Origin of the sequence: Desulfovibrio sp., from assembly GCF_019422935.1 — a bacterium.
Taxonomy (GTDB): Bacteria; Desulfobacterota; Desulfovibrionia; order Desulfovibrionales; family Desulfovibrionaceae; genus Desulfovibrio.
This window is the reverse complement of the sequence record NZ_JAHZCJ010000007.1, coordinates 56,485-114,155: the sequence shown is the minus strand read 5'-3', so window position 1 is coordinate 114,155 and position 57,671 is coordinate 56,485. Positions and strand designations below refer to the sequence as shown.

Annotated in this window: 45 protein-coding genes (2 of these 45 only partly in view); 20 read left to right on the top strand and 25 right to left on the bottom strand. The window is 58.9% G+C overall.

The features are described from left to right. From fusA to QZ383_RS10300, 3 genes are all read left to right on the top strand, one after another. Nucleotides 1-637: the final stretch of an elongation factor G gene (fusA, locus tag QZ383_RS10310; protein ID WP_291445199.1), read on the top strand. Its footprint begins 1,442 nt before the window's first position; only the last 637 of its 2,079 coding nucleotides appear in the window; its start codon lies beyond the left edge, outside the window; its stop codon occupies nt 635-637. A gap of 221 nt (nt 638-858) precedes the next feature. Beyond that, complete coding sequence (argJ, locus tag QZ383_RS10305) at nt 859-2,046, top strand: bifunctional glutamate N-acetyltransferase/amino-acid acetyltransferase ArgJ (RefSeq protein ID WP_291445197.1); 1,188 nt, start codon at nt 859-861, stop codon at nt 2,044-2,046. Between the two features lie 266 nt (nt 2,047-2,312). Next, on the top strand, nt 2,313-3,176 hold the full coding sequence (locus QZ383_RS10300) for a class I SAM-dependent methyltransferase (RefSeq protein ID WP_291445194.1): 864 nt from the start codon (nt 2,313-2,315) through the stop codon (nt 3,174-3,176). A gap of 81 nt (nt 3,177-3,257) precedes the next feature. Here QZ383_RS10300 and QZ383_RS10295 read toward each other — a convergent pair whose 3' ends face one another. The 7 genes from QZ383_RS10295 to QZ383_RS10265 form a co-directional block, all read right to left on the bottom strand. Further along, a complete protein-coding gene (locus QZ383_RS10295) occupies nt 3,258-3,653 on the bottom strand; it encodes a DVU_2496 family lipoprotein (RefSeq protein WP_291445192.1) in 396 nt (131 codons plus the stop codon). A 21-nt stretch (nt 3,654-3,674) separates the two neighbouring features. Further along, nucleotides 3,675-4,535 (bottom strand): zinc metalloprotease HtpX, encoded by an 861-nt coding sequence (locus QZ383_RS10290; RefSeq protein WP_291445191.1) that lies wholly within the window; start codon nt 4,533-4,535, stop codon nt 3,675-3,677. A 91-nt stretch (nt 4,536-4,626) separates the two neighbouring features. Next, complete coding sequence (gene asnB / locus QZ383_RS10285) at nt 4,627-6,543, bottom strand: asparagine synthase (glutamine-hydrolyzing) (protein ID WP_291445189.1); 1,917 nt, start codon at nt 6,541-6,543, stop codon at nt 4,627-4,629. After that, nucleotides 6,531-7,889 carry a glycosyltransferase family 4 protein gene (locus QZ383_RS10280; RefSeq protein ID WP_291445187.1) on the bottom strand — a complete coding sequence of 453 codons (1,359 nt, stop codon included), beginning with the start codon at nt 7,887-7,889 and terminating at the stop codon, nt 6,531-6,533. The genes asnB and QZ383_RS10280 overlap by 13 nt, the downstream gene beginning before the upstream one ends. Nucleotides 7,890-8,007: 118 nt before the next feature. Next, nucleotides 8,008-9,027 (bottom strand): glycosyl transferase family 1, encoded by a 1,020-nt coding sequence (locus tag QZ383_RS10275; protein WP_291445186.1) that lies wholly within the window; start codon nt 9,025-9,027, stop codon nt 8,008-8,010. Continuing rightward, nucleotides 9,024-10,340: a glycosyltransferase gene (locus QZ383_RS10270; RefSeq protein WP_291445322.1), complete on the bottom strand. Its 1,317-nt coding sequence runs from the start codon at nt 10,338-10,340 to the stop codon at nt 9,024-9,026. Before QZ383_RS10270 ends, QZ383_RS10275 begins: the two co-directional genes overlap by 4 nt. 225 nt (nt 10,341-10,565) lie before the next feature. Next, a complete protein-coding gene (locus tag QZ383_RS10265) occupies nt 10,566-11,885 on the bottom strand; it encodes an aminotransferase class I/II-fold pyridoxal phosphate-dependent enzyme (protein ID WP_291445185.1) in 1,320 nt (439 codons plus the stop codon). Between the two features lie 322 nt (nt 11,886-12,207). Between QZ383_RS10265 and QZ383_RS10260 the strand changes: the two genes are divergently transcribed. From QZ383_RS10260 to QZ383_RS10235, 6 genes are all read left to right on the top strand, one after another. Next, the gene (locus tag QZ383_RS10260) at nt 12,208-15,705 is read left to right on the top strand and encodes an acyltransferase domain-containing protein (RefSeq protein ID WP_291445183.1); all 3,498 of its coding nucleotides are present in this window, start codon (nt 12,208-12,210) and stop codon (nt 15,703-15,705) included. Between the two features lie 52 nt (nt 15,706-15,757). Next, complete coding sequence (locus QZ383_RS10255; RefSeq protein WP_291445181.1) at nt 15,758-17,218, top strand: TolC family protein; 1,461 nt, start codon at nt 15,758-15,760, stop codon at nt 17,216-17,218. Next, nucleotides 17,218-18,183: an efflux RND transporter periplasmic adaptor subunit gene (locus tag QZ383_RS10250; protein ID WP_291445179.1), complete on the top strand. Its 966-nt coding sequence runs from the start codon at nt 17,218-17,220 to the stop codon at nt 18,181-18,183. Before QZ383_RS10255 ends, QZ383_RS10250 begins: the two co-directional genes overlap by 1 nt. 9 nt (nt 18,184-18,192) lie before the next feature. Continuing rightward, a complete protein-coding gene (locus tag QZ383_RS10245; RefSeq protein ID WP_291445177.1) occupies nt 18,193-19,602 on the top strand; it encodes an oligosaccharide flippase family protein in 1,410 nt (469 codons plus the stop codon). 154 nt (nt 19,603-19,756) lie between these two features. Further along, nucleotides 19,757-20,746, top strand: a complete 990-nt coding sequence (locus tag QZ383_RS10240) for a 4Fe-4S dicluster domain-containing protein (protein ID WP_291445175.1) — start codon at nt 19,757-19,759, stop codon at nt 20,744-20,746. Continuing rightward, nucleotides 20,743-21,249 (top strand): FeS-binding protein, encoded by a 507-nt coding sequence (locus QZ383_RS10235; protein ID WP_291445172.1) that lies wholly within the window; start codon nt 20,743-20,745, stop codon nt 21,247-21,249. The genes QZ383_RS10240 and QZ383_RS10235 overlap by 4 nt, the downstream gene beginning before the upstream one ends. A gap of 25 nt (nt 21,250-21,274) precedes the next feature. On the opposite strand, the gene rlmN is transcribed toward QZ383_RS10235, so the two are convergent. The 15 genes from rlmN to QZ383_RS10160 all read right to left on the bottom strand — a co-directional run bounded on the left by rlmN (nt 21,275) and on the right by QZ383_RS10160 (nt 38,853). Further along, nucleotides 21,275-22,339 (bottom strand): 23S rRNA (adenine(2503)-C(2))-methyltransferase RlmN, encoded by a 1,065-nt coding sequence (rlmN, locus tag QZ383_RS10230; RefSeq protein WP_291445169.1) that lies wholly within the window; start codon nt 22,337-22,339, stop codon nt 21,275-21,277. 188 nt (nt 22,340-22,527) lie between these two features. After that, nucleotides 22,528-23,859: an HD domain-containing protein gene (locus QZ383_RS10225; RefSeq protein ID WP_022659757.1), complete on the bottom strand. Its 1,332-nt coding sequence runs from the start codon at nt 23,857-23,859 to the stop codon at nt 22,528-22,530. A 211-nt stretch (nt 23,860-24,070) separates the two neighbouring features. Further along, complete coding sequence (dsrP, locus tag QZ383_RS10220) at nt 24,071-25,240, bottom strand: sulfate reduction electron transfer complex DsrMKJOP subunit DsrP (RefSeq protein WP_192112730.1); 1,170 nt, start codon at nt 25,238-25,240, stop codon at nt 24,071-24,073. 12 nt (nt 25,241-25,252) lie between these two features. Further along, nucleotides 25,253-26,044 (bottom strand): sulfate reduction electron transfer complex DsrMKJOP subunit DsrO, encoded by a 792-nt coding sequence (dsrO, locus tag QZ383_RS10215; RefSeq protein ID WP_291445165.1) that lies wholly within the window; start codon nt 26,042-26,044, stop codon nt 25,253-25,255. Then, nucleotides 26,044-26,424 carry a sulfate reduction electron transfer complex DsrMKJOP subunit DsrJ gene (gene dsrJ / locus QZ383_RS10210; RefSeq protein WP_192112731.1) on the bottom strand — a complete coding sequence of 127 codons (381 nt, stop codon included), beginning with the start codon at nt 26,422-26,424 and terminating at the stop codon, nt 26,044-26,046. Before dsrJ ends, dsrO begins: the two co-directional genes overlap by 1 nt. Beyond that, complete coding sequence (gene dsrK, locus QZ383_RS10205) at nt 26,425-28,068, bottom strand: sulfate reduction electron transfer complex DsrMKJOP subunit DsrK (protein ID WP_022659761.1); 1,644 nt, start codon at nt 28,066-28,068, stop codon at nt 26,425-26,427. Nucleotides 28,069-28,080: 12 nt separating this feature from the next. After that, nucleotides 28,081-29,100 carry a sulfate reduction electron transfer complex DsrMKJOP subunit DsrM gene (dsrM, locus tag QZ383_RS10200; protein ID WP_291445162.1) on the bottom strand — a complete coding sequence of 340 codons (1,020 nt, stop codon included), beginning with the start codon at nt 29,098-29,100 and terminating at the stop codon, nt 28,081-28,083. Nucleotides 29,101-29,217: 117 nt separating this feature from the next. Continuing rightward, a complete protein-coding gene (locus QZ383_RS10195) occupies nt 29,218-29,751 on the bottom strand; it encodes an RsbRD N-terminal domain-containing protein (protein WP_022659763.1) in 534 nt (177 codons plus the stop codon). 219 nt (nt 29,752-29,970) lie between these two features. Then, the gene (locus QZ383_RS10190; protein WP_291445159.1) at nt 29,971-30,948 is read right to left on the bottom strand and encodes a hypothetical protein; all 978 of its coding nucleotides are present in this window, start codon (nt 30,946-30,948) and stop codon (nt 29,971-29,973) included. Nucleotides 30,949-31,353: 405 nt separating this feature from the next. Next, nucleotides 31,354-32,625, bottom strand: a complete 1,272-nt coding sequence (sat, locus tag QZ383_RS10185) for a sulfate adenylyltransferase (RefSeq protein ID WP_215648369.1) — start codon at nt 32,623-32,625, stop codon at nt 31,354-31,356. A 490-nt stretch (nt 32,626-33,115) separates the two neighbouring features. Further along, on the bottom strand, nt 33,116-33,673 hold the full coding sequence (locus QZ383_RS10180; protein ID WP_192112736.1) for a single-stranded DNA-binding protein: 558 nt from the start codon (nt 33,671-33,673) through the stop codon (nt 33,116-33,118). Between the two features lie 34 nt (nt 33,674-33,707). Further along, entirely contained in the window at nt 33,708-34,046 is a 339-nt protein-coding gene (locus tag QZ383_RS10175) for a hypothetical protein (protein ID WP_022659768.1), read from the bottom strand. 104 nt (nt 34,047-34,150) lie between these two features. Next, a complete protein-coding gene (locus QZ383_RS10170; RefSeq protein ID WP_209818207.1) occupies nt 34,151-34,801 on the bottom strand; it encodes a biotin attachment protein in 651 nt (216 codons plus the stop codon). 141 nt (nt 34,802-34,942) lie between these two features. Then, nucleotides 34,943-37,198 carry an acetyl-CoA carboxylase carboxyl transferase subunit alpha/beta gene (locus tag QZ383_RS10165; protein WP_291445152.1) on the bottom strand — a complete coding sequence of 752 codons (2,256 nt, stop codon included), beginning with the start codon at nt 37,196-37,198 and terminating at the stop codon, nt 34,943-34,945. A gap of 200 nt (nt 37,199-37,398) precedes the next feature. Then, on the bottom strand, nt 37,399-38,853 hold the full coding sequence (locus QZ383_RS10160; RefSeq protein ID WP_291445151.1) for a biotin carboxylase N-terminal domain-containing protein: 1,455 nt from the start codon (nt 38,851-38,853) through the stop codon (nt 37,399-37,401). A 315-nt stretch (nt 38,854-39,168) separates the two neighbouring features. On the opposite strand from QZ383_RS10160, the gene QZ383_RS10155 reads away from it, so the two are divergent. The 3 genes from QZ383_RS10155 (at nt 39,169) to QZ383_RS10145 (ending at nt 44,674) form a co-directional block, all read left to right on the top strand. Beyond that, on the top strand, nt 39,169-40,080 hold the full coding sequence (locus tag QZ383_RS10155; protein WP_291445149.1) for a purine-nucleoside phosphorylase: 912 nt from the start codon (nt 39,169-39,171) through the stop codon (nt 40,078-40,080). A gap of 182 nt (nt 40,081-40,262) precedes the next feature. Then, nucleotides 40,263-42,092, top strand: coding sequence for a translational GTPase TypA (typA, locus tag QZ383_RS10150; RefSeq protein ID WP_291445147.1), 1,830 nt, complete (start codon nt 40,263-40,265; stop codon nt 42,090-42,092). A gap of 620 nt (nt 42,093-42,712) precedes the next feature. Beyond that, a complete protein-coding gene (locus tag QZ383_RS10145) occupies nt 42,713-44,674 on the top strand; it encodes a cache domain-containing protein (RefSeq protein WP_291445145.1) in 1,962 nt (653 codons plus the stop codon). Between the two features lie 135 nt (nt 44,675-44,809). Here QZ383_RS10145 and thiM read toward each other — a convergent pair whose 3' ends face one another. After that, the gene (thiM, locus tag QZ383_RS10140; RefSeq protein ID WP_291445144.1) at nt 44,810-45,643 is read right to left on the bottom strand and encodes a hydroxyethylthiazole kinase; all 834 of its coding nucleotides are present in this window, start codon (nt 45,641-45,643) and stop codon (nt 44,810-44,812) included. Nucleotides 45,644-45,740: 97 nt separating this feature from the next. Continuing rightward, the gene (locus QZ383_RS10135; protein WP_291445143.1) at nt 45,741-46,088 is read right to left on the bottom strand and encodes a DsrE family protein; all 348 of its coding nucleotides are present in this window, start codon (nt 46,086-46,088) and stop codon (nt 45,741-45,743) included. Nucleotides 46,089-46,220: 132 nt separating this feature from the next. Here QZ383_RS10135 and QZ383_RS10130 point away from each other — a divergent pair, with 132 nt between their 5' ends. From QZ383_RS10130 to QZ383_RS10110, 5 genes are all read left to right on the top strand, one after another. After that, the gene (locus tag QZ383_RS10130) at nt 46,221-48,206 is read left to right on the top strand and encodes a BamA/TamA family outer membrane protein (RefSeq protein ID WP_291445142.1); all 1,986 of its coding nucleotides are present in this window, start codon (nt 46,221-46,223) and stop codon (nt 48,204-48,206) included. Further along, nucleotides 48,206-52,426 carry a translocation/assembly module TamB domain-containing protein gene (locus tag QZ383_RS10125; protein WP_291445141.1) on the top strand — a complete coding sequence of 1,407 codons (4,221 nt, stop codon included), beginning with the start codon at nt 48,206-48,208 and terminating at the stop codon, nt 52,424-52,426. Before QZ383_RS10130 ends, QZ383_RS10125 begins: the two co-directional genes overlap by 1 nt. A 244-nt stretch (nt 52,427-52,670) precedes the next feature. Continuing rightward, nucleotides 52,671-53,129 carry an MOSC domain-containing protein gene (locus QZ383_RS10120; protein WP_291445139.1) on the top strand — a complete coding sequence of 153 codons (459 nt, stop codon included), beginning with the start codon at nt 52,671-52,673 and terminating at the stop codon, nt 53,127-53,129. A gap of 21 nt (nt 53,130-53,150) precedes the next feature. Next, nucleotides 53,151-53,465: a hypothetical protein gene (locus QZ383_RS10115; RefSeq protein WP_291445137.1), complete on the top strand. Its 315-nt coding sequence runs from the start codon at nt 53,151-53,153 to the stop codon at nt 53,463-53,465. Between the two features lie 82 nt (nt 53,466-53,547). Continuing rightward, nucleotides 53,548-53,982: a GNAT family N-acetyltransferase gene (locus tag QZ383_RS10110; RefSeq protein WP_291445135.1), complete on the top strand. Its 435-nt coding sequence runs from the start codon at nt 53,548-53,550 to the stop codon at nt 53,980-53,982. A 42-nt stretch (nt 53,983-54,024) separates the two neighbouring features. Here QZ383_RS10110 and uvsE read toward each other — a convergent pair whose 3' ends face one another. After that, nucleotides 54,025-55,278: a UV DNA damage repair endonuclease UvsE gene (uvsE, locus tag QZ383_RS10105; RefSeq protein ID WP_291445134.1), complete on the bottom strand. Its 1,254-nt coding sequence runs from the start codon at nt 55,276-55,278 to the stop codon at nt 54,025-54,027. 210 nt (nt 55,279-55,488) lie between these two features. Between uvsE and QZ383_RS10100 the strand changes: the two genes are divergently transcribed. The 3 genes from QZ383_RS10100 to QZ383_RS10090 form a co-directional block, all read left to right on the top strand. Beyond that, nucleotides 55,489-56,403 carry a hypothetical protein gene (locus QZ383_RS10100; protein WP_291445131.1) on the top strand — a complete coding sequence of 305 codons (915 nt, stop codon included), beginning with the start codon at nt 55,489-55,491 and terminating at the stop codon, nt 56,401-56,403. 339 nt (nt 56,404-56,742) lie between these two features. Next, nucleotides 56,743-57,315 carry a NapC/NirT family cytochrome c gene (locus QZ383_RS10095; RefSeq protein ID WP_291445129.1) on the top strand — a complete coding sequence of 191 codons (573 nt, stop codon included), beginning with the start codon at nt 56,743-56,745 and terminating at the stop codon, nt 57,313-57,315. Then, nucleotides 57,312-57,671 carry the 5' portion of a hypothetical protein gene (locus QZ383_RS10090; protein WP_192112751.1) on the top strand. It continues 87 nt past the right edge of the window, so only the first 360 of its 447 coding nucleotides appear in the window; it begins with the start codon at nt 57,312-57,314; its stop codon lies off the right edge, out of view. Before QZ383_RS10095 ends, QZ383_RS10090 begins: the two co-directional genes overlap by 4 nt.

Genomic DNA, 57,671 nt, shown 5'->3' with positions numbered 1-57,671 from the left:
TGCTTACCGCGAAACCATCTCCAAGCCTGCCAAGTCGGACCTCAAGTACGCCAAGCAGTCTGGTGGTCGCGGTCAGTACGGTCACGTTGTCATCGACGTTGAGCCCAACCCCGGCAACGGTTACCAGTTCGTCAACGCCATCACCGGCGGTGTTATTCCAAAGGAATACATCCCCGCTGTGGACAAGGGTATCAACGATGCCCTGAAGTCCGGCGTGCTGGCTGGCTTCCCCGTGGTGGACGTGAAGGTGACCCTGGTGTTCGGTTCGTACCACGAAGTCGACTCCTCGGAACAGGCCTTCTATGTGGCTGGCTCCATGGCCATCAAGGACGGCATGCGCAAGGCTACCCCTGTGCTGCTCGAACCCATTATGGATGTGGAAGTGGTTACCCCTGAAGAATACCTCGGCGACGTCATGGGCGACCTCAATGGCCGCCGTGGCCGCGTGCAGAGCATGGAAGCCCGCGCTGGCGGCGCGCAGAGCGTGCGCGCTCAGGTGCCGCTTTCCGCCATGTTCGGCTATGCCACTGACTTGCGTTCGCGCACTCAGGGCCGCGCCACCTTCACCATGCAGTTCGATCACTACGAACGCGTGCCCCAGGCCATTGCCGAAGAAATCCAGAAGAGCCGTACATAATCTGAACTTGGCGGCTAGCCGCTCGGGGCTTTATACGGCGGGGGAGGAAGCGGTGAGCTTTCTCCCCCGCCTTGCTTGTGGTGGACTCTGAAATTAGCTGTTGTTGGCAGGGCCGGAAAAGGGCATTCTGCTGTAACGGAAACTTGGATTTGCCATATTGCGTGAGGCTTCGCACTCTGTTGGGGCATCACGGCACAGTCAACGATGTGATGGAGTAGGTGATGCAGGACGATCTGCCAAAGGGTTTCAGGGCTGGGGCTGCGGCTGCCAATTTCAAAAAGGCTGGCCGGGACGACCTCGGCATTATTGTTTCAGACACAACAGCCGTGCTGGCTGGCATGTTCACCCAGAACCTGTTCAAGGCCGCTCCTGTGCTGGTGTGCCAGGAGATACTGGCAAGCCGGGGCACGGCGCGTGCTGTTCTGGCAAATTCCGGTCAGGCCAACGCCTGCACCGGCGACGAAGGCCTTGCCAACTGCCGCGCCACGCAGGCTATGGTGGCTGGCCTTACCGGGCTTGAGGCCGATGAAATTTTGCCCCTTTCCACTGGCGTTGTGGGCGCTCATCTCAAGATGGATCTGTGGCTTGAGGCTGTGCCCAAACTGGTCAGGAATATCGGCACCCGCGATGCGGAGGGCTTTACACGTGCCTTCATGACCACGGATGCCTTTCCCAAATTTTCCATGCGCGAGGTTACGCTTGCAGGCGGTACTGTGCGTCTTACTGTGATGGCCAAGGGCGCGGGCATGATCTGCCCCAATATGGCAACCATGCTCTGCGTGGCGCTTACAGACGCCAGGGTGGCGCGCGATCCCTGGCAGGCCATGTTTGGCCGTGCCGTGGAAAAAACCTTCAACCGGGTGAGCGTTGACGGTGATACCTCCACCAACGATACCATTCTGGGCCTTGCCAACGGCGCGTCCGGCGTTGCCGCTGAAAGCGCGGCCGATTTGGCACTGCTGGAAGAAGCGCTGACCGACATTCTCGGCACTGTGTCGCATATGCTGGTTATGGATGGCGAAGGAGCCAGCAAGGTTATCCACATCACCGTGACCGGCGCCGCCAGTGATGACGATGCCCGCACCGTGGCGCGCAGCGTGGGGCATTCACAGCTGGTAAAAACTGCCATCTACGGCGGTGATGCCAACTGGGGGCGCATTGTTACGGCTGTTGGCTACAGCGGCGCAAAGTTTGATCCCGCCAAGGTCAGCATGAAGCTGTGCGGCATTGAGCGCTTCCGTCTGGGCTGCCCTGTCAATGAAGACAAGGAAGACGCCCTGGCCGAACTGCTCAAGGCCAAGGACGTGCAGGTGGAGATTGATCTGGGCGGCGGTTCCGGGTTCTACAATTTCCAGGCTTCCGACCTTGGTCATGAGTATGTGACCCTGAACTCTGACTACCGTTCATAGGGCTCCACCACTACTTCTCACTGTCATTGACCATATCAAGCCCCGCACCGCATCAGGCCTTGCCTGCGCGTTGTGGGGCCTTTTGCTATATCTTCCTATATTTTCACAGATATTTTTCTGGCATGAAAGGATGCGTCCATGCGATTAGTTCTTCGATGCTTCGTGCAGGTAGGATTTTTCTGCACACCATAATTTCTGCCTCCAGTTCATGCAGACATGCTGGACAGGCAGGGCTGAGGAGTTTTAGTGTTTATGCGGAGGGAATTATGGAAGAAGAGTTTTTTGAACGGCGCTATCTGGAAAATGTTGACGCCTGTCCTGTCTGTGGCAGCAGACAGCGTCAGGCAGTATATGAGGTTGGCGGGGGCGTGATGGCGCAAAAGTGCGCTTGCGGCGGGTACTATTGTGACCATCGCCTTAATTCCGAGGGTTTGTCAGCCTACTGGCAGGACTATCAAAACCGTGAGCATAGTGCTGTGCAGGAAGAGTGCGCCCTGCGGCAGCGTATGTACGCGGTGGACTATGCGTATATCGCGCAGTTCCTGAAACCCGGGGCCAGGGTGCTGGATGTGGGCTGTGCGGATGGCCTGTTTCTGGACTTGTTCGCGGCTGCCGGGCACGAGTGCAGCGGCGTGGAATTTGGTCATGAAGCAGCTTTGAAGGCAGCGCAGAGGTATCCTGTTCAGGAGGGATATTTTCCAGATCTGGACATGGCCCCCGGTTACGACCTGATTATTTTTCGCGGCGTATTGCAGTATGTGCATGCGCCGCGCAGCTTTTTCGGCAAAGCGACATCCCTGCTCGCACCAGGCGGGCACGTGTATGTGACCGCGCAGCCCAACATGGAAGCTTTTTGCCATCAGGTCTACCGCAACAAATTCCGCTTCAGTTTGACCCCGTGTGATTGCGTGGGCTACACGCCGCAGTCGCTGGCGGCAGAATTTGCTGCGCAGGGTTACGTCACGGCCGGGAAGACCTTCTTTTATGAAGAAACCCCATACGCAGACCCGCCCAGAGACGTTCAGACGCTGTACAAGGCCATTGAAGCCAGAAACAGGGGGGATGAACCGGAAGGTATGTCGCCGCCATTCTGGGGCAATATGATGACCATGGTGTTTCGCAAAAACTGAGTCCATATTGTCAGTACAGACAAAAAAAGCTCCGGGCATTTTTCATGTCCAGAGCTTTTGCATTTCACTTATATGCGGCGGTTAGAAACCTTCACCCACCCAGTCCACAATCTGGGTCATGCGGGTGAGGGTATGCTGGTTGTTGCGCTGCCTCTGGCCGATTTCTTCCATGGAGCCGTCAAGGCGGTAGATGCGCCAGTCGCCTTCGGTTAAAATTCCGAGCCGCACGGCCTCATTAACAGCCGCCCGAGCTTCGCCTGGTGAGCAGAACAGGTCGAACTCCTGCACGCCGGGGTCAAGGATCACTTGTGACCCACTGGCGATATCTACAATATAGTTGCCAGGCGCGTAGACGTACACAAATGGGCAAGGCTCAACCGGGGGAAGGGGCGCTGTATCCTGTGTTGGCTGCGCCTTGGTACAGGCCATCAGCGCAAGGCTCAACAGGGCGGCGCAAACAAGGCGTACGTGCATCATCTACCTCATTGTGCTGTGGTTTCAGCGCCCGGAAGCTGCCATTTCGCGCAGGCGGCGAATGCGCTCTTCCAGGGGCGGATGGGTACTGAAGAGGCTTGCCATGCCGCCGTGAGCGTACATGGGGGTCACAATGAACATCTGTTCCGTGCTGGGGTTGCCTTCCTGCATGGGGATCTGCCCGCTGGCCATGCCCAGCTTGTTCAGCGCACCGGCAAGGGCCAGGGGCTGACCGCAAAGTGCGGCGCCTGTGTCGTCCGCCAGATACTCGCGCGAACGCGAAATCGCCATCTGGATAAGCCCGGCAGCCATGGGCGCCAGCAGGGCCAGAGCAATGGCGGCAATGGGGTTGGTTCCGCCGCCTTCTTCATCGCGGTTGCCGCCAAAAATGGCCGTAAATTGAAAGATATTGGCAAGGGTCACAATGGCAGACCCCATGACGCCTGCAATGGTCTGAATGAGAATGTCGCGGTTGACGATGTGTCCAATTTCGTGCGCCAGCACACCGCGCAACTCTTCAGGCGAGAGCAGGCGCATGATGCCGTCTGTGACGGCAACAACGGCATTTTCCGGGTTGCGCCCCGTGGCAAAGGCATTGGGAGCTTCTTCAGGCACCACGCAGATGCGCGGCTTGGGAATGCCCGCATTATGGGCAAGTTCTTCCACGATTTTGTGCAGGTATGGGGCTTCTTCCGGCGCAAGTTCGCGCGCGCGGTACATGGAAAGCACTATCTTGTCAGAATACCAGTAGCTGCCCACGTTCATGATCAGGGCTAGGCCAAAGGCAAAGATAACGCCTGTGCGCCCGCCCATCAGGCCGCCAAGCATGATTATAATGGCGGAAAGCAGGGCGAGCAGAAGAACAGTCTTGATCTGGCTGGTCATGCATTTTCCTCTCAAGCAGATTTAAGCTGCGGGTTTTCCGTATGCTTCTTTCATTATAAGCACTCTGTTGATGGTGGCAAGCGGGGCATGCTCAGGGATGGCGAGCCCTCCACCACAGCTGGAAGACCAGCAACGTCCAGAGGGGCTTGCGCAGATCAGCCCTGCCGGAGACATGCTCGTCCATGAGGGCGCGAACCGCCTGATAGTTGAAGATGCCCTGCGCCTTCAGGGTGGATTCGCTCAGCAGGTCTTCCATGAGGGGCCGCATGCGGCCACGCAGCCACTGTGCCACAGGAATCTGGAAACCGCGTTTGTTGCGGTACAGGATTTCATCGGGCAGCAGCTCGGCAAAAGCCTTTTTGAGCAGCCACTTGCGCTTGAAGCCGTGCAGCTTCCTGCTCACAGGCAGGCGCGCTGCAAACTCCGCCGCGTCCTTGTCAAGGAACGGCGCGCGAACCTCCAGGCTGTGCAGCATGGAGCAGCGATCCACCTTGACCAGGATATCATCAAGCATGAACTGGCGGGCATACACGTGGAAAGCGCGGGCAAGCGGCGTGGCGGCGTTTTGCGGCTGCCAGTGGTCATAGTGTTCGCGCGTGGGGGCAAAGAGAACTTCGGGAGCCAGAAAGCCGGGCTGTTGCGCCTTGAAAGCGCTATCCAGAATGGATTCCTGCATGTCGGGCGTAAAGGCCGTGAGCATGGTCTGCACCCGCTGCCATGCCGGGGCATGCGCCGCCCGCAGGAATGTGGCAACGGCCAGGCGGGGGTTGATGTACCCCGCAGAGGAAGGCAGCAATTGTGCGAGCGGTTCTATGATGCCCTTGCGCAGTGCAGAGGGGGCAGCATTGTACCACTGGGCAACCTTGAAGCCGATATAATGTTCATAGCCTGCCCACAGTTCGTCCGCGCCGTCGCCGCCAAGAGCCACGGTGACCTTTTCGCGCGTGACGCCGGAAAGCAGCCATGTGGGGGCTACGGACGCATCAGCCATGGGCACGTCCATGCGGCTGATGATACCGGGCAGGGTATCCGCACATTCCTCGGCGGAGAGCACACGTTCATGGTGGTCGGTGGCGAAGGCCTTGGCCACGATGCGGGCATAGCGCGATTCATCGTAGCTGGCCTCGCTAAAGCCGATGGAAAATGTCTTGATGGCTGTGGAAGACTGGCGGGCCATGAGCCCCGCCACAATGGAAGAGTCAATGCCGCCGGAAAGAAAGACGCCCAGCGGCACATCGCTGACCATGCGGCGGCGCACGGCCCGTGAGAGCAGAAAGCGCAGTTCTTCGCAAAGCTCATTGTCGCTGCGTTTGTCGGATTCATCGGGCATGGGCATATCCCAGTAGCGGGAAATGCTCAGGTTGCCGTCCTGCAGCAGCAGCATGTGCGAAGGAGGCAGGCTCTGCACCTCTGTGTAGACGCTGTGCGGCGTGGGCACATATTCGTAGGCCAGATAGCGCATAACGGCCTGCGGATCCATGGTCAGGCTCAGATGGCGCAACTGTTCAATCCCGGTCAGCTCGGAGGCAAAATACAGCCTACCTTGCTGCACGGTGTAGAAGAATGGCTTTTTGCCAAAGCGGTCGCGGGCGCAGAACAGACGGCGCTGCTGGTTATCCCACAGGGCAAAGGCAAACATGCCGTCAAAGCGGGCCAGACAGTCCGGCCCCCATATGCGGTAGCCTTCAAGAATGACTTCTGTGTCGGAACTGGTCTGAAATTGTCCGCCAAGTGCGGTCAGCTGTTCCTTGAGTTCGGCATAATTGTATATTTCACCGTTAAAGGTGACGGTCATCTGACCATCGGCGCTGTGCATTGGCTGGCCGCCGCCGGAAAGGTCGATGATGGAGAGCCGCCTGTGTCCAAGGCAGACCGGGCCGCTGCACCACTGTCCTTCACCGTCGGGGCCGCGATGGGACATGCGATCGGTCATGGCCTTGACCCACTGCCCGGCTTCGGGAGTGAGAGGCGAGGCGTCAACTTGGCAAATGCCCGCTATACCGCACATTTTTGCTTCCAGATCGTGTAATGTTTGATGAAAATATCTGCCAGACGCCGGTTGTTGCGGGTCGGGTCAAACATATCCGCCGCAAGCTGTTTGCCATTGCGCGCCAGTTCTTGAGCCAGGGCGTCGTCATCTGCAAGGCGTTGCAACGCATCGGCCAGCGCTTCGGGATCGTTGGGCGGCACGGCAAGGCCGGTTTTGCCGTTGATCACTACTTCGGGCAGAGCATTGACCGTGGTGCTTACCACGGGCAGGCCGTAGGCCAAGGCTTCAATAACAGTGTTGGGAATGCCGTCGCGGCGGCCAGATTCGTGCACCACGCAGGGCGCTGCAAAAATGTCGTGCTCGGCCAAAATGTGCGGCAGTTCGTTGTGCGAAATAATGCCCGGCAGCAGCACGCGGTCTTCAAGCCGCAGCTCTTCGCGCAGGCGCAATATCTCGGCTTCCATACGCCCAAGACCCATAACAGCACCGCCGCCGCCAGCAAGGGTAAGTCTGAAATCCACGCCCCTGTCGCGCAGGATGGCGCAGGCCTTGATCAGCACGTCAAAACCCTTGGTAACGTCAAACCGCCCCAGAGCCAGAAGACGCACCGGGCGCTCCATGGGCTGCTGTGTCTGGGCATTTTCCTGTGCCTTGGGGGCGGCAACGCTTGCAGTTGTTTCACTTTCTGGCAGGGGCGGCAGGGTAAGGCTGTTGTAGATCAGCTCCACCTTGCCCTTGGCCTGCCCATTGGCAAAAACCTCGATACGGGTTTTGTCCGCCTCGTTGTTGGCACGTACAAAGAAAGCTGCGGTCAGCTTGTCACCAAGGTCAGGGTCTGCAGGCTCCAGATTGTCGCCGCGCGCGGCAGTGGCAAAGGGCAATCCGGCGATCTGCGAGGCAACCCAGGCAGCTGTGGCAGTGCCGCGCGGCCATGGAGCGTAGATCATGTCTATGCCAGCCTCGCTGAACAGGCGGCCCAGGTACATGCCGGCGCAGAATGCCCAAAGGTTTTCACCCAGAGTTTCCCAGCTGCGCCAGCGGCGGAAAATGGCCTTGCGGAAGAGGCGCCCGGAGCGCAAAGGGTGCAGCGCAATTTGCCGGAAGCATTCCCCCAGCACACGCCCCAGGGCGCGCATGCCGTAGGTGCGCGTTTCTCCGGCCACGGCCCGCATTTCGTTGGAACAGTGGCGCAGGTTGGGGCCGTACAGGCTGTAGACGGAAAGCGGCAGCAGCCCCTTGAGGCCTTCCACTTCCCTGAAGATAAAGGGCTGTGTAAACAGCGGATACCACAGCAGAACATAGGCCACGTGCGGCAGGCCCGTCTTGAATACGGGGCGGGAGGCCTTGGTGCTGTTTTCCGTCATGGTTGTCTCCAAATGCGGCGGGCTATTCTCAGCGGGTTGCTGGGTATTAGTGCTGTCGCCGTCTCTTTGTGCATGTATAATCACGGTTTAATTGTAAAATTTCTCTTGAAGAACAGTGCTATGGGGTTGCAGGCTCGCCGGTCCAGTCGCCCTTGCCAAGCAGGGTGGGGGCTGTTGGCCCAAGTTCGCAGCGCAGTTCGTCCATGGTCACGCACCGCACACTGTAATGCCTGTGCAGCCAGTTGAGCCAGTCGGCAACTTTGCGCGTGAAGCGAGCCACGGCTGCGGCGTCAGACAGGTGAGGCGTACCGCCGGGCATCATTTCTGATGAATGCCAGGTCAGGGAAAGCACCCGCCCGCCACGGGCCGCAAAGATTTTTGTAATGGCGCACATGGCCCACAGGGGATGGTAAACTGGCAGTAGCGCCAGCGCTCCCCAATTTTTCAGGCTGGCACGTATTTTTTTGCCAGCCGGGCCGGGCACGCGGCGCAACAGGGCCGGAAGCTGCGGAACGAGGGGAGTCACAGTGAGGGGAACTTCAAAAATGCTGTCGTCTCCCACCGAAACCCAGTAAGGGGTGCCTGGCGCGTCAAAATGGTTGGGGCCCTGCATTGGTGTGGTCGCGCAGTGCAGAGGGCGCACTGAGGCATCGCAAAGAATGCCTGCTGCGGCCAAAAGGGGCCAGTGCTGGCGGTGCAGATCCCATCTGCCCATGCGGAAGGAAGTGAGCGGCGCGCTCTGCACCGCCCGGCCAGCCTCCATAAGCGCAGCGAGTTTGGCGGCAAAGAGGTTGTTGGACAGTGCTGCAGCGGGTACGCTGTCGGCCATGTCTGGCAGGGTTTGCTCCGAGCCGTCCAGTGCCAGGGGCGGCGTGTTCCAATGGTGCAGGTGCGCGCCAATTTCCGCATGGTGCTCGTCGCGTAGCCATGCCAGGGTTTCGTGGGATGTTTTATCCGCCAATACGCTGTGGGCGCAGAAGAGCGTGGGGCGCACGCCCATGGTGCAGAAAGGGGCCAAGGCCCTCAGGCTGGCGGTGTTGCGCGTGGAAAAGCCACGGCGTGCGTAGCGTCCGCCAAAGAGGCCTTCTTCCTCAACGTCGAGACTGACGGCCAGATAGAGCGGCTGTTTGATGCTCATGCGTGACCTGCCGCTCCGGCATTCATGGCGGTGGGGATGCCGTCTTCAGCGGTGCTTCCGGTCTGTCGGCCGGAGTGGCTCCAATAACGACGGCTTTCATCCACATAAAGGCGCAGCAGGGCCGTAATGTTGTTTTCCCGGTCAAACATTTTTTCAACGCGGGCGCGGCCTGCCTCAGCCATGCGGCTCGCGTGCTCACGGTCTTCAACCATATGTCGCACGGCATCGGCAAGCGCGCGCGGGTTGCGTTGCGGGGTAAGCAGGCCGGTTTCTCCGTTGATGATCACTTCAGAGATGCCGCACACGTCTGTGGCAATGACGGGCATACGGTGTGAGAGGGCTTCCATGATCACGTTGGGGATGCCGTCGCGGTCACCGTTGGAATGGACAACGCTCGGCATGATGAGCATGTCGTGGTCGAGCATGTAGCCGCAGATCTGGTCGTGCGGGATAAAGCCAGGCATGTGCACAATATTTTTAAGGCCCAGCCGGTCGCGCATACCCATGAGCTTGAGCCGCCAGCGCCCGTTGCCCACGAGGGTCAGGCTCACTGGCACATTTTCTCTTTGCAGGCGCGCCATGGCGGAGAGCAGGTCGGGAAAGCCCTTGGTGCGCGCAAAGCGCCCCACCGCCAGCAGACGGTAAGGGGGGCGCATGCTGACTGCGCACTGCCCCTTGGGGGTAAATGTCAGGCTGTTGTAAATGGCGTGTACTTTATGCTCCTGCCCTACAGGGCAGAAGTTGCGCAGCCAGCTCACATTGGCGTGGTTGTTGGTGCGGATGAAGAGCGCATCTGCGGATTTTTCCCGCAGCAGGCCGTCCTCCGGATAGATGTCGCCAGCTCGGCCCGTAAAGGCAAAAGGGATGCCCGTGAGGCGCGAAGCCACCCATGATGCCGTTGCCGGGCCGTTGGCCCACGGGGAGTGGATGAGCTTTACGCCATCCCTCACGCACAATTCGGCAAGCAAAAAGCCCGCCATGAAGCACCACAGATTTTCACCCAGGGATTCCATGTTGCGCATGCGATGGAAAAATCCCTTGCGCATGAGACCCCAGACTTTGAGCGGATTGCATGAAAGCGCACGTACGAAAGCCCGGAGGATGCGCAGTGTGCCGCCAACGCCCATGCGCTCCACCGGCCCGGTAAACTTGCGCATTTCTTCGCTACAGCCGCTCAGGCTTTTCCCGTACATGGTATAGGCGCGCACAGGCAATCCCCGCGCCATGAGCTGTACAACCTCACGAAAAATAAACGTTTCGGAGGAGAGGGGAAACCAAAGCAGAACATAGGCAACAACCGGCAAGGCGTCCATTTGCGGTTGTGATGCGCTCTGTTCTGCTTCTGCGCCGTCAATATGCGTCATGGTTTTCTCCGCTGCAAACAAGAGCCGGGCCACTTGGCCCGGCACGGCAGACGGAAGTTCCATCTGCCCAAAAATGCGAACATGCCGCACAATCGCACAGTTGCGACTCTCAAGCGGGCGATGTAACGCCCGCTCAAGCGACAGTTCGACCACGCAACACGGGTCGCTATGAAGTTACGCCTGGTCGCTCTCGCTGGAGTTCTGGCGCTTGTAGTCGTCCACAATGGCCCAGGCCTTGGGGATTTCTTCCTTCACGGCATCCAGCGCAGTACGGATATGTTCTTCCGTATGGGCTGCGGAAAGGAAGAAACGCAGACGGTCAGTGCCTTCTTTGACAGCAGGGAAGGTGATGGGCATCACGTAGATGCCGCGCTTGAACAGTGCGTTGGACAAAAAGCCCGCCACCATGGGGTCGCCCACCATGACCGGCACCACGGCATAGCCTTGGGCCGCGCCAGTATCAAGGCCAATGCTGGCGGCGTAGTCCACAAAGAAGTGCGAAATCTTCTGCAGCTTGTGCACCCGCTCGGGTTCGCGCAGCATGATGTCCAGAGCCTTGTGGCAGGCCACGGCGATAATGGGGGGCATGCCCACGCTGAAAACAAAGCCCGGCGAACCATACTTGAGGAATTCGATCAGCTCGTGGCTGCCTGCAATGAAGCCGCCGCAACCGCACATGGATTTGGAGAGCGTGCTCATCCACATATCCACATCGGTGGGATCAATATTGAAATGCTCGTGCGCGCCACGGCCAGTTGCGCCAAGTACGCCAAGGGAGTGGGCTTCGTCCACAAGCAGCATACAGTCGTAACGTTTTTTCAGTTCAATGATGCGCGGCAGATCGGGGATGTTGCCGTCCATGCTGAACAGGCCTTCGGTAACGATAACGGCGCGCTTGTGCTCGGCGCGTTTGGCCTTGAGCATTTCTTCAAGGGCATCGCAATCGTTGTGGGCGTATGAGTAGCGCGATGCGCCGGAAAGACGCGCGCCCTGCACCAGCGAGTTGTGAGCCAGGCCATCATGGAAGATGGCGTCGCGGTGGCCGAAAAGAAAGCCAAGGGTAGAGACGTTGGTGGCGTGGCCGCTCACATAGACGATGCAGTCTTCCACCCCGTACAGGTCGGCAAAGGCGCGCTCAAGCTCACGGTGGGGCGGACGTTCGCCGCCGACCAGACGGCTGGCGCCAGCAGAGGTGCCGTAAATGGCAGCGGCTTCGCTGACGGCAGCGGTGATCTCGGGGTGAGCGTTGATATCCAGATAGTCGTACGTGGAAAAATTGAGATATTCTTTACCGGAAATGAACGTGGTGGCCTTGGCCGCGCGCTCATGGCAAAGAAACAGAGGATTTTCCATCCCCATCTTGGCTCCCATTTCCACAAGCCGATCAAAGGCGAGCTTGGAACGCGTGCGGTTAAATCCGGAAGCGCTGCTTTCGGCGGCGGCGGGAGTTTGCACCGCCTCTTGGCCAGCCTGATAGGAATGGTTGTTCTTCATGCCTCGTCCTCGTAAATTTGTCCAAAAAAGCCGTGCCTGGTGGGCCAGATGGGGGCCGAAATCCGGCAGGCGCAACATTGTAAGGAGTCAGTATAGCCAAAGCAAGATGTTATGGCAAGTCGCGTGTTGGGCGGCTCTGTTGAAAGCTTTGCAGGCAGCGTTGCACTGTTGGCAGCGCGGTAAAAGAGTTTGCAGGCGCTGGCTGGACAAGAATGATGTTATCTACTAACGTAATCCTTTACCCAAATGGCTGCTATGCCCCTTTTGCCCCGCCTCGGCCCTGTCGGGTTGCCGGGCTTTGGCCCTTTACAGGCACTAAGATATGCGTCAGGACTACGAAAATCCAGTACCAGGCACCTTACAAGACGAAATAGTTCTTGATGGCGTGCGTTATGCCAACCTGCAACAGGCTGGCCAGCAGTGGCGCATTGGTGCCGTCAACCCCGCATGGCGGCAGGAATTATTGGCTCTGCCAGCAAATCCCGATGACGAAGCCCTTGTCAGGCTGGAAGCGCGCGGTCTGTGGATCGCGCCGGAGCGGGCTGACGGCCCGCCGCCCTTGGCGGTGATGTGCTGCGGTCTTGGGGCGGTCTGGCCTGGAATGGGCCGCGAACTGTACGACAATTTTCCCGCAGCCCGAGCAGCTATGGATCGCATTGCCGCCGTGGCGGACTGGGACATCCTTGGCCTCATGGATGAAACGGGCGTGGAGAAAATCAGCCTTACCCGCTGGCAATCTCCTTACGTATTCATGCTGGAGTATGCCCAGTGGAGCGTATTGTCTTCGCTGGGGCTGCGCCCCTCGCTTTTTTGCGGCCATAGCCTTGGTGAAATGATCGCCCTCTGTTTTTCAGGCATACTGGCCCCCGAAGTGGCGTGGTATATCTTGGATACGCGCGCCGTACACATGGCTGAGCTGGAGGCTGGGGCCTCCCGCGAAACAGGCATGATGGCCGTGCACGCGGATGCCGAGATCATCAACGAAGCCTGCGCCACGTGGCCCGAACTCTATGTTTCCAACTACAACACGCCGCATCAGTTTATTCTGAGCGGCCCTCGGGGTGTGTTGCAGGAAGCCCGCAAGAGCCTGCGCAAGCGCCGCATTCCTGCCATTGTGCTCAATGTGAGCCTGGCTTTCCACCATCCCAGCATGCGCGTGCTGCGCGACATTTCTTTGCGCCGTCTGAGCGCCCTCGACATGTCTGCGCCCGAAAGACCCATGCTGAGTGGCATTACCGCAGATTTCTACCCTGAAGATCAACCCTCCATCTGCCAGTACATCGCCGATCTTGATGAAAATTCCGTGCGGTGGACAGAATGTGTGCAGACCATGTGGAACCGCGAGGGCATCCGGTATTTTCTTGAACTTGGCCCGCAGGATACGCTGTGCAGCCTTGCGGCTGACAATGAGCCGCAGGCAAAATGCCTGACCGCAGGGCGCAAGGGGAAAGAAGTGGAGGGCATGCGTCAGGCTTGCGCCCACCTGTATTCGTTGGGTTACCTGCGGCGGGATGCTGTGGTCCGGCGGGCACATCTGGCGGCAAGCGGCGGCGAAGCCCGCTTGCTGGCCTGCAAACCTGCGCCCCACTGCGGTTTACGCCCCGCTGTGGTTGGCAATGGTGCAAATGCCTGCGCTTCGGCGGTGTCAGATGCACCGCAACCCCGTGTCATGGAAACAGAAAAGGTTGAACTTGCCGCCCCTGTCATCGAAGCGTCTGATTCCGCACCTGTAACGGCATCCCATGCCGAAAGCATGGCGGTGGTTCTGCAAATTCTGGCTCAGGCCTGCGGCAGGCCGGTCGAGGATCTGCGTCCAGAAATGGATCTGCGGTATGATCTTGCCCTGCGCTCCAGCCGTTTTCCCCATATTGTGCAGGATGTGGAAAAGGCCCTTGGCATTACCGTCAATTTTGAAGATCTGTTGCAGGTGTCGACCATTGGAGATCTTGGCCGGGTGCTTTCCGGCGGCTCCGCCTTTGCCGGGCAGGCTGAGCAGGCCGCAGAAAGGGCCAGCACAACTGCAAAACTCTGTGCGGACCCGCTGCGCAGGTTTGCCCCCATTAAGGCCTTGCCCGCTGATGGGCACAATAGTGATCTGCGCCTTGAACCTCTGCCCCTTGATTCCAGTGCTTCAGGGATAAATCTCCAGCCCGGCGATGTTGTGCTCCTCTGCGTGTTGGATGCTCACATATTGCCCCGCCTGCTGAGCGGCATTGCACCCCTGGGATGCGTGCTGGGCGTGCCCCAGCCGCTGCTTGAGCGGTGCGCTCCCCTTGCCAAGGCCGGCGCAAGATTGATGCCGCTCGATATCGACTTGGGAAAAGGCGGCGAAACCGCTCTTGTAGCCAGTCAGTTGCAGGCGGTCATAGCCGATTTCGCACAGGCACAGGGCCGAGTGGACGGGCTGTTTTTTGTGCCGCCAGTTCCGGCTGGCATCATGGTTGCGCCTTCTGCCGATGACGTGCCGCCACATGCTGCGCCGGAGCGCCTTGGCGTGTTGATGGATGCGGCGATTGCGGCCGCCGTGCCGCACGGCCTGCGCTTTGTCGGCAGTTGCTCCGTGCTGCCTCCCGAAGTGGAAAACTGTATTTTTGACGCCCCGCTGGAAAAAGCCCTGGATGCGGCGGCTCACGCTCATAATGTGGCTGTGCGGGCAATCCGCATGTTGCACGGCCCTGAAAGAGCGAGCCTTGACGAATGGGGTGATATGCTGGCGCGTGAACTTCTTTGCGGCACAGCCGAGCAGGTAATCTGGGTGCGGCCCGGAGCCCTTGACGGCCCGGTTGTGTGCGAGGAGCCGCCCGCCCGGGACATCATCAAGGAGAATCCATTGAGGTTCCCGTTGGTGTTTCCTGAGCCTCATCCCGCATACCGCTCAACCGCCACCCTGTTTCAGGGGGGCTGCCATTTTTCGCGCTTTGCCGACAAAACGCTGGAGTTGTACGGGGCACAGCAGGGCAACTGTCTTGGGGCTGATGTGCCCCGCCTGCCGGTTTGCCGCAGTCTGGAGGCCATGCTCGAGAGCTCGAGGCAAGCTTTGCCCTGGCTGACAGTTACGGGCTTTTGCGATTTGCGGTTTTTTGATGCTCCGGAACTGCCGCCGGGCATTACTCGCGAATGTCGTGTGACCGCTGAGGCGGAACCCTGGCTGATGCAGGAAAAAGTCATGACGCGCATGTGCCGCAGTGAGCTTGCGGTGCGTGGATTGACGCCCAATGGCAGACATACTGCACAGTACGCGCTGGTGAGCGAGGGTATGGTGTGGCTTGCGGCTCATCGCAGCAGTGTGCGCCCCCTGTGGGAAGAAATGCCTGCGGCAGCCTCCGTGGTAAGCCCTGTGTTTGGCACTGGGCCATTCTATATTGCTGCCGGACTGGGCCGCGAGTGGCGCTTGGTGGATAATTTCTGTGCGTTGCCCGACGACTTGTTTTCTGGCGCGTTGAGTTTGCCCCAGACATGCATTGCCCCCGGCGCTGATTCTGGCTATACTGGGGACATGCTTGTGGTGGAGGGCGTATTGCAGGCTGCATGGCTTGCCATAACATCCGAATACTCCAAGGATTTTTCTGACACTGCCGCTCTTGCTGCCACTATGCAGGAGTGGGCTTTGCATGCTGTGGGCTTTATCCGCATCGGGCCTGCCCGTGCGGACGGCCCCTTGCGCATATTGATGCAGCGATCCTGGGCCAATGCACGGTTGCGTCGTTTTGACGCGCAGGTCATTGATCAGGACGGGCATGTTTTTTTGACGATTCACCATCTAGAATTTGACCGACGTGATCAGGCAGGGCTTTCCCCAGCCGTGAATCCCTCGGCATAAACACTCAATCTGCTCAGCGTCGCGCAAAGCGCAACGGCGCAAAGGGTGCCAGATGCTCACTGCACAAGCAAACCTTACTACACGTCTTTTTCTGCCGCTGCTGCTTGTGGCGGCCCTGCTTGCCGGAGCCTGTTCCAACAAGGCAGGGCTCAAGTCGCCAGAACTTCCCGCCAAACACTGGCTTGAGGAAGCCCCAGGCGTGCCTGTTGAAAACAAGGCCAAGCTTGAAGCCGCAGTGCCGAACCTCTATGATCCCAAGAAGGTTTTTTCCTTTGAAGATTGCGTGTTCCTGACCATTCAGCAGTCGCCTGCCCTGGTCAACAGCGCCGTGAATATTGAAATCAAGCGTCTCGCCCAGACAGACGCCGTGTGGAAGTACCTTCCCGAGCCGCGCATGAATTTTACAGTGTCCAATAACCTGACCCGGTATAATATGGACAACAAGGATACGCCCAGCGATTACGGTCAAACCCGGTTCCGTGTGGGCTTTTATGCAGCCTTCCCCAATCCCATGGCCACCTATTTTGAGCACAAGGTGCAGACTGCCATGGTCAACCTGGCAATTTCCACCCACCGCAAGGCCGTGGGCAAGGCCATTGGCAAGATTGGCGAAGCCTATCTCCAGCTTCAGGCCCAGCAGAAGATTGTAGAAGCGCAGAAAGAGCTGCTGCCGCTCGGCAAGGAACTTGTGGATTACTGGAAGAAGGTTGAGGCTGTTGATGGCCGCCAGGGCGTTTCGCTCAACATGGCCATTCAGCACCAGCGCGAGCTTGAACTCAAGCTGGAGCAGACCCGCATGAAGGAAGTTATGCAGCGTACACAGCTCAAGATTCTTGCTGGCGTTGAGCCGCAGCAGAGACTTGAAGTGGATACCAAGAGCGCTGATTCCGTGCTGGCTGGTTTTGATGGCCGCAAGCTCACCTGGGAAGAACGCTGGCCTGCCACAGAAGACGACCTGCTGCTTCGCGGGCAGGTGACTCTGGGCGATTACAATATCATGGTTGCCTGGGCCCAGTACATGCCGACCATGTCCATTGCGCTGAATAACAATCCGCCTTCGGGGCAGTATCAGCCTCCGAGCGGCTCAGAAGACACCTTTTTGCATCTGACCTTTGACTTTCCGCTTATCGACTGGGGTCGCAGGTACCGTGGCGTGCAGACCGCGCGCATGGTCAAGGCCCAGGCCTTCCACGAGCTGGCCCGCAAACGTTCGGACTACTCCAATAAATGGCTCCAGAGCGAGCAGCGGGTAGCCCTGGCCGAAACGGAACTCAAGCTCGCCAAGACCCGTTTGGACACTGCCAGCATGCAGTACAAGGAAGCCCAGATTTCTTTCCACGAAGGTATTGCGCAGCTGCCCGACATGGCCTCCAAGCAGGAAGACATGGTTCAGGCGCGCATAGCCTACATCAGTGCAGAGCTTGACTATAAACTGGCCCAGCTTGAGTGGATGGATCTGTCAAATTCCCTGGCCCAGCGCTTCCTCGGCCTGCCTGCTAAGGAGTTGCTGTAATGTCTGATATGTATAAAAAAACGGAGCCGCAGGCCCGGCGCCGTTGTTTTGCAGCAGCACTGTCTGTTGTGATGCTTGCTGCTTTTTTGATGTTCCAGAACGCTGCTTCAGCTGCAGAAAATGGTTCCATAGGCGCTGGCGCGACTATTCTGACCGGCAAGGTCGTTACAACGGTCACGCGCGCTGTGCCTGTGCCCTTTAACGCAGTTGTGGACGAGGTGCTGGTCAAGCCTGGCGAAGCCGTTGCCAAGGGTGCCCCGCTGATGCGTTATCACCTTCAGGAAGAGGCCGAGCGCGTACTGCAACGAGAAGTGACCACCGGGGCCGCTACGGAGAATTTGAGAGGGCAGGTGCTTGATCTTGATCGCAAGCTTGCAGAAACGGCTGCCCAGCGCAACAAGGCCCGGCAGCTTGCCGCCTCGGGGCTCGGTTCTGCCCAGGCTTCCAGTCGACTGGAAGACGATGTCCACTCCCTAAAGCGCCGCATTGATCTTTTGACTGTGACCATTCAGAAATCTGAACAGAATTTTTCCGCTCGCCTCGAAGAACTCAGCGGCTATTTCGGCACGACCATCAAGGAAGGGGAGCGTCTGCCGGCCTTCCTTACGCTGACTTCTCCCATTGACGGCTACGTGCTGTCGCTTGACGCCACGCTCAACCCCGGTTCTCTGCTGGCCGCTGGCACCACGCCCGTGCGCGTGGGGCGGCTTGATCCCGTGCTGATCCAGGTGCCCGTTTACGAAGCCGAGATCAGCGGCATCAAGGCTGGAGACTCGGTGGAAGTTGAGATCCCTTCGCTGAACAACAAGAAGTTCAACGGTACAGTGAATGAAATTTCGTGGGTTTCTAATGACATGAACGTTTCAACCCCCTCATATTACACGGTGGAGCTTACTGTTCCCAATCCTGGTCTTGAACTCAAGCCTGGGTTCAAGGCTGTGGTGCGATTCAAAGGGAGCAGGTAAGCCCGTTTCATGAAGCTGAAAAGCATCCCCCGACGATTGGGGTACATTCTGGGTGCGCAGTGGACGCGCGACCTGGCCTGGACCGCTTTTACCATTCTTCTTGCACGCCGCAGCCCCGATATACTGGGGCAGGTCGTGCTGGCGCTCACGTTCGGCTATCTGGTGAAAACCATAGCCGACGTGGGGCTTAATGATTTTCTGCTCTCAACATTTGCCCGGCGAGAAGGGCGCCCGGTAGCCCTGCTGGGTGAAGTCACCTGGCTCAAGCTCGTTGTGCTTATTCTGGCCCTCTGCGTTACATGGCTTGTGACCGGCTGGCAGAACTATACGCCAGAGTTGCGGCTTGTGGTCATGTACATTGCGGCGGGCCTTGGGCTGGACGGTGTGAGCGATTCTTTTTTTGCGCTGTGCCAGGCGCGGGGTCGGCAGGATGTGGAAATGCGCATCCGTGTGCCTTCCGCGCTGATGGGCATTGGCTTTGGCATCGCCTGTGTGGTGCTTGGGGCGCCGCCCATTGTGATTGCCCTGTACAAGCCCATGGAATCAGTGCTGTGCATCATTTTTGCTTTGTTGGCATTACAGCGCAATCCCTTGGCTGGTGTTGGCCTTGATGGAATGAAAGATCTGGCCCGTCACATGAAGCACGGCCTTATCTTTACCTGCATGGCTGGCTGCGCCATGTTTTATAACAAGATCAACGTCATATTTCTTAAGCAGTATGGCGGTAATGCCGATGTGGGTGGCTACGGTGTTGCCTGGGAAACCGTTGAAGGTCTGTCGGTGCTTGTTTCCAGCGCACTGTTGGGCAAGGTTATTTTTCCTCTGCTGGCAAAGCTCTGGCAGCAGGATAAGGACGCATTCCGCCAGCTGGCAGGTCAGACAGCCCGCTCCTTATGGGCTGCGTCGCTGCCCATTATTTTTCTTATCTGTGTGGAGAGCGACCGCTTTCTTCCCCTGATTTACGGCCCCAACTATCAAAGTGCTGTCACTGCTCAGCGTTTGCTTACACCGTGCCTGGCGACGGCCTTTTTGCACAACCTTGCGGCATACGCCATGATCGGCATGCGTCAACACCGATTGCTCCTGGTATTTTATCTCACAGGCCTGGTGTGCAATCTGGTGTGCTGTTTTACTCTTATTCCTGCCATGCCCCTTGAAGGTGCGGCCTTGTCCCTCACCATTACCAAGGTTTGGGTGGCTCTGCTAACAGTTGGCTATTTTCAGTGGGCCGCGCGGCCCATGTCGCTTGGGCAGTGGGGACTCATGCTTGCCAGCTGCGCCGTCTGCGTAGGACTATGGTGGGGAATAGGGCTTGTTGCGCCGCGCGAACTGGCAGAACTGGCCGGGCTTGTGCCTTTGCTGGCCTTGTTCTGGCGCTGGAGACCACCGCCGCCCTTTGAAAAAGCCGCGCAGGCCTGATGCTTGTCTGGACTGTCAGTTGCCGGGCAAGGCTCGACGTGGCGACCATCCCGGGATGACCAAGTCGTGCCGGGCAAATTGCCCGAGACGTTGACGCCACGGTAAAGGCAGGCCTATAGCATTACTGCAAGACAGTAACAGGCAGGGCATTCCCATGGACAACAAACTGCTTTTACAGCGCAGGTCAATCATTAAGGCCATGGCGGGCACTGCGGGCTTATCGCTGGCGGGTGCATCATCTTCTATGGCCTCAAGCTTGCAGAACTGGGGCGGCGGCGATGACCGCGCCACCATCATTGATGTGGATCTCTGCAATGGTTGCGGAGTCTGTGTGTCGGCCTGCCGCGACAGAAATCTGGCCGGGATCCCCCTTCCTGCGCAGCCGATTCCCCGTCCTTACCCTGCTTGGGTGCGCACCAATGACTGGTCGACCCGCCGCGATGAAGTTTCCCGCCTTACTCCCTACAACTGGCTTTTCATCCAGTCGTGCTCCATCACGGTTAACGGTGTGGAGCGGCGGATATATCTGCCCCGGCGCTGTTTGCATTGTCTGAACCCACAGTGCGTCACGCTTTGCAGCACTGGCTCCTTGCGACAGAGCAACGAAGGCGCGATTTACATCCATCGCAGTACTTGTCTGGGGGATGGCCCCTGCGACCGGGCCTGCCCGTGGGGTATCCCCCAGCGTCAGGCGGGGGTGGGGTCCTACCTCAATCTTGCTCCCAGATACGTTGGCACCGGGCAGATGTTCAAATGTGATTACTGCAGTTCTCTGCTCACGGCTGGAGAGAGTCCGGCCTGCGTGGCCGCCTGTCCGCAGGGGGCCATGCGCATAGGGCCTCGTGAGGAAATGACAAAGCTGGCCAAGGAATTGGCGGACCAAAGAGGCGGAGACATCTTTGGGCTCAAAGAAAATGGCGGCACAAACACCATCTATGTTTCTTCAGTGCTTTTCCGCGATATTGAAGCCAACATGCTGCGTCAGGGAAAGGTAGGCTTTGGTATGCCGAGTTTGCGCCCGGCTGGCGCCAGTATGGATAAAGAAAACAGCCTGCTGAAGGCGGTTCTGCTGGCCCCTGTGGCAGGGGCGGCCCTGGCGGTACTGCGATTGTGGCGTGAAAGAAAGATGAGGCGCAAGCCATGAAAAACCAGCCATCGCTTTTTTCCTCATTCTTCAGCGTATTGTGGCTGGCCAGCATGCTCACAGCCGTGTGGAGCGGTCTAGCGCATTTGCCGCAGGCCGGGCGCTATGGGCTGATTCAAAGCTCTAGCTGGTCGCCATCTGTTGCGCATTATTATTCGTCAGCGGCACTGCTGTTCTTGGGAACTTACGCCTTCACAGTCTGGCGTCTTCAGGGGCGCAGCGCTTACTGCCTGACCCGCTGCGGCCTGCTGCGCGTGAGTTTGCTGATAGGGCTGGCCATCAGCGGCTTGGCGCTTATCATGCATAACATGCCAGATTTTTCTCTGTATGATGGTGTGTATGCATACGTTAAAGGGTTGCATCTTGTGTGTGCCCTGGCCTTGCTTCCCCTGCTGATTTACAGGCTCTGCCGCCGCTGGACGGGCGGTTACGGCTGGCTAAAACCACGCGAAGGGGCAGACACGAGCTGCGGCGCCTCAAGGCGGCGTCCGGCTCAACGCTAGAACTATTCCAGCCAGCCACCCCGGTTCAGTCCAATTGTGCCTGTCGATCCGCCTTAAGCTGTCCACAAGCTGCCTTGATGTCCTGTCCTTTGCTTTTACGCAGTATGGCCGTGATCTTGCGCTTCCAGAGATACTGCTCAAAGGCCAGTACGCTTTCTTCCGTGGGGGCGGCGTAGGGCGCGCCTTCTGCGGGGTTGTAGACAATAAGGTTCAGCTTGCCCCGCACATCGCCTACCAGCCGAGCCAGATCCCTGGCCTGTTCCTGCCCGTCGTTGACCCCGCCCAACAGCAGATACTCAAAGGTAATGTGCTCCCGCGTTTTAAGCGGATAGGACTTGAGCGCTTCAAACATCTCCTCAAGAGGCCAGCGTGCGGCCTTGGGCATGATTTTCGCCCGCAGTTCCTGCGTTGGCGCATGCAGTGAAACCGCCAGATAAGCAAGGCCGCTATCTCCCAGCTCGCGCAGCCCTTTTTCAATGCCGCATGTGGAAACTGTGATGCGGCGTGGGGAGAAATTCAGCCCCTTGGCGTTATTCAGGCCTTCAAGGGAGCGCATGAGTTCGCGCATGTTGAGCAATGGCTCGCCCATACCCATGAACACAATATTGCGCAGCATGGGCCATTCCGGCCTGTCATCACCCAGGTGCGCACGCGCCACAAGGATCTGACCCAGAATTTCGGCCATGGTCATGTTGCGTTCAAAGCCCATTTGCCCCGTAGAACAAAATGTACAGGCCATGGCGCAGCCCACTTGGGACGACACGCACTGCGTCCAGCGGCGTACGCCTTCACGCGAATCCGATGGAATAAGCACTGTTTCAACCAGCGCACCATCTTCGAGGCGCAGCAGAAATTTTGTAGTATCGTCATGGCTTTTCTCAACCGTGACAACCTCCGGCCAGACAATGACAGCCTTGGCAGTCAGTTTTTCGCGGCAGTCTTTTGAAATATTGGTCATGGATTCAAAGTCGCGAACCATGCGTTGCCACAGCCATTGCCAAATTTGCATGGCGCGGAACTTGCGCTCGCCCAGTTCTGTTTGAAGCCAGTTTTCCAGCTCGGGAAGGGTCAGGTTGAGAAGATTGGTCATATGCTCTGCCGGAATTAGATAAGGTTTTGTAGTGTAGATATGTTGCGTACTGGCTGTTGAACTACGATGTTTGGCGCTGATGGGCAAGAAATTTTCATGCCAGCAAAATCGGGTTCATACGCAGTAGGTATGCAAAAAAAGGGCGTCCCAAAGGAACGCCCATAGTGTCAGCATAGGCGGTTTGGCGATTATCCCACTGACTTGCGCGCGTAATCACGCACAAAGGTCACGGCGGATTCAACATCCGTAACTTCGCCTGCAATCTGGGCCTGCAACAGCGCGTCACGAATAATGCCCACCAGCGGGCCAGGCGACAGCTTGGTTTCGCTCATGATCTCATTGCCGTTCAGCAGCGGTTCCAGCATCTGTTCCGGCGTTTCCGCGCGATCCAGATACTTCATATTGTGGTTGAACGAGGTGAGTATGCCGTCACGGGCCTTGAGGTCGGCCCTAGCCATGGCGATAAGCCGGGGGTAGTCGTCCAGTGCCTTGAAGCGGCGAATGCCCCTGTCGGTCATCATGAAGTGGAAGCGCATGTGATGGCGCACCAGATGGCACAGCAGGTCGATATCTTCCTGCGCAAAGTGCAGGCGGCGCAGAATCTTGCGCGTTACCTTGGCGCCTACGCGGTGGTGCTGGTAGTACGTCCAGATGCCGTCGAAATATTCGCCAGTGTAGAGCTTGCCCACATCGTGGAACAGCATGGCCATGGTGCCAAGCCAGTCGTAGTGGAAATCTTCTTCGGGGTAGTGCTTCATGCACTCAAGTGTGTGTTCAAACACGTTTTCCGTGTCGCCTTCCTTGTTGCGCATCTGGGTGAGGCAGGAGAGGGAGGCCACTTCGGGGATAAGCCCCTGAAGGATATGCGAATCAAAGAGCAGGCGCACAAATCGGTACATGGATTCGGCGGCAACTTTGCGCCATTCGTCCATGATGTCCGTAGCCGGTACGTAATCAAGCACACGGCTTGAGGCGCGCACAATGGCAAGCCATGTGTTGGGCTCGATGGGCAGGTCAAAATTGGCTGCAAAGCGTAGGGCGCGTACCGCCAGCAGGTAATTGTGGCGCAGGGTTTCATCCGGAAGGCCCGCAAGCTGGATAGCGCCGCCCTTGACGTCTTCAAAACCGTCGTAGGCATCCTGCGTGGTTTCAGGGCTGCCAAAGCCCGTGATGCGCAGCTTGAGCTGCTCCTCATGGGGCATCCTGTCCATCATGGTCGGCGTGATGCGCAGCAGGGAAAGCTCCGGGTGCCCTGCAGCAGCCACTTCCAGGGGATAAAAACAGAAGACAAAGCCGTTTTCTTCCAGCGTGGCCAGAGCGCGCTTGTCGTGCTGCGGCACTGCCTTGGGAAAAAGCTTGATAAGCGTATCGAGATCCGGCTCGCAGGCAATATCCACAGTGGGCTGCGTGGCGTTTTCCAGCAGGTGTTCCTGCAAGGGGGCGTTGATAACATGAGCGTCATAGCCGTTGCGCAACAGGGTTTTGCTTATGGTTATGGCGTCTTTGAGCGCTTGATGCATCCATGGCTCCTTGCGAATAAAATAACGGGGAATGGCTGATACTATGCCCGCGAGCATGGGTGCGAGTCAAGCTTGCGGTTGAAGAAATGCCGCTACGGGATGCGGGATCATTGTTTGTATCACTTGCGGCTTTTCGCTGACAGGACAGCCCCCAAGACAAAACGCCCCCGTGTCAGTGACACGGGGGCGTTTGAGTACACGTACCTGACGGCTAGTCAGAGAAGTGATTCACTTCTTTTTTCACGCCAAGCGCAATCCGCCAGAGCAGGGAGACTACCAGCGCGCCCACGGCGTAAACGCCAAGGGCCACGGCAATTTCCTTGCCAGTGGGCATGTAAGGGGTGATGGCTTCAAACATGTTGGGGGTAAAACCGCCAATCAGAAGGCCAAGGCCCTTGTCGATCCACGAAGCGGCCACGAGCATGGCCAGAGCGATGGGCATGAGCGTGGGGTGCGTACGGAGTTTGGGCGGAATAAGAATGGCCAGACAACCAAAAGCCATGATAACCGCAGCCCACATCCAATAGCTCACCCACAGCAGATGCCCGCCGTGACCGAAGAACAGCACATGGATGGGCTCCATGTGGCCGGGGATGTTGCTGTAGAAGGCCGTGAACAGTTCCAGCACAAAGAAGAACACGTTCACGCACATGGCATACACGATGATGGTGGTCAGGGTCTTCACGGCTTCCTTGCCCACGTCAAAGCCGGTGAGGCGGCGCAGCAAGAGCATGAGCAGCATCAGGATGGCAGGACCGGAGCAGAAGGCGGAAGCCAGGAAGCGGCCAGCCATGATGGCGGTAAGCCAGTAGTGGCGGCCGGGAACGCCGGCGTACAGGAAGGCGGTCACCGTGTGGATGGAGAAGGCCCACAGAATCGAAAGATAGATGAGGGGCTTGATCCATTTCGGGGGATCGATTTCGTGACGCTCGGCTTCAAGGGTCACCCAACCGATAATGATGTTCAGGCCAAGGTAGCCGATGAGCACCAGCATGTCGTAAAACATGACGGAATTGGGTGTGGGGTGCAGCATGACGTTGAGCATGCGCTGGGGCTGCCCAAGGTCAACCACGATGAACAGGGCGCACATGACCACGGCCGCAACGGCCATGAATTCGCCAAAAATGATCATGCGCTTGAATTTTTTATAGTGGTGGAAGTACGTGGGCAACACCAGCATAACGGCTGAGGCGGCAACACCAACGAAGTAGGTGAACTGCGAAATGTACAGCCCCCACGAAACGTCGCGGCTCATGCCGGTCACAGACAGACCGTTCTGGAGCTGATCCAGGTACACAATGCCGCAGCCTGCGATCACGCAGAGCAGGAAGAGCAGCCACAAGTAGTAGGTCTTGGGACCTTCGAGCAATTTTTCAACCATGGCCTGTCCTCCCTATATGAGGTAGTAAACGCCGGGCTGCGTGCCCAGGTTGGGCTTGCGGCGGATACTGTAGTTGGCGGACAAAGCCTGCCGCACCGTTGAATTGGGGTCTTCCAGGTCGCCGAAGAGAATCTTGCCGCCAGAAGCTTCAACGCAGGCGGGCAACTGGCCAACGGCCAGACGCTCGGCGCAGAAGGTGCATTTTTCCACCACGCCGATCATGCGCGTGGGGAAGGTCGGATTGGGCACGGGATCTGCCAGGAACTTGCGCGGATCCTTGAAGTTGAAGGAACGCGCGCCGTAGGGGCAGCCAGCCATGCAGAAGCGGCAGCCGATGCAGCGGTGGTAGTCCATGGCCACAATGCCGTCTTCCATCCGGTAGGTGGCCTGCGTGGGGCAAACGCGCACACAGGGCGGATTGGTGCAGTGGTTGCAAAGCAGCGGATAGCTGGCTTCGGCCCGGCGTTTGTCCAAAAAGGCGTTCATTTCATCAGGGAAGGTGTGCTCGAACGAATCAAGCCAGAACCATTTGATGTTCTGGTCGCCCGGAACGTGCGGGACGTTGTGGAATTTATGGCAGGCTTCGATCAGCGGTTCGTAGTCCTTGGGGCCATTGAACTGGCGCGTATCGATAACCATGGCCCAGCGCTTAGCGTGCAGGGCGTTGGCACCTTTTTCATAGTGACCGGGGGCAATCTTGGCCTGAGCAACGCCGGACAAGGCGCCAAGGCCAGCCAACCCGCTGCTCAGGGCACAGGCAGAAAGCCCCGCCACTTTCAGAAAGCTTCTTCTGCTCTTGTTCATTACTTGCTCCCCTGGGGAATGATGTGGCAGGTCCAGCAATAGGGATCAACGCTGTTGGCAACGTGGCACTTTTCGCAGAATCCCTTGTAGTCAGTGTGGCACTTCATGCAGGTGTTCTGCAGGCTGATGGTCCACTTTTTACCGTTGGATGCCACATAGGTGCGGTTTTCGTTGCGCAGGGCTTCATCACGCCACTCGTTGAGCAGCTGCATGTGCTTGTCGCGCATGAAATCCACATTTTCCACACACTCTTTTTCATTCTTGGGCAGCGCAATGCCGGTGCTGGTATAGGACTTGCCCAGCATGCTTGCCCAGAACGGGGAGGTGAACAGGACCACAAAGATAATGATCCCAAGAATTACAGCTTTGGAGTTATACATCTATTGACCCTCCCCCTGCGCCTCGGGCGCGTCATCATCCTCTACCACGTTGGGCAGGTCTTCCTGGCGCATATCCATGGTGCGCTTGCACTCGCCCTTCATCACAAGGGCATTGCCCACCAGCTCGTGCAGGCCGCTCACATTGACGCCGGGCGCCCAGTAATTGGCAAGCGGGGGCAGAGTGGCGCGGTCAATGGCGCACACGCAGGCCATGTGGTTGACGCCGTGCTTTTCCTGCACATAGCGCAGGGCATTGCCGCGCGGCATGCCGGAACGCATGCGCAGTTCCATGATTTCTTCTGTGTTGAGGCCGGAACCAGCACCGCAGCAGAAGGTCTGCTCGCGGATGGTGTTTTCGGGCATTTCCACAAAGTTGTTACACACGGCGTTGAGCACGTAGCGGGGTTCATCAAGCAGACCCATGCCGCGCGCAGGGTTGCACGAGTCATGGAAGGTGGTGATGATATGGTCGTTACGGCTGGGGTCGAGGTTCAGCTTGTTGTGGTGGATCAGGTCAGCCGTGAACTCGGCAATGTGCACCATCTTGGTGGAAGCCGCGTTCTGGAACACCGTGCCCGTGTAGGGAGAAACAGGCGTCGTCATGTGCGAGGGCGACGGGCCGTTGTAGGTGTCCATGTACTGGTTGATCACGCGCCACATGTGGCCGCATTCGCCGCCCAGAATCCACTTGGAACCCAGACGTTCGGCTTCGGCGTACATTTTGGCGTTGAGCTTCTTTGCCATGTTGAACGTGGTAAAGGAGCCGAAGTTGCCGCCTTCCGAAGCGTAGGTCGAGAAGGTGTAATCCAGATCCAGCTCGTGGAAGAGCATCAGATAGCCCATGAAGGTGTAGATGCCGGGGTCGGCAAATACGTCGCCGGAGGGCGTGATGAACAGGATTTCGTGGCCCTTTTCGTTGAAGGGCGTCTTGGGACGGATACCGGTGATGGTTTCGCAGTCATCGGCCAGCATTTCCACGATTTCCACAAAGGAGTGGGGCTTGATGCCAAGGTGGTTGCCAGTGAAGCTGCAGTTCTTGACCGGGTCCATGATCCAGTGGATGCCAAGGCCCACTTCGTGCAGCAGTTCGCGCACGATGGCGGTGATTTCCGCCGTGTCGATGCCGTAGGGGCAGAAGAGCGAGCAGCGGCGGCATTCGGTGCACTGGTAGGCGTAGTAGAAGAGTTCCTTCACTACTTCCTTGTCCCAGCCGCGAGCGCCCACTTTCTTGCCGAGGATCTTGCCCAGCATGGTGTGGTCGCGGCGGTAGAGCGAGCGGAGCAGCTCGGCGCGCAGCACGGGCATGTTTTTGGGATCATTGGTGCCCAGGAAGAAGTGGCATTTGTCGGCGCAAGCGCCGCAACGCACGCAGATATCCATGAACAGCTTGAGCGAACGGTGCTTTTCAAGGCGTTCTTCAAAAGCGTCGCAGAGGATCTGTTCCCAGTTTTCGGGCAGGTTCCAGTCTTCTGCCGCCGGATCCCATTCGTGGGGATTGGGCATGTGCAGAAGTTCCATGGTCTCTTTCTTGGCCGGATAGCAGAAGCTGCCCGGTGTAAATTCGGGCTTGGTGTCAAGCCAGTCCTGGGCGGGAAAGGCCGGGCGGCTGGACACAAGCATTTGCGGCGTAGGTAATTTTGCCATCGTGGAAACTCCTTACTCGGCGGCCTTTTCGGGTTGCTTTTCCAGCGGCAGCCCGGCATCGGCCATGGCGTCGCGGTAGGTATCCTCGTACTCGGCGTAGGTGAAGTACTGCTTGGGCGGATTCCAGGGGTTGATGTGGCGCACGCGGCGGGAATTATTCGCCATGTTGCGCGTGGGGCTGAAGAACACGCCCGGCATGTGCATGAGCTTGGAGAAGGGGAAGTAAATCAGCAGTACGCAGACCAGAGTAAGGTGCGTGAAGAACAGCGCGTTGATGCCCGTGGTCGCCACAGGCGCAAGGTGGGTCAGGCCCATGACGAAAATCTTGACCTGGGCGATTTCGGTCTTGTCGAAATAGCGCAGGCAGATGCCGGTACCCACGATGCTGATGATCAGCCACAGGGGGAAGTAATCGTTGGCAAGCGAAAGGTAGCGCAGGCGCTCGTTGAACAGGCGGCGTCCCAGAAGGAACAGAAGCGCTACCAGCAACAGGCCGCCCGTCCAGAAGAAGCGGGGTGAGCCAAACTGCATGATGCCGTCAATGCTTTCCAGAAAACGAATACAGGAAGGCACGGGTTCCATAAAGAAACGGAAGTGACGGATAAAAACCAGCAGGAAGCAGTAGTGGAACAGCAGGGCAAAAACCCACAGCCACTTGGAGGAATAATAGATGGTGCGCGGCCCGTTGCTGACGGGATCAAATTCCCTTACTTCCGCAACCGTGTTGCGGAACAGCGAACGGAAGCAGAACACTTCCAGAAACATGCGCTGCACAACACCCCAAGTTGTGCTGGGACAGTCGATTTTTGCCTGCTTGATGAAGTCAAGCGACTGCTCCTGCCCACCAGTGGTGGGGATGCAGAAGGGCACGGGCGATTTGGCCCAGTACACCATGCGCCAGACGACACCGGCGATGAACACGACTACTGCCACATAAGGCAGCGCCACGCCGAACAGGCCCGCAAGCCCTATGGCCGCTCCCGCCCAGGCGATGGCTCCTATGAGCAGCACCAGCAGTAATGAATTGAACATTCCCTACCTCACTTCCACTAAAGTTGCCTCAAAAGCCCACCACGGGATTTGAGAGATCTCTGGCCCGCATGCTGCAAAGCCCACGGTTAGGCCCTACGGCCTAATGAACGCGGAATGTCAGCGGTCGTCCCCAGAAGGAACGGCTCCGCTTTCCAGTTGTTGCGCCCAGCGCGCCAGTTGAGCGTGCTGGTTGCGTATTTCCGTAATGCGCGACTCAGCCAGAATTTCCCGGTCTTCCATATACATGTCGAAGGCCAGAAGCGTCAGGCTGTCGATGCGCGATTCGGTCTCAAGGTAGGCCGCCAGGTCGTCCTGGGCCATAAGTTCAGGCATGACGTGTTGCCGCAGAAGAGGCTTCATGAGGCTGAACACCGCCAGGCTCTGGCTGGGGGAGAATTTTTGCACCGCCCGCAGTTTGATAAAGCGGTCCATTGCCTTGCGGGTCTGGGCCACTTCCACGGATTCGCCGGTAACGGCATCGTACACAGCCCCTGCGGCTTCCTTGGTCATGTTTGCTACCGGATTACCGAAGGGGTCGTCTTTTGTGCGAAGAAAACCTGTCGTTTCAAATGGATAGGTGTCGAATACGGAGTCTGTCCATAAACGCACCATCTCGCTCTTGTGTTTACGAAACACGTCGATTGCTTTCATTCTGTCCCCGTGCCCTTTTGTCTAAGGCTCTCTCATATAAATAGTAAGCGCAAAGGGCGTCAAGCCCCTTTGCGCTTTTAAAACGCAAGGTTTGTCATTTTTTGCACAAGGCCCCGGTGGAGGCGATAAGCCAGGGCAGTTTAAGGCCACGCCTGGACAGGCCAAATCGACCCGTGCAGTTCCTGCGCCGGAGGCAAAAAGAACTAGAGTCGGCTTTGCCTAAGGGCAGGGCGTTGTGCCAGAACACTGGCCAGCCACTTGCGGGTCAAGCGGCAAATCTGCACTGCCTGCTGCCGGGGGGGGAGTAGGAGCTTGCGGCAAAGAAGCCTGGCCTGCCTGCTGCTTGGTATTCTTTTTCAGCATGGCGGGCAAGCCGTGGTATTCAAAAAATGGAACTGTCTGCGAACCGGCCATGAACACGTGGGCCTTGTTGCGCAACATGCGCAGGCGCAGCAGCAGCATGTCGGGCGCGGTGGCGGCCATGCCCGATGGCGCAGCAATGTCTTTTGCCTTGGTCAGGGCTTCAGAAAGGCTTGCGCCGTTATCCATGAGGCGCAGCATGCGCGCGACTGTATGAATGTCGGCTTCATTTTCTGCCAGAGGGTAGAAGGCCACATCCACATGGCCGGAGAGAAGGGCGATGCCTTCCTGACAACTGGGGCAGGAGGGAGAAAAAAACATGCGCACGCTGGCTTCGTTGCTGTTGTCCGTGATGGCCCACACGTCCGCCTGGGTACGCAGGGCGGTACCGGCGTTGACGATAAACAGCAGAGCCCACAGAGCCAGCAAAAGCGAACGGCCCGGCTTGTCCGCCGGAAGACCGGAGCGGCTGCGCTGCGCTGCTTGCCGAAAGCCAGCGTAGATCATGGCAAAAAAGCAGGCTACAATAAGGCAGCTCACGCAGGGGGCCGTAACCGCCATGAGCAGCAAAAGGCCGATATCGCCCAGAAGGGCCAAACCCGCCAGAATCAGGCCCAATTGGGCCGCACCCATCAAGGCAGCTGCGGCAAGCAGCGTGAACATGACCCCGCCAGCCCACCAAAGTGATATGCCCGCAACGGACGTATCCTGGAACAGTGCGCAGCCAGAAGTTACACACAGGTTCACTTCGTTGCCAAAGGCGCTCCAGATACAGAAGGCCGCAGCCAGAACGGCCATGCTCAGAATGCCAGGAAATAATTGATGGGTTCGGTTCATAGGTACCTGTGAATGTAATAGCTTTTCGGCTGGTGCAGCAATAGCGCGACAGGCCCGGTACTGACCATCATTAGGCCCGCCGAAACATCGGGCTGTAGCCGCGATTTCATGCAACTCGTTTCAGGTTATAGGCTGTTTTTGCTTTTTCGTAAAGCGCGGCCCCATCTCTGTTACATGGTGGTTGTGCGCCAATAAGGGGCTGCGCAAAACTATATTGCGGAGGCTGTGGCGAAAGTATGCCGTGCACTATTATTTCAGCTCGCATGCGGCAAGGGCTGGCAATATGCCCAAATTCGGCAAGCCCAGGCCGCAGGGGGCCATAACTGCTGGCCGCAGTGGGGATGCAGCTAAAACAAAAGGACGCCCTTTCGGGCGTCCTCTCGCGTTGTGTTGCTGCGGTCAAGCTTACATGGTGGAGCCGGAGGCCGCACGCTGCATCTTGATTTCAACTTTTTCGGTCAGGCTGGCATAGTATTCGCGCAGGATGACGAGCACTTCAGCGCGGCCAAAGTGATCCGGCACTTCCGCGCCTTCGGAGAGCATCTTGCGCAGCTTGGTGCCGGACAGGATGACGCGATCTTCCTTGGTGTGGGGGCAGGTGCGCATGCTGGCCATGCCGTCGCACTTTTTGCAGTAGAAGGTCCAGTCAATGTTCAGCGGTTCGCAGAGCAGACGCTTGCCGGTTTCGGCGGGCACAGGGATCTTGCGGAAGATTTCCTGGGCTTCAAACATGCCGTAGAAGTCGCCCACGCCAGCGTGGTCGCGGCCAACCAGCAAGTTGTTGATGCCGTAGTTCTGGCGGAAGGTGGCGTGCAGCAGGGCTTCGCGGGGACCGGCATAACGCATGTCCAGGGGGTAGCCAGCCTGAATGACGAAGTCTTTCACGAAGTACTTGTCAACCAGGGTGTCGATGCACTTCACGCGCACTTCGGCGGGGATGTCGCCGGGCTTCAGGGAGCCCACGAGGGAGTGGATAACCACGCCGTCGCAAACTTCCACGCCGATCTTGGCCAGGTATTCATGCGAGCGGTGCATGGGGTTGCGCAGCTGAAGAGCGGCAACCTTCTGCCAGCCGCGTTCGTCCATCTTGGCGCGCAGCTGAGCAGGGGTCATGTACACGCCGGGGAACTTTTCGGGGAATTCGCCCTGCGAAAGAACCTTAACGGTACCGGCAACGTTGAATTCGTTCTGAGCCAGAACCATCTTCACGCCGGGGTGGTCAGCGGGGGCCACTTCCCAGAACTTTTCGGAGTCAGGGCCAGTGCCCTTGAACACCAGTTCGCATTCCCACTTTTTGTCGGCTTCGGTCATTTCATAGACTTCTTCGACCTTCATGGTAGCCATGATTTCGCCTTTGCGAACCAGGGCCACTTCTTCGCCGACCTTGAGGGTCTTGGCGTCAGCAGCGGGAACATCAAGGGTAACGGGCACGGGCCAGAAGGTGCCGTCAGAAAGGGTCATCTTTTCGCAGACGCTCTTCCAGTTGGCCTTGTTCATGAAGCCGTTCAGAGGCGAGAAACCGCCAATGCCCATCATGATCAGGTCGCCCTTGGCGCGGGAAGAAATCTCGATCTGCTTCAGGCCTGCGGCTTTTTTCTTCTCGTCATCCAAGGCCTTACCTTCCAGAAGGCAACAGACCAGACCCTTACCGCCATGAGGAGCTACCAGCTTGGACATTGCGAAATCCTCCGTGTTTTAGTTATGTGGGCATCCTTCCGTGGCCGCGTCGCCATGCGGAAGGGCAGCGTTCAGTTCGCATCTTGTGAATAATCTAACAAAAAGTCAACTACCTCTTAAAACTTTTCCTGACTACTCGCCAAAAAAACCACAGCCACAGCGGGTAATACGGAAAATTCACCGACACCTATACGCTGAATCGCGCAAAAAGAGAAGGGGGATTCACAATAAAAATGTGCCTGAACCCGAAAAAGCATGTGAAAGTGCGCTTTTTTTCGCAAAGTCTTTTGCTAGGCTATGTTGCGCGAATTGGCGTAATTGCTTGCAGGCAGCGAAATAGGGAGAAAAACTGTTTGGCTGGATAGAAATTTGCTGACTGGGGGAAATTTTTCTCAACCACCATGCCCAGCTCCTCGTCAAAACAGAAGCAACAAAAAAGGCGTGGATGTAGCATCCACGCCTTGCGGTCAATAATCTGAGGGATTAGCCCCTAGAACGGCACATCGTCCATGTTGGAGGCTTCGGAAGGAAAGGCCGGGCCGAGATCATCGTCCATGGGCTGCGGTTTGCGGCTGCCGCCCTGGGGGGCATTGCCGCCGCGTCCGCCCTGCGCGCCCTGGCCGCCGCGAGGGGCATTGCCGCGCGGAGCCGCAGAGGCAGCGGGCGCGCCGTAGTCGTCTTCAAAGCCACGGCCACCGCCGCCCTCACGGGGGGCATCGCCACCCTTGCGGTCAAGAAACTGCACGCGCTGGGCCTTGATTTCTGTGGTATAGCGATCCTGGCCCTGCTGATCCTGCCATTTGCGGGTTTGCAGGCTGCCTTCCACGTAGATCAGGCTGCCCTTGGCAAGGAAGTTGGCGCAGTTTTCCGCCTGACGCTGAAAAACAGAAACGCGGTGCCATTCTGTGCGATCCACCTTGTTGCCGTCACGGTCAGTGTAGGATTCGTCGGTGGCGACATTCAGGGTGGCAACGGGCGAACCGCTCTGGGTGTACCGCAGCTCGGGGTCGCGGCCCAGACGGCCAATAATCATTACTTTATTCAGCATGGTAATGCTCCAAGGTGGTATTCGAGTTTCAGACTCAGGCTACAAACGCCTTTTCGAGCTGATCCAGCACGTCTTCTATTGCGTCGCTCAGCTTGTTGGCTTCGCGGGGCTGCCATTCGGCAAGGGCCGCTTCCAGTTCGGCCTTGAGCCTCGCGGCTTCAAGAATGCCGGGGCCAAGGGCCTTGCGGCGGGCTGGCGACCATGGCAAAAACTGCAATCCTTCATCCAGCGCCTTCACCATTTCAAGCACGCCATGTTTTTCGTGCTTGATGGGAACGCTGAAAGCCAGCTCTGTAAGTTTGGGCCAGAGTTTTTCCAGCAGGTCTTCGTTCCAGGTGACGGCGCTCACGCGGATTTGCAGTGCATTGCCCATAGGTGCTCCCTTGGCGGCGGGCCGCCCATATGCGGGTTTGCCGTGCCCGGCCCGCTGCTTACGGCGGCGAACGCAGGGCCAACGGCCTGTGCTGGCAGGAGAGCCTAGTCTTTTTCAGTCCATTCGGTCTGCACACGCATGATGACTTCCTGAATAGCGGGAAGCTGATCCTGCGGGCATACGCCGATGAGGGGCGCTCCGGCGTCAATGTTTTCGTTATAAGTGAAGTAGACGGCATAGATAACGCCTGCAGGCCCTGTATAGACCAGCGGCACCTCGCGCTTCATGCGCGACATGATGAGCAGTTCCATGCCTTCGCGCACGGCCACCGACTGCGAGTCGGCCGCGCGGATTTTTTTGTCCACCTCAGGTGTGAAGTAGTACTTGGCCCGCTCGGGCGCAACAAAAAGATGCAGGGCTTTTTTGAGCAGGATGCGTTCCACCTCTGCGCGGGTGAGCATGTGCCGCACCACGGCAAGGGGGGTGCCTGCCTCCACAAATGTGCCTTCAAGTTCGGTGTGCAGAAGGCTGATCTCGCCCTTTTCGTTGGCGCAGATGGATTTGGGATTGCGTTCGCGTTCAAGCGTGGCGATGAGCGTCCCGGGCTTTTCCTTCCACTGGCCCTGCGGGCCTACCACCTTGTCGCCCTGTTTTATGCCCGCAAATGTCACCTTGCCCGTGTGGGGCGTGCTGATGACTATTTCGCGGTAGGGCGAAGCCTTTATTTCGTCCAGCAGTGCAGATATGTTTATCATGCTTGGGTCCGTTAACGTTATATATTGGCGACGCTCCGGCTGGTGGGGCTGCTGCCCCCGAACCGCCGGCGCATGGCGACCGGACTGTTCCCGGCCGCCGCGTCACTCGGAATACTTGTCGTTTTTCTACGCAGTGGGGCGCTATCTGTAATACAGGTTTCTGCCGCCAATGGTCAGCAGGGCCTGCTTGAGGTTGGCGCGCACTTCCCTTCTGTCCCAGATGCCCTGAATGTGCCCGCGCGAAAGGGCGCGGTACGAGCGGTGGTACTTGGGCGGGATGTCCATGCCCGTAGTTTCCTTGATAACGCCCGGCCCGGCAAAGCCGATGTTGGACGAGCGCACCGCGAACTGGTAGGGCGAGCAGCCGAGGAAGCTGGCCACAGGCCCGGCAAAGGAATTGGTGTCGTACAGCACCATGTACAGGCCGCCGGATTCGATGTAGCGGCGCACAGCAACCGTGCAGCGGGGCATCTGGATAACGCCGTGCGTGCCTTCCTGAATGCGGATGCCCGCCGTGCCGTGCACATAGGCCAGGAAGGGATAACGCTTCTTGGCGGCGCGCTGGGCGGCTTCCACAAACTTGTAGCCTTCCGCCGCGCCCACGGAGCCGCCCCGGAAGGTGCCCATGAGCATGGCTACGACCATCTTGGTATTGTCTATGCGGGCTTCAAAGGTCATGCAGCCGCTCTTGGCCCCTGTTTTCTTCTGCGCGTCAAGAACGCGATCTCCGAAGTTGGGGAAATCAAGGGGGTTGCCCGCTTCAATCTCGCTGTTGAATTCAAAGACCGAGCCGAGGTCAAAGACGTTCTTCACATACCATTCCGGCTCCATGGGAAAGTGGTAGCCGCAGTGGCTGCACACGCCCGCGAATTCGGCAAAGAGGTCAGGCCCCCACAGGTCAAGGCAGCCATAGGCGGCGCTGTTGGGGCAGGTGATGGCCCGGTCTGTCTTGTAGCGCGGCGAAATGTAGTTCCACCGGCTGCGGCGGCCATCGTCCGACCACGTAGACAGGGCGGTCAGCTCCTTGACCTTGCTGCTTTCGGCCTTTGCGCTGGGCAACTTGCGGGTGAGCTTGTGCCAGGGGGCCAGCAGGCGGCTCTTGAACACTTCCCACTCGTTGTCGATTTCTTCCATAAAAGTGCGGATGCGCATCTGGTGCTTGCGGTAGAAATCGTACTTGAAGCTGACCCACGGCTTGGTGAGCCAGTCCCAGGTGGCAACGGCCATCTTGGTAAAGAAGGGACGCCTGTCGCGCGCTGCCTGACGCGAGAGCCGCAGGAACTTTTGCTGGCGGCGTTCGCGCAGCCTGTCCTTGGCGGCAGAGGTCAGACCCCAGCGGGTGTACATTTCGTCCAGGTTGGCGTCGGGCTTGCGCACGCGGGCCAGGGCCAGGCCCTTGAGGCCGGGCATGGTACGTGTGGAGATCACCACCTCATCGGTGGCGCGCAGCACTTCCTGCCGCAGACTGCGGAAAAAGTCGAAGTGCCAGGGGCGCGCACCCAGAGGCGGCTCCTGCACCACGCGGTCGATGTAGCCGAACTTGAGGTTGTCCTGCGCGGTCATCTTGAGGTTAGTGGCGCAGCTTTCAATCAGCTCGGTTGTGGCGCGCTGGCCAGCCTTGATGCGGCCTTCAATGGCGGCCGCGCCTTCGGGCGAAATAACCGAATAGTAGCCGTGCGAGAGCATCAGGCGCTTGTCGGCAAGGCCGATGGCTTCCGCGCCGCCGGAACCGCCTTCGGAAATAACGGCGATAACGGGCACGCGCAGGCCAGCCATGCTGTAAATGTTGCGGGCGATCTGCTGCGCCGCGCCGGGGTAATCCTCAATGGGATACGAGCCGGGCGTGAAGATGTAGGTGTGGACAGGTATCCCTTCGGTCTCGGCCACGCGCATGTACTGCTGCGCCTTGGCGTTGCCCCAGGGCTTGACCGAGCCGCCGTTGCGGAATTCCGCGCCGTGGCCTTTTTCCTGCCCGATAACCATGACGGACTGGGTGTATACCTTTTTGCCCCGGCGGCGGGTAATGACCGCGCGGGCAATGAGCATGCTGGGGTCGAGACTGTGCTCGTCCTGGCCGCCCACTTCGGTGAAGTTGTCGTAGACGTTTTCAAGTATGTCGCGCAGGCAGATACGCTGGGAGTGGCGCACAATGCGCACCTTGTCCATGGGCGTGATGCTGCCCTCAAGGCGGCGTTCCACATAGTTGAAAAGATCTTCTACCGTGGCAAGTTCGGCATAGGGATCTTCCACATTGCCGGAGCGGACGCGCGCAGTGAAGGCGGTCAGCTTTTCTTCAAGCAGGTCGGCGTTGTCCTTGTGCTTGCCAGCGAATATGTCCACCAGATAGGTAAGTCTGTCGCGCAGACTCTGGATGCGTTTTTCGATGTTGTTGTCCATAGTATATTGGGGCCAGCTAGACTGGTTTTTTTAGGTAGGCGAAATCCCCGGAATTCCGGGCGGCCAATGGCTTGTCTGCCAGCATGCGTCCATACTGCGGGCGTATAGTTTGCGCCCCGGTCACGGCGCAGGAGCTTCCACAGTTTGCGGAAACCTGCGCCAGATGTGTGGACGGTGCCGTGCTCATGGGCTGGTCCCCGTCAGAAGCGCAAAATGCGCTCTGTGTTGGCCGCAAGGAAGTTGACGTTGGACTTCAGCTCCTCGCCCGAGGCATTGTGCCCTTCCAGCCGCAGATCCCCAAGAAATTCAAGGCCGCGGGCCTTGGCTTCCTCAAGGTCTTTGCCCCAGATGATGGCAAGAGCCAGGTTGGGGTCAAATTCTGTGGGGATTTCATAAGGCTCAGTTGTCGGAACATGGGTGAGCATGGTCAGCCATGGCTGGTCTTTCCACGCGAATTTTTCAATGCGGCCCACCCATGGGGTGAAGTTGCTGTCCGGGTCTTCGGCGATCAGGCGGTATTCAATACCCAGGCCTTCAAAGGTGATGTCCGACTGCCCGTAGCCCAGCGGCTCGCCAAGGCCAATGCGGATCTGCTCGGCAATGAGGTCCACATCGCCCTTGCCGTTCACTCTTGAAATACGTGCTGAAACGCCGTTTTCCACCTGAATGCGCGTGTTCACTTCCATCAGGAAGGGTTCGCCCTTGCGGGTCACAATCCATTCCCAGGTTCCCACGTTGTCGTAGCCCACCTTGCGGGCCATGGTGAGGGAGTAGTCAACAATATCGCGCAGCACCTTGCCCGCGTCAAAAGTGTACTTGAGTTCTTCAGGCGCAAAGCCCGGAGCGATCTCAATGCGCTTTTGGCGGCCAGTGGACTGGATGGAGCAGTTGCGGGTGCCGAAGTGTACGGGGTTCTGCCCTGAACGGTCAGAAACCACCTGCACTTCAAGGTGGTTGAAGTCGGTGATGCGCTGCTCGATGAGCACGCCTTCATCCTTGAACTGGCGCAGGGCGTAGCTGCGGATGCGGCGGTAGACCGAGCGGAACTGATCCGGGTCGTACACTTCCTCAATGCCCATGCCGCCGCCGCCAGCGGAAGCCTTGACCAGCACCAGCGGGCGCGTGATGCCCTGCTGATCCTGAAACTCGAACACGCTCTTGGCGATGCGTTCGGCTTCCATCTCGTCATAGATGGGGCGGTCGGAACCGGGAACGGTAGGGACGCCCAGGCTGCGCGCAAGGCGCTTGGTGTTGATTTTGTCGCCCAGCTCGCGAATGATTTTCCACGAGGGGCCAATGAAGATAAGTTTCCGGTCGCGTTTGGTCACGCGGCGTGCAAAACGAAAATCCTCGGCAAAAAAACCGTAGCCGGGGTGAACTGCTGTGCAGCCCGCCTCGTCGGCCACGGCCATAAGTTCGTTGGCGTCATGGTAAGACGACACGCGGTACAGGCTTTTTTCTCCGCCTTGTTCGCGCGCCAGGCGCACATGGCCCGAGGCCGCGTCTTCAGCCGTGAAAATGGCGGTAAAGGCCACTCCAAGCTTGCGGCAGGCGCGCATGATGCGCATGGCTATCTCGCCACGGTTGGCCACCAGAATTTTGTGCTTTTGCAGGGGAATGCTGTCCTGAGCTTTGTCCAAGCCTGTCTCCCTCATTGAATTGCGCTTTTTGGTGTTGGTTTATGCCCGGCATGGCCGCGATTGCCCATGAGGCGGAGCGGGCGTGTGCCGGAGTTTGGATTTGCATCGCGGGGTGTTACGGTTCTGTTTCGTTGCCCGCTCCCCCCTTGTGGGGTGTCGATTGGCGAGCTATACAGACTGTGCATCCGCACCTCTTACCCGCTTTTGGCGCGAAAATCCACTCGCGCAGGGGCTGTCCGGCACAAAAAGCCGCGCAGCGGCAAAGGAACGCGCGGCGCGGATTGCGGCCTGACAGCAGACCACTGAGCGTATTTTTCAGGAGGGGATTCTATGCAAAATTTTCAGGATGTCCAGCGCGCCGCAACGGCACTGCGTGACGCCATTCAGGCCGCGCAGGGGCCTCTGGCTTTGCCCTTGGGGGCGCGCAGGCTTGATCCCAAGGCCGCGCCCGATGCGGATGCACCTGTGGGCATTGTGCTGGGTACGGGGCTTTCTGCTCTGGCAGATAAGCTGCAAGACCGCGTTGTTGTTCCCTATACCGACTTGCCGGGTTTTCCCGCTTCCAGCGTGGAAGGGCATGCGGGCGCATTTGTATGGGGCCGGTTTGCCGGAGCGTGCGGCGAGGACGACTCCATCGGGCGCTATGCGCTTATCCAGCAGGGGCGCTGCCACCTCTATGAAGGACGCACCCCGGCAGAAGTCTGCATGGGCGTGCGGGTCATGGCGCTGATGGGCGTAAAAACGCTTGTCATCACCAATGCGGCGGGCGGTCTGAACCCGCAGTTCGATGCTGGCGGCATCATGTGCATGAGCGACATCATCAATAATACCGGGCATTCGCCCCTTACCGGAATCAATGTTGAGGAGTGGGGGCCGCGCTTTCCCGACATGTGCGCGCCTCTGGACGCGGATTTGCGGGCGATGGCCATGGAAACCGCAGCAAAAATGGGTCTGCGGCTTGAGCGCGGCGTATACATTGGCGTGCATGGGCCGGAAATGGAAACCCCCGCAGAAACACGCATGTACCGCCAGTGGGGCGCCGATGCCGTGGGCATGAGTACCGTGCTTGAGATCATTGCGGCACGTCATATGGGCATGCGTGTGCTTGGCCTTTCATGTTTGACCAATAAAAATTTACCTGACTGCATGACCCCGGCCCCCTTGGAAGAAATCCTCGCAGTGGCCGCTGTGGCGGGCAAAAATCTGGGTCGGCTCATCCGCGCCATGGTGACAAAACTCTGAAAAGTGCGTAAAAGCGCGGCCCGGACATCATTAAAGAACAAACAATACCGACTGCCGGTTTTTCCCCCTGCCTGCGTCGGCCGCACCCGGCGCTGAACTGGCGCAGCTTCGCTGCCAGTCGGAATCTCCCCCCGGCGGGGAACAAAACCGCACTACCTAGTGTTTTTTAAGGGCACAAAGCCATGCAGCACAATGAATCCCTTCGTAACGTCGCCATTATCGCCCACGTTGACCACGGCAAGACCACCCTCGTGGACGGTCTGTTCAAGCAGGGCGGCGTGTTCCGCGCCGACCAGCAGGTTGACGACCGCGTGATGGACAAAATGGATCTGGAACGCGAACGCGGCATCACCATTGCCGCCAAGAACTGCGCCGTCAACTGGAAAGGGGTCAAGATCAATATCATTGACACCCCTGGCCACGCCGACTTTGGCGGTGAAGTGGAGCGTTCGCTCTCCATGGCTACCGGCGCGATCCTGCTGGTGGACTCCTCTGAAGGGCCGCTGCCGCAAACGCGTTTCGTGTTGCGCAAAACCCTTGAGGCTGGTCTGCCCGTGGTTGTGGTCATCAACAAGATTGACCGCAAGGACGCCCGCCCCCAGGAAGTGCTCAACGAAATTTACGACCTTTTCATTGATCTGGATGCCAACGAGCACCAGCTTGAATTCCCCGTGCTGTACGCCATTGGGCGCGCTGGCGTTGCCATGAACAACATTGACGACGAGCAGAAGGATCTTTCGCCTCTGTTCGATGCCATTGTTAAGTACATCCCCGGCCCCAGCTATGACCCCGAGCAGCCCTTCCAGATGCTGGTTGCCGACCTCGACTATTCCGACTATCTGGGCCGTCTGGCCGTGGGCCGCATCATGCACGGCACGGTCTATGCCAAGGAAGCCCTGGCTTGCATTGGCGAGGACGGTCAGGCCAAGCCCCTGCGCGCCACCAAGCTTCAGGTGTATGATGGATTGCAGGTGGTGGAAGTGGAAAAGGCCTTGCCCGGCGATATCGTGGTTCTGGCAGGTATTGAAGATGTGACCATCGGCGATACCATCTGCACCCGCGACAATCCCCGCGCCATGCCCCGCATCCGCGTGGACGAACCCACCGTGGCCATGCGCTTTGGCATCAACAGCTCTCCCCTGGCCGGTCGCGAGGGCAAGATTGTGCAGAGCCGCGCCATCTATGACCGCCTGGTCAAGGAAACCCTGCGCAACGTGGCCGTTCGCGTGGAAAACACGGCAGACCGCGACGCCTTCCTGGTCAAGGGCCGTGGCGAATTTCAGATGGCCATCCTTATCGAAACCATGCGCCGCGAAGGGTTTGAACTTTCCGTTGGCCGCCCCGAAGTTATCCTGCGCAAGGACGAAAACGGCAAGGTCATTGAACCTATTGAACGCCTGTACGTGGACTGCGACGAAGTGTTCATGGGCGTGGTGACGGACAAGCTGGCCCAGCGCAAGGGCCGCATGCTCAACTGCGTCAACAACGGCACGGGCCGTGTGCGCCTTGAATTCAGCGTGCCTTCGCGCGGCCTTATCGGCTACCGCGACGAGTTCCTCACCGATACCAAGGGTACCGGCATCATGAACTCCTATGTGGAAGGCTACGAAGAATGGCGCGGCGACTTCCCCACGCGCTACACGGGTTCCATCGTTGCCGACCGCGCTGGCGCTGGCGTGGCCTATGCCCTCTTTAACCTTGAGCCGCGCGGCGTTCTGTTTGTGGAACCCGGCGACCCGGTGTACGAGGGCATGATCGTGGGCGAGCACAACCGCGATAACGACATCGACGTGAACCCCACCAAGGAAAAGAAGCTCACCAACCTGCGCGCTTCGGGCAAGGACGAAAACGTCACCCTCACCCCGGTGAAAAAAATGACCCTTGAACACGCCCTGCACTTTGTGCGCGAAGATGAACTGGTGGAAGTCACGCCCCTTTCCATCCGTCTGCGCAAGGCCGAGCTTTCGGCCATGAAGCGCTACCAGACCGCAGGCAAGCGCAAGAACAGCTAAAGCCTCAACACCGCGAGCGGCATGTCTTTGCCGTTCTTCAGATAGTTCACCCCCGTAGGGCAATGCCCTGCGGGGGTGTTGCTGTTTGCGCCACTCACATGAATTTTTTGTGTGGGAAGGATTTTTTTTTGCTCTAATTGACGATGCCTTTCAGACAAATGCCCTTAAGTTTTTATTGTGCTGACGATAAGCGTAGGGTGTGCTGCTCTGTCCGTAGTACAAATAATAATTTGATTATGTGTATTGGATACATGCTTAAATGCAAAGATATGGAATGTATTTGACTGTCATGGATGGATAGTGTGCTAACAAATTTGCAGTTTGTTGCTTATCATTTTTAATAAGACAAACCTCTAAATGCGCCCAAATGCCTCCTTAAAAAAAATCAGAGTAGCATTGACTTTTGAGTAAATTTTTCACAGGTTCTTTGCCCCCCGCTTGAGTTTTGATACAGCTACTGTAATTTGCAACGGATTATTAACTGTTCGTTTTTTTTGCTCTGCGTTGCGGCGCCAAGAGAAAATCCGAGCGAGGTGATTGTGCGCGACCCCCATGCGTCCACGAAAGAGGCCGTAGAGCAGCTGATTCCCTTTATGCCTGATATCAGGCGATGCCACACGGTGTTTTCTCAACTGGAACGGCAATGGACGTGGATCGCCCTCACGGGCAAGATCAACTGCAACGCCATTGCCGCCACCCTCTTTGATTTTATCTTCAAGACCCGCGATACGTTTGGCCTGCTGAGGCAGGACATGACCAGCATGCTGGGCGAAAAGCTGCTTGAAAAAGCCGTGCGCGAAATGTCGCCCGTAGCCCAGGTGGTTATGGATATCATCAAGCGCAATCTTTATGAGCGCACTGCGGACGTGAGCTTTCTGGCAACAGATGGCGAAATTGTGGGCTTTTTGCAGAGCGGCGCATGCGATGTGCCCACGTTGCGCGCCCGGCTAGCGGCCTACCGCTCCAAATACAGCGTGTACCGCGACATTCTGGTGCTTGATCCGCAGGGGCGGGTGTGCGTGCAGCTTGATACCAAAAGGCCTGTGAGCGCCTCAAACGATCCGCTGGTCAGGCAGACTCTGGGCGCGCGGGAATTTGTGGAAACATTTCGGCCCACAGATCTCGCCCCCGATGGCAGGTCGGCCCTTGTATATTCCCATGCCATCCGGGCCGAAGGCGTCGCCGACCCTCTGGGTGTGCTCTGCCTTGTCTTTGATATGGATGGAGAAACCGCTGACCTCTTTGCGGGCATGGCGCGTTTTGCGCAGGATATGGTCATTCTGCTGCTGGACGAAAAAGGCCAGGCCTTTGCCAGCAGTGATACGCGCATGGTTCCCACTGGGCGCACCTTTGCCCGCACCCCGGAGGATAGCTTTGCCGTGACAAGCCATGCCAGCAAGGCAACCTTGGCGGTCTCGCGTCCTTCAGAAGGGTATCAGGGCTATGAGGGGCAGGCATGGCAAACCCACGTACTGCGCAACGCGCAAAGCGCTTTTGCCAGCAAGGCGGCAGAAGGGATTGATGTTGCCCTCGTGCGGCGGGAGGCGGGATTTTCCGCCCAGTTGACCAGCATTGAAGAACAGGCTGGCGATGTTATGGGCGACCTGACGCTGGCGGCGCTCAACGGGCAGATTATGGCCGCCCGTCAAAGCGGCAACGCGCGGGAAGACGAGCGTCATGCCGCCCAGGCCCTGCCGCCCATATTGGATGCCGTGCGTAAAATGGGCATCGAAATGGAGCATGAGTTCCATTATTTCACCGATGGCCTGCTGAAAACGGTCACGGCCTCGCGTTTGAACGATGCCTCGTTTCTGGCATCCATCACCGTGGAAATAATGGATCGTAACCTGTATGAGCGGGCCAACGACTGCCGCTGGTGGGCGCTGACGCCGGATTTTCGGCGTATCCTTGCGCAGCCGTCCGTCAGCAGGGGCGACCTCTCCCGACTTGAAGATATTCTGGAGTACATCAACAGCTATTATACGGTGTACTCCAACCTGTTTCTCTACGATGCGCGCGGAACCGTTGTGGCCTGTTCGCAGGTTGGGGAGCGCAGCCTTTACGGGCAGCAGATAGGCGAAGAGTATGTGCGCCGTACGTTGTCGCTCAAGGATTCGGACGATTTTTCCGTCTCGCCTTTTCGCGCCACAGAGCTGTATCACCCCAAGGGCGCTGCGCAACCAACCTACGTTTACAGCGCCCCCGTGTTTGCACCACAGGGGGGACAGGCCGTTGGCGGCATAGGCATTGTTTTTGATTCCCTGCCGCAGTTTGCGGACATGCTGGGCGATACTTTGCCCAAGAATGGGGACGGCAAAGTGATTGCCGGGGCGGCAAGCTTTTTTGCCGAGGCGGGCGGAACCCTTGTGGCTGCCAGCGAGCCGCACATGCTCCCCGGCGAAAGCTGTGAGCTGCGGCCCCAGTGGGTGGCCCTTGGGCAGGGCGAATGCACCTCGCAGCTCGAATCTGTGGATGGCGTGCTGTATGCCGTGGGTTGCGCCCGCTCGCGCGGCTACCGCGAATACAAGCGCGATGGGCGCTACGCCAACGATGTACTCTGCGTTGTGCGGCTGCCCATTTAGAGCAGTAACTCATCCATTCGTAAGCTGAGCTAAAAGTTTTTTCTGCCAGCCCGAAGCCAGAATTGCAAAAGCCCTCTGCCGCTCAAATGTCGAGCGGCAGAGGGCTTTGTGAGTAGTTGAACTCTGGAGCGCAGGTCAGGCTATGTGCTGTACCTTGCCCCGGCAGGTGATGGCGGGGCCGTCAAGGGAACTCATGGCATCCAGCAGCAGAGTGCGGTAGGTGCCTGTGCCGCCGCCCACGGCCCCCATATTTTCTGCGGCGATCTCCCCGGCCACGCCCATGGAGCACATGGCGCACAGGCAGGCCTGCGGCAGCTCGGCCGGGGCAGCGCCCACGCAGCAGCCCACCACGGCGGCAGTCATACAGCCTGCGCCCGTGATGCGCGTCATGAGCGGGTCGCCGTTGCTGACGGCCCAGGCCCCTTTTGAGTGGGCCACAATGTCGATGCGCCCGCTGATGATGATAACCGCACCAGTGGCGGCGCACATGCCCATGGCCATGCGGGCCGAGGCGGCGAGGTTGTTCTCTGAAACCAGCGAGCCTTCATCTGCGTCAACGCCGCGCGCCGTGGCTTTATCGCCCGCCAGAAAACGGATTTCAGAACTGTTGCCCTTGATGACGGCAAAGCGCACTTCCTGCATCAGGGTGCGTAGCGTTTCATTGCGCAGGCTGGAAGCGCCAGCGCCCACAGGGTCGAGCACAACGGGAATGTTCAGGGCATTGGCGCGTTTGCCCGCCACCAGCATGGACGCCGCCGTGCGGGTGTTGAGTGTGCCGATATTGAGAACCAGAGCCGAGCTGAGGCCCACAATCTGCTCCACTTCCGCCGCATCATCAGCCATGATGGGCGATCCCCCCGCAGCCAGAATGATATTTGCGCAGTCATTGACTGTCACATAGTTTGTAATGCTGTGCACCACGGGGCTTTGGCGGCGCACCATATCGAGAATTTCCCCAAAGCATTCCATGCTCAGTCTCCCCCGGCCAGACCGGAAGCAATAGTAAAAAAAGCGCAGGATAGAATGCGCTCAGACACCGCAGATGCCCACAGAAACGTAGTCCGTCCTAGGGCTTGATGTAGGCGAAACCTTCGCGTTGCAGGCGCACAATTTCCACAAGACCGGCGGGCACAACATCGCAGCCGGGCCAGATGTCGGCATGGTCGATCTTGTTGTCGGCCAGGGCATTGGCGCACAGCAGAATGCGCAGACCCTGATCCTGCAAGGGGGCCGCAATGGCGCGGAATTCTTCATTGCCCTTGACGAACTGGGTGACGGCCGGGCCGTTGGCTACAACCACAAGCTGAAAGCGTTCTTCGGGCAGGGCTTTGATATAGTTGGCCGCATTACGAAGAACAAGGCGCAGAATGGCGGGGTCCTTGCTGTCCATGTGCAGGCAGAGATCGTAATTCATACTTCTTCCTGTTGTTATGCGTTGCGCAGGCTGCAAGGCCTGTTGCAACAATCCTAGCCAAGCGGCAGTTTTTTGCAAGCAACAGTTGCGAATGGTTCTTGATTCATGCGGCGGGGCAACGTATGGTTAGGTATGATTTTTAACCTTGGCAAACCAAGGCCCCAAGGGGCGTACTGTCTTACCCTGCTGCGAGCGCTCGCAGTCTTGGTGTTGCTGCTGTGCGCCGGGGGCTGCGGTTTGCTGGCCCGCGCGCCTGCGGAAGAACCGCAGCCAGCGCCGCCGGGGCTGGAAACGGCGTGGCAGGGCAAGCCAGTGCCGTACAAGGTGCGCATCAAGGTGCAGGATGGCCCGGATTCTCTGGCAGGGCAGATGAAGGCTTCAAGCCAGCTTGTGCAGCTTGCCAAGGAGCCGCCAGACAGCCTGCTGGCACTTGAAAGGCGCGCCAGAGCCGACACCGCCAGCGCGCAAAGCCTGCTGCACTCCCAAGGCTATTATGACGGCCTTGCTTCCGTTCAAATAGACAAGGACGCCTCGCCCGTTGTTGTCGACCTCGTTCTTTCGCCGGGCAAGCGCTACAGCCTTGGCCGCGCCGATGTGTATTACGACCCGGAACCTGACATCCCGCAGTTTTTTCGCAACCGGCAGCGTGAGGTGGGCTTTTGGGGGCTGCAAACGGAACCCGTGCCCCCGCCGTCCTTCCCCACGGTTTTGCCCGGCGTAGCCATTGGCAAGCCTATTGCCGCCGATGACCTGCTCGCGGCGGTGGATGCCCTGCCAGAATCCTTGCGGCGGCAGGGCTATCCCCTGGCCGCAGTGGCGGATACCAGCTACACCCTTGACCGCGAGGCCCGCAAACTCAATGCCGATATCCTGGTGCGGCCCGGCCCTCCGGCGCTCATGGGCCGCATCGAAGTGCGCGGAGCAAAGGAAGTGAACGCCGAATACGTACAGCGGCTCGCCCCCTGGAATGTGGGCGAGGAACCGTGGGATTCGGACATGGTGGAAGACTACGCCAACAAGCTGCGCGGTCTGGGCCTGTTCCGCTCCGTGCAGGTCAAACCACTGGAAGAAAATCTCGCCTGGGGCGCAGGGCGCGAAAGCGCCTCCGTGCTGCCATTGGAAGTGACCGTGGCGGAAGCGCCCTTCCATTCGGTGGGGGCCAGCGCCCGGTATGATACGGATACGGGCCTCGGTGTGGAAGGCATGTGGGAGAACCGCAATGTCTTCGGCAATGGTGAAAAGCTCACGCTCACGGCACCTCTGGCTACGGAAACGCAGGGCCTCAAGGCTGTGTTTGAAAAGCCTGCCTTTATGGCCAGGGAGCAGAAACTGCTCGTCACAGGCTCCACCCTGCGGGAAGATACCAGCGCCTACGAAAAAATTGCGGGCAGCGGTTCCGGCGACATCGAGCGGCGGCTTTCGCGCCAGTGGTGGGGCAGCGCAGGGCTTGGGGGCGAAAGCGGCTCCATCAAGGATAACGAGCAGGATCCCAAGGGCTACGGATTCTTTGGCCCACGCGTGGGGCTGCGGCGCGACACGCGCAACAATATCCTCAATCCTTCCGACGGCTCGGAGCTTGCGGTCAAGGTCAAGCCCTACACGGGTTTTTACGGCGAATCGTTCAACGTCATGACAGGCGTTGTTTCCGCCAGCGGCTACTACGCCCCTTTCCGCAAGGACGGCCTGCCGGACGACAAGCTTGTGCTGGCGGGCAGGGTCGAGGCCGGGGGGCTTGCTGGCGCAGGGCTGCGCACCATTCCCGCCAGTTTGCGCTACTACACGGGCGGGGCGGGTTCTGTGCGCGGCTATGCCTATCAGTCGCTCGGCCCGCGTGACCACAAGGACGAGCCGCTGGGGGGGCGTTCCTATCAGGTGGTCAATCTTGAGGCGCGCTATAAAATTACCGAGGATGTGGGCATTGTGCCTTTTCTGGATGGCGGCATGGTCTACAGGGACGAGCTGCCGCGCATCATCGGCGACATGAACTGGGGTGCTGGCCTTGGCCTGCGGTACTATACGCCCATCGGCCCTGTGCGGCTGGATGTGGGCTTTCCCTTGCAGCCCATTGACGGCGATCCCCCGGTGCAGATTTACGTCAGCATAGGACAGTCTTTCTGATGGATCAGGAACACAGCGCGGCCCCGCCGTCTTCCTCTTCTTCCGCATCTGCCGCTCTGGGCGGCAAGGCTGCCTCCAATGCGGGTCAGCCCGCCCACAGGAAACCCTCTGGTGGGGGCCGTGGCCCTTTTCGCAAGTGGCTGTGTCGCGCAGGCTGGGCGCTGGGCCTGTGCGTGCTGCTGTGCGCAGTTGCCCTTGCCGCAACCCTCGCGGCCCTGCGCAGCGAATCCGTGCAGGGCTGGCTGACGGAAAAAATCAATACGGCTATGGAGGCCGCGCCGGAATCCGGCGCGCCGCCTGCCGGGGGGCGGGCGCGCATCACCCATCTTTCCGGCTCCTTGCCTTTTGAATTTTCTCTTGGCCTGGAACTGCTCGACAGTGACGGCCTGTGGATGCGCCTGCCGGACTGCCGCGTGCAATGGGACTGGCGCGCCCTGCCTTCGGTCGTGCGTATTGCTTCCGTATATGTAAATGACGCGCAACTGTTGCGCTTGCCCATACTGCCGGACGCGCCCGTTCCTGCGCCTGCGCCGCCCCTGACGGAGGCGGCCTTGCGCGCCATGCTGGGTGATGCCCTGCGTAGGCTTGGCGGTTTGCCGGGCTGGTTGCCGCAGGTGCGCCTTGAAGGGCTGAACATCCTCAATGCCCGTTTGCCTCAAGCTTTGCTGGGTGGGGAGACTCCCGCTGCTAACGATGCCAGTCTTGAATCCAACCTGAGTTTGGTGGCTGGAACACAGGGTGCGAAAGCATCGCTGCTGGTCAGAATCGCCTGCACGGACAATAGTCCTTTGCAGGTGGCAGGGGCGGCAATCTACGGGGTGGAGTCAACAGCCCGTCTTACTCTTGCCCCCTCCCGCGTGGGCAAAATTCTTGCACTTGATGCCACAGCCGAGCTTGCCTCGATAGTGCGCAGGGCTTCCGGCCCTGTTGCCGATGATTCTTCTGCAAGCCCACCTCCAAGTTTCCCCGCAAAGATATCTTCGGCCAATGATCTGTCCGCCGAATCAGGCGTGCTTGCTACTCTGCTGCGTGAAGGCGCCAATGCGCGGCTGCGCCTTGCGACGCGCGTGACGGCTCCCACCGCAGGTGGCGAAGCTGCCGGGGCCAGCGCTGCGCTGGAGAGCATCAACGTTGAAGCCGGGCCTCTGCATCTTGCCGGTCACGCAAAGTGGGACGCTGGCGAGGCCACTTCCTGGCTGGACGGGCCTCTGGATGTGGATATTCAGGCCAGCCTGGGCGAGAAAGCTGATGTGGATAAAGACGCTGCTGAAAAATCCGCATCCGCATCAGCCGCCGCTCCTTCCACAAATGGCGGTGCCGTATTGCCCGAACGCGCCCATTTGCGCATCACGGCAAAGGGGCCGTTGCAAACTCCAGACACGCAGATAACGCTGGCTTGCCCCGCGTGGAACCTGGGCGGTCACGCCCTTGCGGATATTTCCCTGAAACTGGAATCCACGCCGCTCGACTGGGGGCGGGTGCTGCTTGGCGCTCTCAAGCAGACAGGTGCAGCTCCGGCAGAAGTCGGGCTGTCAGACCCCGGCCAAAAAGATACTGAGCAGGCAGCGGAGCTGACCGTTAAGGTGCAGGCCTCCGCCGTGGTGGATACCCATCCACAGCGCCTTGGTGCAACGCTTTTTGCTCTGAACGACAAGGCGGACGGGCATGCTCTTTTGCGCGCTGGCGTGCGTGATCTTCAATGCCAGCTGCTGGGCGTGGCTGGTTCCGGTCAGGTGAGTGCGGCCTTGCCCCTGCCGCCTCTGGCGGGCGGCATGCCCCGCGTGGACGGCAAGCTGGACGTGCGCGTGGCCGACTGGCAGGCGCTGTCCGCCATGTTGCCGGGGGCGCGGCTGGACGGAGACGCCGCGCTCTCCCTCGAATTTGTTTCGCAGCGGGCGGAATCTGCGGTGCCCGCAGCTGCTCAAAACTCACCAGATAAAAATTCTCGGGCCCAGGCAACGCAGCCTCCGGCCTCGCAGGGCGCGTACACCCAGCAGGCCACACTTCGCTGGCGTGTGCCCAGGCTGGCCTACAGGGCAGGCAAAGACCCGGCGTTGGAAGTCCAGGGTTTGGAGGGCGAGGCGGTGCTGACCGATGCCCTTGGCAAGGGCCTGCTTACCGCCCGGCTTGACCTCGCCGGGGTACGCAGCGGGGCTATCCGCCTTGGTGCCAAGCTGCGCGCGCAGGGTTCCATATTCGGGCCATTGGAAGCCAACCTCGAAACAAACGGATTTGCCGCAACGCGTTGTGCCGTGCGCTGGCAGCCCGGCCTGCTTGAACTGCGCCGCCTTGACCTTGACCTGCCCGCGCAAAAGCTGGGCCTGCGCGCGGCGGCAGGGGCCACAGTACGCTACGGTGCGGGCGATCTGGAGGTCAGCGGTCTTGATGTAACCATGAAGCCTTCTGGCAGATTGCGGGCGCAGGCCGCCCTTGGGCCGGAAAAGCTTGATATGCGCCTCACGCTTGAACATCTTTCGCTCGGGCCCTGGCATGTGCTGATCCCGGCCTTGCCTAAGGGCGAGCTTGAGGCCAGCGCGCGGCTTACCGGCACTCCGGCCCAACCCGGAGGGGATCTGCGCGTTGACGTGCGCAGCCTTGTGGTGCCGGGTGCGGCGCTCAAACCCATGAACCTTGCGCTGACAGGAAGGCTTGAGCGGGACAACGCTGGCGGCGGCGCTCTGGCCCTGCGTCTCATGCCGGATCAGGCCACGGTGGCGGCTCTGGGCGGCACGGAATGCCGGGTGGAGGCCCGTTTGCCCCTTCTTTTCGGGGCGGACGGATTGCCGAGCCCGAACATGCAGGGGCCGTTACGCGCGTCAGTGCGCTGGAACGGGGCCGTGGCTCCCTTGTGGAGCCTGATGCCTGTGGCTGACCAGCGGCTTGCGGGGCGGCTTGCGCTTTCGCTGGATGTGGGCGGCAGTCTTGAAGCCCCGGCCCCCAAGGGCTTTGTGCGCATGGACGACACCCGTTACGAAAATTTGCAGTACGGTGTGCTGCTCACGGGCATCAATATGCGGCTTGATCTTGAAGAAGGCCGTGGCGGCGCACTGGGGCTTGCCCGTCTGAACCTTGGCGCTGCCGATGGGCAGGGCGGTACAGCGCGCATCACCGGGCAGGCCAGGCTTGACGGCAGCATGCTTGATTTCAAGGCCGTGGTTGACCATCTGCGCCCCTTGCGACGCCGCGATATCCGGGTGGAACTCTCCGCGCAGACTTCTGTGGCTGGCAGCGCCGCAGCGCCCGAAGTGCGAGGAACCGTCACCGTGAATCAGGGCCTTGTGCTGCTTAACAATCTTGACGTGGGCACCAGCATCACCACCTTGCCCATCAGCGAGGTTTCGCCCGCCTGGGCCAGAGCAGGGCATGAACCGCCCACACCTGCCGCGCCGCAGGGCAAAAAGGCCGCATCCTCCGCTGCCGTAGGCCCGGCCTCAACGGCTCCCGCCTCTGGCGGCAATGCGGGTTTGCTGGACTTGCGCATTGTCATCCCCGGCCGCTTTGTCGTGGAAGGGTTTGGCCTCAAGAGCGAGTGGAAGGCAGATATGCATGTGGGCGGCACGCCCGCCGAACCGCTGATCTCCGGCCAACTTAGCGCCGTAAAAGGCAGCCTTGATATTCTGGGCAAAAATTTCAAGCTGGCGCGGGGCGCTGTGACCTTTGGCGGCGGGGCTGTCTCCAATCCTCTGCTGGATATCATGCTGACCACTCAGACCCCTGCGCTCATGGCCAATATCAGCATTGTGGGCACGGTGCGCAAAATGCAGCTGATCCTGAGCAGCGACCCTGAAATGCCGCGTGATGAAATTCTTGCCCAGATACTTTTTGGCAAAAGTGCCAGTGAGCTTGGGCGGTTTGAAAATCTGCGTCTGGCAGCAGCCGTGGCGCAACTGGCAGGATTTGGCTCGGGCAGCGGCGGCGGTGGGGTGCTGGATTCTGCACGTCAGGCTCTGGGCGTCGATGTGCTGCGTTTCAATTCCGGCGCTCCCGGCACAACCGGGACGGGCCAGTCGGGCCAAGGCGGCGAAGGCATGGCGGCGGGCAGCTCGGTGGAGATGGGCAAGTACCTCACGGAAGATATCTATGTGGGTGTGCAGCAGGGCGCCAAGCAGGGCACAACCGCCTTTGTGATTCAGCTGGAGCTGACCCCCAAGGCCAATCTTGAACTACGCACCGAGCAGCAGAGCACCAAGGGCGGCCTGACCTGGAAGTATAATTACTGAGGCCGTTCATCTTGGCGGGCGGCGCGGCTTGTGATAACATATGTAAATAGTGTTATTAGATAGCTCGGCGGCTCACGTGCCTGCGTGCACGGCTTTCCGCCTGCGAATATGGCGGGTGGGCAAGCATGTTTGATGTGTCAGGCCGCAGGCTTGCCGCCGGACTGGACGCACCCGCCTATCTGGGGCAGACTGCGGGCAGCCGCTTGCAGGCGGCAAGGCATAAAGACTGTAAAGGAAATGTAGTATGGGCAAGATCATAGCCATTTGCACCAGCCAGAAAAAAGGCACGGCCAAAAAGGCCGTGGATCAGGCAAATATTATTGAAAATCATGGCATTGAGGGCGATGCACATGCGGGCAACTGGCACCGTCAGGTGAGTCTGCTTTCGTGGCAGGCCATTGAGGCCTTCAAGGCGAGGGGCGCTCTGGTCGCCAACGGCTGTTTTGGCGAGAATCTGATAGTGGACGGCATTGATTTTGCCGCTCTGCCGGTGGGAACCCGCATTGCGTGTAATGACGTGCTGCTGGAAGTTACGCAGATCGGCAAGGAATGCCACAGCCATTGCCAGATATTCCACACTATGGGTGAATGTATCATGCCCACCCAGGGGGTCTTTGCCAAGGTGCTGCACGGCGGCGCTGTGCGCACGGGCGACATGATGGAAGTATTGGCTCCCTCTGCCGGGGTAGCCACGCCTGCATAACACCTTCAGGTCGGGAGATGTATGGAAACGCTCAAGATGTTATGGCGCACGGCGCTGTTTCTCGGCGGTGTAACAGTGGTTTTTGTGGCTTATACTGTTTGCGTGGCGCTGGTCGAAAGACATTTTTCGCCCAAGTACGCCAACGGGCATGAGCAGTCGGCTCCGGCTTTGGTTTCGGCCGCGCCTGACCGCGAGGCTCGCGCCCGCGCCCTGCTTGACGGCGGTCAACTGGTCAAGGAGCAGTTTACCCTTGAAGTGCAAAGCCATGTGCCACCCCTGCGTGTAGACCGCACTGCCGGGCTGCTGGCCGGGGTTGCTTCTCAGAGTGGACGATGAGCGGCGCTGAAGAACTGGGCAGTACTTGCGAGGTTCGCATTCGGCAGGCAACGGCCTGCGACCATATGCCCCTGGCGGATTTGTGGCGGCGCAGCGTGGAGGCCACTCACCATTTTTGCCTTCCGGCGAGATGGAACGCCTGTTTCATGATGTGCGCAACATCTATCTGTCGGGCGTGGAAGTTTTATGGGTGGCGGAGCTTGCGCATTGCGGGCAGGCTGCTTCCGCGCAACACGCTGCGGGCAGCCCGTTGGCGGGCTTTATTGGCTGCAACGGCACGCAGGTGGAAATGCTCTTTGTTGAGCCGCGCTGCTTCCGTCACGGTGTGGGCAGGGCGCTTCTGGAGCACGTGCGGGCCTTGCACTCCCGGCTGACGCTGGATGTGAACGAACAGAATCCGCAGGCTCTGGCTTTTTATGAGCGGCAGGGTTTCAAGGTGGTGGGGCGGTCGGCTCTGGATGGGCAGGGCAATCCCTACCCCCTGTTGCACATGGAGTGGCAGGGCGAAACAGCCTGACATCGTTCGGCGCACGGTTCTGCCCTGCGCCAATTTTTTTTGCTACACATAAAAATAGATGCTGTGCAGCAGGTATTCCACCTTATGCCGTTCGGCCAGGGTCAGCAGCAGGCGTTTGACGCGCGGCAGGGCGGCAACGCCGTTTTGCAGCTCAGCCATGCCCGTCAGGGCGCGCTTTTTTTCTGCGGGCGAGGCCAGCTTGTCCACATAGCCCCATACATGCTCGGCGGCATTGCGCGCCTGCGGCCCGTAAAGTTCCTTTTCCATGGCCTGCTCCACCAGCGCATAAAAACCCTTGGCATCGGGCGTCTCCGCCTTGAGCAGGCCGCGTATGCCCGTGTAGGCGGCCTGATCCCGTTCCAGCACCAGATACTTGTATCTGGCCCACTGGGCCGTAAGCTCCTGCCGCGTCAGCCCAGAATTGGTGAGCTGGATGCATTTTTCGGCTGAGAGGTTTTTGTCCTTCACCTCCAGCATCACATCCACCTCGCGCTGACCCAGCGACTGATGAAATTCCATAAATTCACGCATGGCAATGGTGCGCGAGTGCATGCCCGGTTTACCGCCTGCAAGCTGCTGGCTGTAGTGCAGTTTGGGGCGGCCTTGCTGCGGACTCCAGCTTTCCATAGCGCGATCAAGCCAGTGCGCCAGATTCCCCTTTGCCGGGGTATTCAGGGAATGGTGAAAAACGTCAAAGATGGCAGGCAGGCCGCATTTTTTGCAGATATGCAGCGCATCTTCAATGGTGAAGGTGCGCTCGTCATTTTCAAGAGAGATGCGGGTCAGAACGTGCGGCGGCAGGGCCAGCAGGTTTTCCGTCAGTCGAGCCAGAGCCGAAGCCCTGTCGCCATAGCCCCCGCCGAGGTGCAGCACTATACGGGCGCTGCCGTCCGCCCCCAACGCGTCAAGAAAGTCGGCATGAAATACAAGGTCGGCAACGGCATGCTCCACCACCTCTTGCCGAGGGGAGTTAAGCACCGTGTACTGACCGGGATGCATGGAAACCCGGATGCCGGTTTTCTTCAGCACTGCGCGCAGTGCCTCAAATTCCTCGTGCAGCTTGGCACGCCAGTCAAATGTGTTTTGCGGGTGCGAGGCCAGCGGGATGATGTCCGAGCTTATGCGCATCAGGGGGATGCGCGCCGAGGCGCAGTAGCGCAATATGGTTCCCAGTGCGCGCAGGTTATGGCGGCACACGGCGAGCATGTTTTCGGGCGTGGCCCGCGCAAGGGTAAGGGCGCTCAGGTCAGCGCCGGGTACCCCGATGGTCTTGCAGGCAAATCCATAACGTATCATGGGCATACTGTAGCGGATTTGCACCAAACCACAATGGGGACGCGGAAACAGCGGCAGCAGCGCCAGTTTGCAACACGCAGGTTTCCTTAACGGTTTCCTTACACAATAGAAGGCATTTGTGAAGGATATGATGCTGCTGGCGCTGGGCAGGGCAGCAACACTCTGGGATTCAGGAGCGGCGAAGATCGCCGGATACAACAGGAAGGCGCAATGATCGGTATTGGCTCAGATTCGTCAGTGGCCTTGGCCGCGCGTCAAAGTGCGCAGAGGCGGAAGCCTTTTTTTGCCCTGTGCCTTTTTTGCGGGATGCTGTTGAGCGTGTTGTGCGGCCCCGCCTGGAGCGCTGATGCTCAGGGCGTGGTGCAGAAAAAACTTTCCACATCACCCGAGCGCCTTTTTGTGCAGTGGCAAACCGCCAAACAGGGCGCACTGCGCGCTCTGGTGGATGTGCCCGCACAGCCAAGGGCCGCCGTGATCCTTTTTGCGGGCGACAACGGCTGTCTGGGATTGACGGAAAACGGGGATCAGACAAGCCTTCAGGGGAATTTCCTGGCCCGCTCCAGAGAACTCTTTGCCAGGGAGGGGCTGGTGGCGGTGCTGCTGGATGTACCAACAGGTATAAGCAACCAGAGCGCCAACAGTTACCGCACAAGCGCGGAGCAGGCTCAGGATGCCGCTATGGTCATGGAATTTGTGCGTAAACAGTGGCATGTGCCCGTGGTGCTGGTGGGAACCAGCAGGGGCACCATATCTGCGGCCAATACCGCCGCGCGGCTTGAGCACGGCAATGCCGATGCCCTGGTGGTCAGCTCCACCGTTACGCAGAACAGCAAAAAGAATCCTGCCACCATCTACAATGCGGACCTGGGGCGTGTTTCCATCCCGGTTCTCATTCTGCATAATGAGCAGGATGCCTGTAAGGTCAGTCCGTATTCCGGCGTGGCGGGTTTGCAGCGCGCCTTTAAAAACGCGCCCCGCAAGGATGTGATAGCCCTTTCGCACGGGGATGCCATTGCTGACGCTTGCCAGGGCATGTCTGCGCACGGCTTTTTGGGTATAGAAGGACAAGCGGTTTCTGCGATCAGCACCTGGATTTATAAAAATACGGCTGCTGCGCAAAAATAGTTTTTATCGCGTTTTTTATCTGTCTGAGGGCCGGGATATGCCCCGCCCCACCTCACATTTCCGAGCCAACCAAAGTGTTGGCTCGGTTTTTTTGTCTGCTCCAGTTGTCATGTTGTCAGAATAAGATGATTTTTGTCATTTTATTCTGACAAATCCTAAGCCCCTGCCTTTCAACAGATCACGAACTACCGCTAATCACACAAATTTTCAAAACAGGGTTTTTGGCACCTCTTTTGCTTTTTGTGGTGAAATTCACAATTTGCGCCCTGCCGCAGGCATATCCCCGGACGGGAATGCCCTTTTGGCATGGCGGCACCATCAGCCATGGAGACCAAAACCATGCCGTATCCTTCTAAGCGCGTCTGGATTGTGGGCTGTATAGCCCTGGCCGCGTGCGTGGGCCTGGCGGCAGCGGGAGTGTCGTATTCGTCGCGGACGGAGTTTTGCCTGTCCTGCCACGAAATGCGCGTGTATCAGGATGAACTGATGCTCTCACCGCACGCCAAGGACGCACAGGGCAAAGCCATCGGATGCTCGCAATGCCATATCCCTTCGGGCAATCTGGCCCGCATGCTCGGCGCCAAGGCATGGATGGGGATGAAAGACCTGTGGGTTCACAATGTGGATGGCGGTACGGATCTTGACCGGGCTGCCATGCAACCCATTGCCCGCCGCTTTACTGACGATGCCAACTGCCGCGCCTGCCATCAGGATTTGACCCGTAATGCCAAGGCGGACGGGCCGATCTCGGCAGAGGGCCGCCTTGCGCACGACAATTACGAGGGCAAGAACGGTCAGGCCCGCAGCGGTTGCGTGGGCTGCCATCGCAACCTTGCCCACTTGCCCGCATTTGACGAGCGCATTCCCGCAAATCAGAAGTTCGCACAGAAAATCAAGGAGATACGGCCATGACTCGTAACAAGAAACTGCTCATCGTTCTGCTTGCCCTGGCGGTGCTGACGGGCGGCTATTTTCTGTATATGGCCTGGGCCTTCCCTGCGGAGCGCTGCGAGGCGGCCAAGCATCTGGATTCTCCGCAGATGGCGGGCGATTGCTACGCCTGCCACATGAAGAGCACCCCCCGCCTTGCGCAGGAATGGTATGAGAGCAAGCACGGCATCACCCTTGTGCGTTGCCAGACCTGTCACGGCATGCCAGACGGCAAGGGGGCTATTCCCTTTACCCGCAAGCCGGGGGTTGAGGTCTGCGCCCGTTGCCATTCGCTTTCCATCCAGCGCATGGAGGCCAAGTTTGGCAAGCGCGATGAC

Coding starts and splice junctions, on each gene's coding strand:
- QZ383_RS10170 (WP_209818207.1), bottom strand. CDS start 34,801: ATGATAAACATATCTGCACTGCTGGACGAAATAAAGGCTTCGCCCTAC.
- QZ383_RS10300 (WP_291445194.1), top strand. CDS start 2,313: ATGGAAGAAGAGTTTTTTGAACGGCGCTATCTGGAAAATGTTGACGCC.
- dsrM (WP_291445162.1), bottom strand. CDS start 29,100: ATGTTCAATTCATTACTGCTGGTGCTGCTCATAGGAGCCATCGCCTGG.
- uvsE (WP_291445134.1), bottom strand. CDS start 55,278: ATGATACGTTATGGATTTGCCTGCAAGACCATCGGGGTACCCGGCGCT.
- QZ383_RS10260 (WP_291445183.1), top strand. CDS start 12,208: ATGCGTCAGGACTACGAAAATCCAGTACCAGGCACCTTACAAGACGAA.
- QZ383_RS10155 (WP_291445149.1), top strand. CDS start 39,169: ATGCAAAATTTTCAGGATGTCCAGCGCGCCGCAACGGCACTGCGTGAC.
- dsrO (WP_291445165.1), bottom strand. CDS start 26,044: ATGAACAAGAGCAGAAGAAGCTTTCTGAAAGTGGCGGGGCTTTCTGCC.
- QZ383_RS10120 (WP_291445139.1), top strand. CDS start 52,671: ATGGGCAAGATCATAGCCATTTGCACCAGCCAGAAAAAAGGCACGGCC.
- QZ383_RS10125 (WP_291445141.1), top strand. CDS start 48,206: ATGGATCAGGAACACAGCGCGGCCCCGCCGTCTTCCTCTTCTTCCGCA.
- QZ383_RS10255 (WP_291445181.1), top strand. CDS start 15,758: ATGCTCACTGCACAAGCAAACCTTACTACACGTCTTTTTCTGCCGCTG.
- QZ383_RS10245 (WP_291445177.1), top strand. CDS start 18,193: ATGAAGCTGAAAAGCATCCCCCGACGATTGGGGTACATTCTGGGTGCG.
- dsrP (WP_192112730.1), bottom strand. CDS start 25,240: ATGGTTGAAAAATTGCTCGAAGGTCCCAAGACCTACTACTTGTGGCTG.
- QZ383_RS10175 (WP_022659768.1), bottom strand. CDS start 34,046: ATGGGCAATGCACTGCAAATCCGCGTGAGCGCCGTCACCTGGAACGAA.
- typA (WP_291445147.1), top strand. CDS start 40,263: ATGCAGCACAATGAATCCCTTCGTAACGTCGCCATTATCGCCCACGTT.
- QZ383_RS10165 (WP_291445152.1), bottom strand. CDS start 37,198: ATGGACAACAACATCGAAAAACGCATCCAGAGTCTGCGCGACAGACTT.
- QZ383_RS10250 (WP_291445179.1), top strand. CDS start 17,218: ATGTCTGATATGTATAAAAAAACGGAGCCGCAGGCCCGGCGCCGTTGT.
- QZ383_RS10290 (WP_291445191.1), bottom strand. CDS start 4,535: ATGACCAGCCAGATCAAGACTGTTCTTCTGCTCGCCCTGCTTTCCGCC.
- QZ383_RS10160 (WP_291445151.1), bottom strand. CDS start 38,853: ATGAGGGAGACAGGCTTGGACAAAGCTCAGGACAGCATTCCCCTGCAA.
- thiM (WP_291445144.1), bottom strand. CDS start 45,643: ATGGAATGCTTTGGGGAAATTCTCGATATGGTGCGCCGCCAAAGCCCC.
- QZ383_RS10270 (WP_291445322.1), bottom strand. CDS start 10,340: ATGGACGCCTTGCCGGTTGTTGCCTATGTTCTGCTTTGGTTTCCCCTC.
- QZ383_RS10240 (WP_291445175.1), top strand. CDS start 19,757: ATGGACAACAAACTGCTTTTACAGCGCAGGTCAATCATTAAGGCCATG.
- rlmN (WP_291445169.1), bottom strand. CDS start 22,339: ATGACCAATCTTCTCAACCTGACCCTTCCCGAGCTGGAAAACTGGCTT.
- argJ (WP_291445197.1), top strand. CDS start 859: ATGCAGGACGATCTGCCAAAGGGTTTCAGGGCTGGGGCTGCGGCTGCC.
- QZ383_RS10100 (WP_291445131.1), top strand. CDS start 55,489: ATGATCGGTATTGGCTCAGATTCGTCAGTGGCCTTGGCCGCGCGTCAA.
- QZ383_RS10280 (WP_291445187.1), bottom strand. CDS start 7,889: ATGACGGAAAACAGCACCAAGGCCTCCCGCCCCGTATTCAAGACGGGC.
- QZ383_RS10295 (WP_291445192.1), bottom strand. CDS start 3,653: ATGATGCACGTACGCCTTGTTTGCGCCGCCCTGTTGAGCCTTGCGCTG.
- QZ383_RS10195 (WP_022659763.1), bottom strand. CDS start 29,751: ATGAAAGCAATCGACGTGTTTCGTAAACACAAGAGCGAGATGGTGCGT.
- dsrJ (WP_192112731.1), bottom strand. CDS start 26,424: ATGTATAACTCCAAAGCTGTAATTCTTGGGATCATTATCTTTGTGGTC.
- QZ383_RS10130 (WP_291445142.1), top strand. CDS start 46,221: ATGATTTTTAACCTTGGCAAACCAAGGCCCCAAGGGGCGTACTGTCTT.
- dsrK (WP_022659761.1), bottom strand. CDS start 28,068: ATGGCAAAATTACCTACGCCGCAAATGCTTGTGTCCAGCCGCCCGGCC.
- QZ383_RS10190 (WP_291445159.1), bottom strand. CDS start 30,948: ATGAACCGAACCCATCAATTATTTCCTGGCATTCTGAGCATGGCCGTT.
- QZ383_RS10115 (WP_291445137.1), top strand. CDS start 53,151: ATGGAAACGCTCAAGATGTTATGGCGCACGGCGCTGTTTCTCGGCGGT.
- QZ383_RS10265 (WP_291445185.1), bottom strand. CDS start 11,885: ATGAAGAACAACCATTCCTATCAGGCTGGCCAAGAGGCGGTGCAAACT.
- QZ383_RS10225 (WP_022659757.1), bottom strand. CDS start 23,859: ATGCATCAAGCGCTCAAAGACGCCATAACCATAAGCAAAACCCTGTTG.
- QZ383_RS10180 (WP_192112736.1), bottom strand. CDS start 33,673: ATGCTGAATAAAGTAATGATTATTGGCCGTCTGGGCCGCGACCCCGAG.
- sat (WP_215648369.1), bottom strand. CDS start 32,625: ATGTCCAAGCTGGTAGCTCCTCATGGCGGTAAGGGTCTGGTCTGTTGC.
- asnB (WP_291445189.1), bottom strand. CDS start 6,543: ATGTGCGGTATAGCGGGCATTTGCCAAGTTGACGCCTCGCCTCTCACT.
- QZ383_RS10135 (WP_291445143.1), bottom strand. CDS start 46,088: ATGAATTACGATCTCTGCCTGCACATGGACAGCAAGGACCCCGCCATT.
- QZ383_RS10095 (WP_291445129.1), top strand. CDS start 56,743: ATGCCGTATCCTTCTAAGCGCGTCTGGATTGTGGGCTGTATAGCCCTG.
- QZ383_RS10275 (WP_291445186.1), bottom strand. CDS start 9,027: ATGAGCATCAAACAGCCGCTCTATCTGGCCGTCAGTCTCGACGTTGAG.
- QZ383_RS10235 (WP_291445172.1), top strand. CDS start 20,743: ATGAAAAACCAGCCATCGCTTTTTTCCTCATTCTTCAGCGTATTGTGG.